The sequence below is a fragment of the Candidatus Neomicrothrix sp. genome (genome assembly GCF_035329545.1).
In the GTDB taxonomy this organism is placed as follows: domain Bacteria; phylum Actinomycetota; class Acidimicrobiia; order Acidimicrobiales; family Microtrichaceae; genus Microthrix; species Microthrix subdominans.
This window is the reverse complement of record NZ_DAOLGP010000033.1, coordinates 1-45,841: the sequence shown is the minus strand read 5'-3', so window position 1 is coordinate 45,841 and position 45,841 is coordinate 1. Positions and strand designations below refer to the sequence as shown.

Annotated in this window: 52 protein-coding genes, 2 other RNA genes and 2 pseudogenes; 20 read left to right on the top strand and 36 right to left on the bottom strand. The window is 68.0% G+C overall.

Annotated features, from left to right (window positions below; all coding sequences use genetic code 11):
• Positions 1-105 precede the first annotated feature (105 nt).
• On the top strand, positions 106-741 hold the full coding sequence (locus PKD89_RS15705) for a flavin reductase (protein WP_289012603.1): 636 nt from the start codon (positions 106-108) through the stop codon (positions 739-741).
• Here PKD89_RS15705 and PKD89_RS15700 read toward each other — a convergent pair.
• From PKD89_RS15700 to PKD89_RS15675, 6 genes are all read right to left on the bottom strand, one after another.
• Positions 738-1,424, bottom strand: a complete 687-nt coding sequence (locus PKD89_RS15700; protein WP_289012604.1) for a hypothetical protein — start codon at positions 1,422-1,424, stop codon at positions 738-740. The two genes, PKD89_RS15705 and PKD89_RS15700, sit on opposite strands and share 4 nt — an antisense overlap.
• 99 nt (positions 1,425-1,523) lie before the next feature.
• The gene (locus tag PKD89_RS15695; protein ID WP_287392239.1) at positions 1,524-2,909 is read right to left on the bottom strand and encodes a glutamate decarboxylase; all 1,386 of its coding nucleotides are present in this window, start codon (positions 2,907-2,909) and stop codon (positions 1,524-1,526) included.
• A gap of 56 nt (positions 2,910-2,965) precedes the next feature.
• Positions 2,966-4,816: a YhgE/Pip domain-containing protein gene (locus PKD89_RS15690; RefSeq protein WP_324332527.1), complete on the bottom strand. Its 1,851-nt coding sequence runs from the start codon at positions 4,814-4,816 to the stop codon at positions 2,966-2,968.
• Complete coding sequence (locus PKD89_RS15685) at positions 4,813-5,553, bottom strand: hypothetical protein (RefSeq protein ID WP_289012606.1); 741 nt, start codon at positions 5,551-5,553, stop codon at positions 4,813-4,815. The genes PKD89_RS15690 and PKD89_RS15685 overlap by 4 nt, the downstream gene beginning before the upstream one ends.
• Positions 5,554-5,609: 56 nt before the next feature.
• Entirely contained in the window at positions 5,610-6,722 is a 1,113-nt protein-coding gene (locus PKD89_RS15680) for a linear amide C-N hydrolase (RefSeq protein ID WP_287378736.1), read from the bottom strand.
• Positions 6,723-6,873: 151 nt separating this feature from the next.
• Positions 6,874-7,992 (bottom strand): alpha/beta hydrolase family esterase, encoded by a 1,119-nt coding sequence (locus PKD89_RS15675; RefSeq protein ID WP_289012607.1) that lies wholly within the window; start codon positions 7,990-7,992, stop codon positions 6,874-6,876.
• Positions 7,993-8,071: 79 nt separating this feature from the next.
• Between PKD89_RS15675 and PKD89_RS19985 the strand changes: the two are divergent.
• A pseudogene (locus PKD89_RS19985) lies at positions 8,072-8,401 on the top strand (maleylpyruvate isomerase N-terminal domain-containing protein); the annotation flags it as partial.
• Positions 8,402-8,502: 101 nt separating this feature from the next.
• Entirely contained in the window at positions 8,503-8,634 is a 132-nt protein-coding gene (locus PKD89_RS15670) for a PIN domain-containing protein (RefSeq protein WP_289012608.1), read from the top strand.
• Here PKD89_RS15670 and PKD89_RS15665 read toward each other — a convergent pair.
• Genes PKD89_RS15665 through PKD89_RS15650 form a run of 4 tightly spaced genes read right to left on the bottom strand, consistent with a single transcriptional unit; the run spans position 8,631 to position 12,493 of the window.
• Positions 8,631-9,023, bottom strand: a complete 393-nt coding sequence (locus PKD89_RS15665) for a cytochrome c oxidase subunit 4 (RefSeq protein ID WP_287378797.1) — start codon at positions 9,021-9,023, stop codon at positions 8,631-8,633. The two genes, PKD89_RS15670 and PKD89_RS15665, sit on opposite strands and share 4 nt — an antisense overlap.
• Entirely contained in the window at positions 9,020-10,789 is a 1,770-nt protein-coding gene (gene ctaD, locus PKD89_RS15660) for a cytochrome c oxidase subunit I (RefSeq protein ID WP_289012609.1), read from the bottom strand. Before ctaD ends, PKD89_RS15665 begins: the two co-directional genes overlap by 4 nt.
• Position 10,790: 1 nt before the next feature.
• Entirely contained in the window at positions 10,791-11,591 is an 801-nt protein-coding gene (gene coxB, locus PKD89_RS15655) for a cytochrome c oxidase subunit II (protein WP_289012610.1), read from the bottom strand.
• Positions 11,588-12,493 (bottom strand): cytochrome c oxidase assembly protein, encoded by a 906-nt coding sequence (locus PKD89_RS15650; RefSeq protein WP_289012611.1) that lies wholly within the window; start codon positions 12,491-12,493, stop codon positions 11,588-11,590. The genes coxB and PKD89_RS15650 overlap by 4 nt, the downstream gene beginning before the upstream one ends.
• 93 nt (positions 12,494-12,586) lie before the next feature.
• On the opposite strand from PKD89_RS15650, the gene PKD89_RS15645 reads away from it, so the two are divergent.
• Genes PKD89_RS15645 through PKD89_RS15630 form a run of 4 tightly spaced genes read left to right on the top strand, consistent with a single transcriptional unit; the run spans position 12,587 to position 16,390 of the window.
• Complete coding sequence (locus PKD89_RS15645) at positions 12,587-13,186, top strand: cytochrome c oxidase subunit 3 (RefSeq protein WP_289012612.1); 600 nt, start codon at positions 12,587-12,589, stop codon at positions 13,184-13,186.
• 5 nt (positions 13,187-13,191) lie between these two features.
• Positions 13,192-14,040 (top strand): c-type cytochrome, encoded by an 849-nt coding sequence (locus PKD89_RS15640; protein ID WP_287392249.1) that lies wholly within the window; start codon positions 13,192-13,194, stop codon positions 14,038-14,040.
• On the top strand, positions 14,037-15,017 hold the full coding sequence (locus PKD89_RS15635; RefSeq protein ID WP_287392252.1) for a ubiquinol-cytochrome c reductase iron-sulfur subunit: 981 nt from the start codon (positions 14,037-14,039) through the stop codon (positions 15,015-15,017). The genes PKD89_RS15640 and PKD89_RS15635 overlap by 4 nt, the downstream gene beginning before the upstream one ends.
• A complete protein-coding gene (locus PKD89_RS15630) occupies positions 15,014-16,390 on the top strand; it encodes a cytochrome b (protein ID WP_289012613.1) in 1,377 nt (458 codons plus the stop codon). The genes PKD89_RS15635 and PKD89_RS15630 overlap by 4 nt, the downstream gene beginning before the upstream one ends.
• Before the next feature lie 26 nt (positions 16,391-16,416).
• Here PKD89_RS15630 and PKD89_RS15625 read toward each other — a convergent pair whose 3' ends face one another.
• The 5 genes from PKD89_RS15625 to PKD89_RS15605 form a co-directional block, all read right to left on the bottom strand.
• Positions 16,417-16,668, bottom strand: a complete 252-nt coding sequence (locus tag PKD89_RS15625) for a WhiB family transcriptional regulator (RefSeq protein WP_287378753.1) — start codon at positions 16,666-16,668, stop codon at positions 16,417-16,419.
• A gap of 156 nt (positions 16,669-16,824) precedes the next feature.
• Complete coding sequence (locus PKD89_RS15620) at positions 16,825-17,418, bottom strand: DUF3501 family protein (protein ID WP_287392257.1); 594 nt, start codon at positions 17,416-17,418, stop codon at positions 16,825-16,827.
• 180 nt (positions 17,419-17,598) lie between these two features.
• Positions 17,599-18,018 (bottom strand): rubrerythrin family protein, encoded by a 420-nt coding sequence (locus PKD89_RS15615; protein WP_287392260.1) that lies wholly within the window; start codon positions 18,016-18,018, stop codon positions 17,599-17,601.
• 10 nt (positions 18,019-18,028) lie between these two features.
• Entirely contained in the window at positions 18,029-18,463 is a 435-nt protein-coding gene (locus PKD89_RS15610) for a Fur family transcriptional regulator (RefSeq protein WP_289012614.1), read from the bottom strand.
• 87 nt (positions 18,464-18,550) lie between these two features.
• Positions 18,551-19,414 carry an SDR family oxidoreductase gene (locus tag PKD89_RS15605; protein WP_289012615.1) on the bottom strand — a complete coding sequence of 288 codons (864 nt, stop codon included), beginning with the start codon at positions 19,412-19,414 and terminating at the stop codon, positions 18,551-18,553.
• A gap of 80 nt (positions 19,415-19,494) precedes the next feature.
• On the opposite strand from PKD89_RS15605, the gene PKD89_RS15600 reads away from it, so the two are divergent.
• Entirely contained in the window at positions 19,495-19,752 is a 258-nt protein-coding gene (locus PKD89_RS15600; protein ID WP_289012616.1) for a lipopolysaccharide assembly protein LapA domain-containing protein, read from the top strand.
• Between the two features lie 23 nt (positions 19,753-19,775).
• Here the strand turns inward: PKD89_RS15600 and PKD89_RS15595 are convergent, their stop codons facing one another.
• Genes PKD89_RS15595 through PKD89_RS15575 form a run of 5 tightly spaced genes read right to left on the bottom strand, consistent with a single transcriptional unit; the run spans position 19,776 to position 24,820 of the window.
• Positions 19,776-20,141, bottom strand: coding sequence for a DUF1634 domain-containing protein (locus tag PKD89_RS15595; RefSeq protein WP_289012617.1), 366 nt, complete (start codon positions 20,139-20,141; stop codon positions 19,776-19,778).
• Positions 20,131-21,012, bottom strand: coding sequence for a sulfite exporter TauE/SafE family protein (locus tag PKD89_RS15590; protein WP_287392271.1), 882 nt, complete (start codon positions 21,010-21,012; stop codon positions 20,131-20,133). Before PKD89_RS15590 ends, PKD89_RS15595 begins: the two co-directional genes overlap by 11 nt.
• A gap of 6 nt (positions 21,013-21,018) precedes the next feature.
• On the bottom strand, positions 21,019-22,098 hold the full coding sequence (locus tag PKD89_RS15585; RefSeq protein WP_287392273.1) for an ABC transporter ATP-binding protein: 1,080 nt from the start codon (positions 22,096-22,098) through the stop codon (positions 21,019-21,021).
• Positions 22,092-23,765 carry an ABC transporter permease gene (locus tag PKD89_RS15580; protein WP_287392276.1) on the bottom strand — a complete coding sequence of 558 codons (1,674 nt, stop codon included), beginning with the start codon at positions 23,763-23,765 and terminating at the stop codon, positions 22,092-22,094. Before PKD89_RS15580 ends, PKD89_RS15585 begins: the two co-directional genes overlap by 7 nt.
• Positions 23,762-24,820 carry an extracellular solute-binding protein gene (locus PKD89_RS15575; protein WP_289012618.1) on the bottom strand — a complete coding sequence of 353 codons (1,059 nt, stop codon included), beginning with the start codon at positions 24,818-24,820 and terminating at the stop codon, positions 23,762-23,764. The genes PKD89_RS15580 and PKD89_RS15575 overlap by 4 nt, the downstream gene beginning before the upstream one ends.
• Before the next feature lie 155 nt (positions 24,821-24,975).
• Between PKD89_RS15575 and PKD89_RS15570 the strand changes: the two genes are divergently transcribed.
• The 6 genes from PKD89_RS15570 to PKD89_RS15545 all read left to right on the top strand — a co-directional run bounded on the left by PKD89_RS15570 (position 24,976) and on the right by PKD89_RS15545 (position 28,692).
• Positions 24,976-25,863, top strand: a complete 888-nt coding sequence (locus tag PKD89_RS15570) for a glycoside hydrolase family 16 protein (RefSeq protein WP_287392280.1) — start codon at positions 24,976-24,978, stop codon at positions 25,861-25,863.
• A gap of 42 nt (positions 25,864-25,905) precedes the next feature.
• The gene (locus PKD89_RS15565; protein ID WP_287392282.1) at positions 25,906-26,139 is read left to right on the top strand and encodes a hypothetical protein; all 234 of its coding nucleotides are present in this window, start codon (positions 25,906-25,908) and stop codon (positions 26,137-26,139) included.
• Positions 26,133-26,450 (top strand): type II toxin-antitoxin system PemK/MazF family toxin, encoded by a 318-nt coding sequence (locus PKD89_RS15560; protein WP_324332526.1) that lies wholly within the window; start codon positions 26,133-26,135, stop codon positions 26,448-26,450. The genes PKD89_RS15565 and PKD89_RS15560 overlap by 7 nt, the downstream gene beginning before the upstream one ends.
• A gap of 89 nt (positions 26,451-26,539) precedes the next feature.
• Positions 26,540-27,262, top strand: coding sequence for an MBL fold metallo-hydrolase (locus tag PKD89_RS15555; protein WP_287392284.1), 723 nt, complete (start codon positions 26,540-26,542; stop codon positions 27,260-27,262).
• Positions 27,263-27,304: 42 nt separating this feature from the next.
• Positions 27,305-27,916 carry a TetR/AcrR family transcriptional regulator gene (locus PKD89_RS15550; protein WP_287392288.1) on the top strand — a complete coding sequence of 204 codons (612 nt, stop codon included), beginning with the start codon at positions 27,305-27,307 and terminating at the stop codon, positions 27,914-27,916.
• Positions 27,917-27,930: 14 nt separating this feature from the next.
• Positions 27,931-28,692, top strand: a complete 762-nt coding sequence (locus tag PKD89_RS15545) for a maleylpyruvate isomerase family mycothiol-dependent enzyme (protein WP_289012621.1) — start codon at positions 27,931-27,933, stop codon at positions 28,690-28,692.
• 36 nt (positions 28,693-28,728) lie between these two features.
• On the opposite strand, the gene PKD89_RS15540 is transcribed toward PKD89_RS15545, so the two are convergent.
• The 11 genes and pseudogenes from PKD89_RS15540 to PKD89_RS15495 form a co-directional block, all read right to left on the bottom strand.
• Positions 28,729-29,415, bottom strand: a complete 687-nt coding sequence (locus PKD89_RS15540; protein ID WP_289012622.1) for a hypothetical protein — start codon at positions 29,413-29,415, stop codon at positions 28,729-28,731.
• A 90-nt stretch (positions 29,416-29,505) separates the two neighbouring features.
• On the bottom strand, positions 29,506-30,801 hold the full coding sequence (locus PKD89_RS15535; protein ID WP_289012623.1) for a hypothetical protein: 1,296 nt from the start codon (positions 30,799-30,801) through the stop codon (positions 29,506-29,508).
• An 11-nt stretch (positions 30,802-30,812) separates the two neighbouring features.
• Complete coding sequence (locus PKD89_RS15530; RefSeq protein WP_324332525.1) at positions 30,813-32,030, bottom strand: amidohydrolase family protein; 1,218 nt, start codon at positions 32,028-32,030, stop codon at positions 30,813-30,815.
• 40 nt (positions 32,031-32,070) lie between these two features.
• Entirely contained in the window at positions 32,071-32,451 is a 381-nt protein-coding gene (locus tag PKD89_RS15525; protein WP_287392309.1) for a carboxymuconolactone decarboxylase family protein, read from the bottom strand.
• Positions 32,448-33,329 (bottom strand): NAD(P)-dependent oxidoreductase, encoded by an 882-nt coding sequence (locus PKD89_RS15520; protein WP_289012625.1) that lies wholly within the window; start codon positions 33,327-33,329, stop codon positions 32,448-32,450. Before PKD89_RS15520 ends, PKD89_RS15525 begins: the two co-directional genes overlap by 4 nt.
• Entirely contained in the window at positions 33,326-33,889 is a 564-nt protein-coding gene (locus tag PKD89_RS15515) for a nuclear transport factor 2 family protein (RefSeq protein WP_289012626.1), read from the bottom strand. Before PKD89_RS15515 ends, PKD89_RS15520 begins: the two co-directional genes overlap by 4 nt.
• Positions 33,886-34,110, bottom strand: coding sequence for a ferredoxin (locus PKD89_RS19980; RefSeq protein ID WP_425591256.1), 225 nt, complete (start codon positions 34,108-34,110; stop codon positions 33,886-33,888). The genes PKD89_RS15515 and PKD89_RS19980 overlap by 4 nt, the downstream gene beginning before the upstream one ends.
• 111 nt (positions 34,111-34,221) lie before the next feature.
• Positions 34,222-35,604: pseudogene (locus PKD89_RS15510) on the bottom strand (cytochrome P450); the annotation flags it as partial.
• Positions 35,601-36,392 carry an SDR family oxidoreductase gene (locus PKD89_RS15505; protein ID WP_289012628.1) on the bottom strand — a complete coding sequence of 264 codons (792 nt, stop codon included), beginning with the start codon at positions 36,390-36,392 and terminating at the stop codon, positions 35,601-35,603. The pseudogene PKD89_RS15510 and the gene PKD89_RS15505, both read right to left, overlap by 4 nt.
• Positions 36,392-37,591 (bottom strand): cytochrome P450, encoded by a 1,200-nt coding sequence (locus PKD89_RS15500; RefSeq protein ID WP_289012629.1) that lies wholly within the window; start codon positions 37,589-37,591, stop codon positions 36,392-36,394. The genes PKD89_RS15505 and PKD89_RS15500 overlap by 1 nt, the downstream gene beginning before the upstream one ends.
• Entirely contained in the window at positions 37,588-38,214 is a 627-nt protein-coding gene (locus tag PKD89_RS15495; protein WP_289012630.1) for a TetR/AcrR family transcriptional regulator, read from the bottom strand. Before PKD89_RS15495 ends, PKD89_RS15500 begins: the two co-directional genes overlap by 4 nt.
• Before the next feature lie 74 nt (positions 38,215-38,288).
• Between PKD89_RS15495 and PKD89_RS15490 the strand changes: the two genes are divergently transcribed.
• The 4 genes from PKD89_RS15490 (at position 38,289) to rnpB (PKD89_RS15475) (ending at position 41,803) form a co-directional block, all read left to right on the top strand.
• Entirely contained in the window at positions 38,289-39,062 is a 774-nt protein-coding gene (locus PKD89_RS15490; protein WP_289012631.1) for an SDR family oxidoreductase, read from the top strand.
• Between the two features lie 20 nt (positions 39,063-39,082).
• Positions 39,083-40,546: an aldehyde dehydrogenase family protein gene (locus PKD89_RS15485; protein ID WP_349257363.1), complete on the top strand. Its 1,464-nt coding sequence runs from the start codon at positions 39,083-39,085 to the stop codon at positions 40,544-40,546.
• A gap of 26 nt (positions 40,547-40,572) precedes the next feature.
• A complete protein-coding gene (locus tag PKD89_RS15480) occupies positions 40,573-41,352 on the top strand; it encodes an SDR family NAD(P)-dependent oxidoreductase (protein ID WP_289012633.1) in 780 nt (259 codons plus the stop codon).
• 63 nt (positions 41,353-41,415) lie between these two features.
• Positions 41,416-41,803, top strand: an RNA gene (gene rnpB / locus PKD89_RS15475) — RNase P RNA component class A.
• A 302-nt stretch (positions 41,804-42,105) separates the two neighbouring features.
• Here the strand turns inward: rnpB (PKD89_RS15475) and PKD89_RS15470 are convergent.
• Positions 42,106-42,549 (bottom strand): hypothetical protein, encoded by a 444-nt coding sequence (locus PKD89_RS15470; protein ID WP_289012634.1) that lies wholly within the window; start codon positions 42,547-42,549, stop codon positions 42,106-42,108.
• Between the two features lie 243 nt (positions 42,550-42,792).
• Here PKD89_RS15470 and PKD89_RS15465 point away from each other — a divergent pair, with 243 nt between their 5' ends.
• Positions 42,793-43,119: a hypothetical protein gene (locus PKD89_RS15465; RefSeq protein WP_289012635.1), complete on the top strand. Its 327-nt coding sequence runs from the start codon at positions 42,793-42,795 to the stop codon at positions 43,117-43,119.
• Positions 43,120-43,241: 122 nt separating this feature from the next.
• Here PKD89_RS15465 and PKD89_RS15460 read toward each other — a convergent pair whose 3' ends face one another.
• The 4 genes from PKD89_RS15460 to PKD89_RS15445 form a co-directional block, all read right to left on the bottom strand.
• Positions 43,242-43,571, bottom strand: a complete 330-nt coding sequence (locus tag PKD89_RS15460; protein ID WP_287392336.1) for a type II toxin-antitoxin system HicB family antitoxin — start codon at positions 43,569-43,571, stop codon at positions 43,242-43,244.
• Entirely contained in the window at positions 43,568-43,822 is a 255-nt protein-coding gene (locus tag PKD89_RS15455; protein ID WP_289012636.1) for a hypothetical protein, read from the bottom strand. Before PKD89_RS15455 ends, PKD89_RS15460 begins: the two co-directional genes overlap by 4 nt.
• A 171-nt stretch (positions 43,823-43,993) precedes the next feature.
• Positions 43,994-44,647 carry a zinc-binding dehydrogenase gene (locus PKD89_RS15450; protein WP_289012637.1) on the bottom strand — a complete coding sequence of 218 codons (654 nt, stop codon included), beginning with the start codon at positions 44,645-44,647 and terminating at the stop codon, positions 43,994-43,996.
• A gap of 24 nt (positions 44,648-44,671) precedes the next feature.
• Positions 44,672-45,022: an alcohol dehydrogenase catalytic domain-containing protein gene (locus tag PKD89_RS15445; RefSeq protein ID WP_287374118.1), complete on the bottom strand. Its 351-nt coding sequence runs from the start codon at positions 45,020-45,022 to the stop codon at positions 44,672-44,674.
• 105 nt (positions 45,023-45,127) lie between these two features.
• On the opposite strand from PKD89_RS15445, the gene rnpB (PKD89_RS15440) reads away from it, so the two are divergent.
• An RNA gene (gene rnpB, locus PKD89_RS15440) (RNase P RNA component class A) lies at positions 45,128-45,515 on the top strand.
• Positions 45,516-45,841 lie beyond the last annotated feature (326 nt).

Genomic DNA, 45,841 nt, shown 5'->3' with positions numbered 1-45,841 from the left:
CACCGCTGCGGCCGACGTGCTCGAGGCCGTCGCCGACGGCGCGACCGATCACCGCGCGGCCGCCGACCGTTCGGCGGCCGCCCGACACCGGGCGAGGCTGAACTGATGATCGACCAGGGCCTCAAGCGCTGCCTCGGGCAGATGATCAAGGGCGTGCAGGTCGTCGGCGCCGTCCACGACGGCGTGGCCCGGGCGTACTGCTCCCACTGGGTCTGCCAGGTCTCGTTCGAGTCGCCCATCCTGCTCGCGTCGGTGTCGCCGAAGCACGACACCCACCCGCTGATCGTCGGGTCCGGGCGCTTCACGGTGTCGATCCTTGCCGCCGACCAGATCGGCGCGGCCCAGTACTTCTCCTATCCGGGCCGGAAGTTCCGCTACGTCGCCGACGAGCTGTTGACCGTCGAGGACGGACGGGTGGGTGTGCCGGACTCGATCGCCTGGCTCGACTGCGAGGTGCTCGACCGGGGGGCCGACGGCTTCCTCCCGCGGGGCGGGGCGGGGTCGCCGGCGGCGTGGGTGCGCCTGGCCCGTCCCGCACCCGGCGCCCCGCCGATCGTCGGCGGCGAAAGCGGCGTGGCGGGCCTGGCCGGGCTGCTGCAGGTGGCCGATGACCCGGAGCTGCGGGAAAGCGTGGGGATCGACGCCACATCCAGGGTGCTGGTGATCAACACCGAGGGGGCGACCGACCCCGGGCTGTACACGGCGCTGGTGGGAATCACCCCGGAGCAGGTGCTCGCTTAGGCGTCGTTACCCACTGTCGGCTGTCGGCCGACCACCCAGACCGCCGATGCGGCCAGGAAACAGAGCGCCCCGACGAACGTGCCGGTGTCGGCCCATGACGGGTTAATGACGTTGCCGCTGGTGGTCAGCACCGAACCGACCGCCGAAATGCCAAACGCAACACAACCGGCGGCGTTGATCCAGGTGCTCCACCAGTCTCGGGAGCGCGGTTCGAAATAGTGTTTGTTGCGCAGCAGCACAAAGCACAACAGTCCGCCGCTGATCAGGAAGGCCAGCGAGCCCTCGGCGTTGGGCGCCCAGACGAAGTCCCGCTCGGCCGAGAGTTGCCGGGTGTGAAGCGCAGCACCGGTGCTGACATTGAACAACACGGTGCCAAAGGACTGGGCGGCGGCTGCCAGCCACACGGCCCGGACGCCGCCACGGGGTCCGATGCGGGGCTCGCTCAGCAGCAACTGCATGAAGCCGGCCGCTGTGAAGAACCATGCGCCGATGAAGAAGCTGGTGTTGGCGCCCGTCGTGCCGAGCCACTTACCCAACCCGGGGGCGGAACCCAGGGCGAACAGCGAGGATCCGATGATGAACGTCCACGACTGCATGCGCAGGGTGGGACGGAATACCAGCGGGGCAGTCGCCGACTCACTGAGTGTGGTTGTGGCGACGTCGTCGTGGGAGCCCGAGCTCATGGAGATCTCCGTTGGTAGGGGGGCCAGGTGGGCAGAATGACGAAGGGGGTGCCGACGGCATCGCTGCCGACGACACCCCCATCGCTCAGCTCGTCAACCTCAGTGGGCGAAACCGGCCTTGGTGGCCTGGGGCCGGGCGCCGGCCTTGAGGTGCTCGACCACCTGCTCGATGGCCAGGCCCAGCTTGTAGGCCATGTCGCGGCTAAAGCCCTCACGAACGACGACCCGCAGCACGGCGACGTTCTCGGCGTCGGCGGGCATCGTGTACGCCGGCACCTGGAACCCGAGGGCCCGCAGCTCGTGGGAGATGTCGAACACGGTGAAGCCGAGATCGTCGTCGCAGTTGAACGACAGCACCGGGATGGCGCTGCCGTCGGTGATGACGTTCAACCCGTCGATCGTGGCGATGTGCGCCGAGATCATCATGGCGGTGTCGCGTAGCGCCTCCATGATGCGGGTGTAGCCCGTGCGACCCAGCCGGATGAAGTTGTAGTACTGGGCGACCACCTGGTTGCCGGGACGGGAGAAGTTGAGGGTAAACGTGGGCATGTCGCCGCCCAGGTAGTTGACGTGGAACACCAGGTCCTCGGGCAGGTACTCCTTGGAGCGCCACACGACGAAGCCGATGCCCGGGTACGTCAGGCCGTACTTGTGGCCGCTGACGTTGATCGAGACCACCCGCGGGTTGCGGAAGTCCCACTCCAGGTCCGGCTGGAGGAACGGCACGACGAAGCCGCCGCTGGCGCCGTCGACGTGCATGGGCACATCGGGGCCGCCGGACTTGGCCAGGTCGTCGAGCACCGCCGAGATCTCGGCGACCGGCTCGAGCTCGCCGGTGAAGGTCGTCCCCAGGATGGCGAGCACACCGATGGTGTTCTCATCGACGGCGTCGCGGATCTGCTCGGGGGTCACCACGTAGCGGCCCGGCTCCATCGGCAGGTACTTGGGCTCCACGTCGAAGTACTTGCAGAACTTCTCCCACACCACCTGGACGTTGGTGCCCAGGATGAAGTTGGGCTTGGAGGTGTCCTTGCCCTCGGCCTCGCGCTTGGCGCGCCAGCGCCACTTCATCGCCAGCCCGGCCAGCATGACCGCCTCGGAGGAGCCGATCGTCGACACGCCGGTGGCGGAGGTGGCGTCGGTCTCGGACAGGTCTTCGGCGTGGAACAGGTCCGCCACCATGTTGACGCAGCGGGTCTCGATCTCGGCGGTCGAGGGGTACTCGTCCTTGTCGATCATGTTCTTGTCGAACGTCTCCGACATCAGCCGCTCGGCCTCGTCGTCCATCCACGTCGTCACAAACGTGGCCAGGTTCAGCCGCGAGTTGCCGTCAAGCATCAGCTCGTCGTGGATGAAGCGGTAGGCAACCTCCGGGTCGTTCTCCTCCGCTGGCATCCGCAGGCTGGGGATGGGCTGGACGCTCAACCGTTCGGTGAACGCCGGCTGGACGAGGCTCGGGTCGGCTGCTGGTTCTCGGCTCTTCACTGTTACTTCTCCCTTTGTTGTGAGTACTTGACGATCAAACGGTTGGAGCGGGGCTCCTAGACGACCACCAGCGGATACAGGCGGTCCATCGTGTACACCCGGTTTCGCCAGGCGGACAGGGTCGATGCTGCCAGGCTGACGAGCAGGATGCCGATCAGCACGGCGATGGCGATCCACAGCCGCGAGTCGACCGAGACCGCCACGCTGAGCTGGCGGTACCCGTTGACCGTGTAGGTCATCGGGTCGAACATGTGCAGGGCCTGGATGGGTCCCGCTGTGGTCTGCACCGGATAGATGCCGCCGGATGACACCAGCTGCAGCATCAGGAACGCCAGCGTGACGACCCGCCCGACCGCCTCCCCGAAGATGGCGTTGAACGCCTGGATCATGGCGATGAAGGTGGCAGACGCGAGTACGGCGAAGAGCCACATGCCCACCACGTGCGTCGGTCTGAGCCCGATGACGAGGACAACCCCGTACAGGATCGTTGCCTGGATGAGCCCCCCCACCAACCCGGGCCAGTCGGGGGGAAACCCCGCCGGGGCCGGCCCGACGCCCGCCTCGACGGGGCGGGACCGCAGCGGGGTCAGGACCATCCAGACGATGATGCCGCCGACGAACAGCGACAGCGACATGAAGAACGGGGCGAAGCCGGTGCCGAAGGTGTCCGCCTCGTTGAGGGTCTTCTCCTTCAGCAGGACGGGCGAGCTGAGGGCGGTGGCCACCCCGTCGCGCTGGGCCTCGGTCCAGTTGGGCACCTTGCCAAGGACGGTGGTGAAGCCCTTGTCCAGCTTCTCGGCGCCGGCCGACAGCTCCTCGAGGATCGCCGCAAACTCGGCGGCGCCGTCGACCAGCTGCTCGCCCCCGCCGGAGAGCTGGTTGACGCTCTCGTCGAGGGTAGCGATGTCCTGGCGGAGAGCGTCGGCCTGGGCTCGCACCTCGCCGAGCGCTGCGATGGCGTCGGCATCACCCTGGTCGACCAGGCCGGACAGCGATGCGTTGACGTCGTTCAGCCGTGCAGAGGCCGTCTGAAGCTCGGCCGCCGCCTCCTGTGCCGGGGGAAGGTCGATCGTCTGAAGCTTGGTGACCGCACCGTTGATCACGCCCGTCACCTCGGCGTTGATGTCGGTGATCTGCCCGGGGACCGGGTTGGCACCCACCTTGGCCTGCAGCTTGGTGGACACGTCGTCCACCTTGGTGACCAGGCCGTTCACCTTGGCGTCGAGCGCGTCGGTGCCGGCCGCCGCAGTCTTCAACGGCTCGTTCAGCTCCTTGGTACCGGCTTCGAGCTTGCCGGCGGCCACCTTGGCATCATCGAGGCCCTTGGCAAGGTCCTCCGCACCGGTGTCCACCTCGTCGAGCACCGGTTCGCTGCCCTTCACCGCGGTCAGCACCTCGCCCAACGACTGCTTGGCGATGGCTGCGTTCACCTGATTGATCACCTGGGCGGCCGCATCCTGGCCGATGATCGTCGACAGGTAGCTGTTGGCGTCGTTGAAGTAGAAGGTCATCTTCGCCTGGCGCGGTTGCTCACCCGTGGGTGATGCCACCGCTGCGCTGAAGTCCTCCGGGATGACGATGACGAAGTAGTACTTGCCGTTCTCGAGGTCGGCCATGGCCGCCTTCTCGGTCTTCACCTGCGTCAGGTCCAGCTGTCCCGACGAGATCAGCTGCTTGGACACCTGCGCGCCGGCATCGAGCGACTCGCCGGCCAGGGTGGTGCCCTTGTCGACGTTGACGATCGCCACCGGAATCTTGTCGACCTCCCCGAACGGGTTCCAGAAGGTCCACAGGTAGAGGGCGCCGTAGAGCAGCGGCATCAGGATGACGGTGACGATTGCCAAGCGGGGCAGGGAGAAGTGAAAGTAGCGACGAGCGTCGCTTCCGATGGAGAGACCGGCAATCATGGGTTGGCCTCCTGGCCGTGAGTGCTGTAGCTGGGCACGGACGACATGGAACTCAGGTCGACCACCTTGATGTTCCAATCGGCCGGGGGACGGTTGGTTCCACCGACGATGATCGACTGCTGCTTGCCCAGTTCCACCAGGCGACGGAGCACCTGGGACTGGTCGTCGTCGCTGGTCACGTCGTCGAGGCGTCCGACGACGAGCAGGGGTGGGCGACCGATGTTGGCGAGAACGATCTTCAGCAGCAGCTGTTGAACCACCGGAAGGTTCTCGACGAAGTCACCCAGTTGCGGAAGCGGCACGTCGCCGAACGTCTCGGCGCACAGCGCCTCGAGGGCGGCGTCGTCGGCATTGGGCACCCACTTGAAGAAGGGTGAGTTCCAACGGAGGTACTCGGTAACGATGCTTCGCACCGTGACCGCCGGGGCGATCTCGTCGATCTCGTCCAAACAGCAGACCGCCGAGTCCTTAAACGTGGCTCGCGGGTCGTTGGTATGACCCATGATCGTCAGGGTGCCGGCGGACAGGTGCATGCGGCCGCTCAGGGCCAACAGCAGCGCGGTGCGCGGAACGCTGGCCGGGGCCAGCAGCATGGTCACCCCGCCGGCCTCCAGGTCGAGGTCGAGGGGGCCGAAGATGTGGCCCCGCTCCTCGGTCAGCGTGATCTGTATGGCGGTGACCAGCGGAGTGGGCCCCGTGGCCGGGCTCTCGTCCTCGGCCGCTTTTTCGGCGTCCACGATCGGTCCCTTCTCTCGTCCGGATGGCGTCATGCTCGGCGTGCGCTCGACAGGGCTCAGACGGCCATACCGGCGAGCAGCGCCTGGGTTCCGTCGCCGCCCATCGTGTCCAGCTGGCTGGCGAGCATCGCCCGGGGCTCGTTCGCCTCGGACAGCGCCTCGAGGTCGAACGACGTCCAGTTGAACGCGCTGTAGGAGCGGAAGAAGAACTTGCCCCGGTTCAGGTCGGCCATGTTGGTCCACACCGTGTACTCGGTGGGGGGAGCGGAATCGTTGCCCCCGATGCCCTGGAACTTCATGCCCTCGCCACCCTCGGTGGAGGGGTTGGTGGTGGCGCCGCGGGGCCGATCGAAGTTGTCCATGATGCGCGACAGTGTGAGCATCGCCTTGTCCGGATCGCTGACCTTCTCGGCGAAGTTGGCGTAGAAGGTGGCGCGGATGAACCGGCCGACCGAGGTGTTCGACCCGGGCAGCGAGGCGGTGGCGATGCCGGAGTCCGGCTGGTGCACGTCGAGCGAGCCGAACTTGGCCGAGCTCTGGTCGACGTTGGTGAGGTGCGTCCAGTTGCCAAGGTTGGTCAGGTGCCAGGGGAAGGTTGGCCCGTTGGTCATCACGCCCACCGGGTTGTCGTAGACCTCGATCTCGCCGTCGAGCCACTCGATGACGATCGCCGCGCCCGTCTTGTCGTGCACGACCAGGTGGAAGGGAAACACCGCGTTGCCGACCAGGGCGATGCGGGTGAGGTAGACGTGCTCCTTCGCCAGCTGCTCCTTGGCGTCCGCCACGGTGGAGCACTGGCTGAGGATGAAGGTGCCGAGATCCCAAGCCTGGATGGCCTCGACCGTGTTGGCGACCGCCTCGCCCGGCGCGCCGGAGGTGGGGTAGGCCAGCAGGCTGAAGGTGACGCCCTCGGTGTTCATCCCCTCGCAGACCTTGAGGTCGTTCTGGGTGAGCGGCTCCTCCTTGGTGGGCATGCGCGCCGGTGCGGTCACCCCGAGGAAGCCGTACTTGGACGTGTACTTGAAGGGTTCCAAGTCTGGAGCGTCGCTCACGAAGTCCATGCCGACCGGCACGTAGGCCAAAACCCAGGGCTCATCGACGTCGAGCTCCAAGGTACGCCCAAAGTAGGTCGCGCCCTTGCTATCGGTGTACTGAAGGGAGGTGCACATGAGGGGGGGGGTGGCCTTTCTCGACGACTGAAGCCCGGAGGAAGCGTCCTCCAGCGCATTGTCAGGGTAACACGTTACGAACGTCACAAACGTACTCTGTACGAACCGCGCCAACGGGGGAGTTCACTTCCGGGAACTTTACATGAGCACCTCAGGCGTGAGCTTCGAAAAAGTCCCACATCACTGCCGTGGCGTCGATCTCGGTCGACACCGGGCCGAGCAGGCCCTCGTAGGCAGCCATGCCGACGCTGCCGGGCCAGGTGTGTTCGCCGCCGTCGATTTCGAACAGCTCGACGTCCAGGCCGTCGTCGCACCCAGGCCACACCCGCCGGGTGACGCCGGGCCCGGCCCCATCCCCCGCAGGCTTTTCGACCGGTTTGGCCTCGCACCCGTCCCGTTCGGCCCATGCGGTCGAGGAGTCGAGGGCGCCGGGGCGGTCGAGCATGAACGTCAGCCCGGCGGTGGTCTCGGCGCTCAGGCCAAGGTTGGCCGGGCCCGACCCGATGCCGCCGTCGAACGGAATGAACCGGTCGCCCGTGCCATGGAAGGACACCACCGCCTTGGCGGCATCGGCACCGCAGCCCAGGGGGTTGTACAGCCCCGACACCGTCGCCAGCACCGCAATGCGGTCCGGCAGTTCGCAGGTGACGATCGAGGCGAACACGCCGCCGACGGCAAAGCCGGTGGCCAGCACCCGGTCGGTGTCGATACACGCGGCTGCCTCCACGTCGTCGAGCATGTCGGCGACAAACCGAACGTCGTCGGTCCAGCCGTCGGTGTCGACGTAGTTCCAGGTGAGCAGCGTGCCGGCGCCGTTGACCGGCTCGGGGGTGACGACCACTGCGCCGAACTCGTCCGCTGGGACCTTGCCGTCGGCGTCGGGCTTGGTCAACCCGCTGAACTCGGTCTCCATCTCGGCCGGCGAATAGGCGGGGAAGTCCAGCACCAACGGTGCCGCCGTCTCGTCGCCGCCGCTGGAAGAACCGGCGTCGGGGACAAGGCGGAGGTAGGTGCGCTCCTCTCCCCCGCTGGTGATCGTCACGGTCGACTCGCCGGGTTTAGGCCGTGGCGACTCACAGCCCGCGGATCGAGTGCCCTCGTCCTGGGGATCGGCCGAAGTGCTCGTCGATGAGGCGGTCGATGCGGTTGCCGCAGCCGGATTGGAATCGCCGTTGGCGGCCGAGTCGTCGCCGCCACCACCACATCCCGCTGCGACCAGCATCATGGCCGCCACCGCAGCGAGAGGTCGTCCGCTGCAGAAGAGGCTCATGGATCGCGACCGTACTCCCGGCCGGCACCGGTCCCGCAGGCCGCCCGGCACCATCTCTGGGGAGGGTTGAGGTCACCTGTTGGTCACTATCCAACCCAGAAGGCCCAACGCCACCACGGCCGAGTGCTTAGCGCTGTGCGACTACCTGGACGGGCTCGATGAGGCCGCGTGGAGCGCGCAGTCGTGGTGCGAGGCCTGGACCGCGCACCAGGTCGTCGCCCACCTGTCCACCTCCACCACCACCGGGCTGTGGGACATGATCCGCGGGGCGAGCAGAGCGCGAGGGGACTTCGACCGGATGGAGCGCGAGCAGGCGGTGCACCTGGCCGCCGACGTTGCCGCGTCCGAGCTGATCGCGCAGATCCGGGCGACGGCGTCTTCAATGAAGCGGACGCCGATGAGCAGCCCGTTGGACCCGCTGACCGACATCATCGTGCACGGCCAGGACACTGCCGGGTACCCAACGGCGAACTGGTGCTACAGGCGGGGCGGATCAAAGCCGACCATCCCATGGCCTACGCGGATGTCTTTGTGGCGGCTACCGCCCTGTCGCTCGATGCGACGTTGTGGACCGGCGACCCCGAGCTGCTGATCGACGGCGCCGGCTGGCGATGGCGTGATCTCCGCGTAGGTTCTGCTTAGCGGGTCGGTGAGGGACGCTCCGTGAACACGCCGACCAGGCCGCGCAGCACGAGCGCAGCACCGGGCACCAGCAGCCACAGGCCGAGAACAAACCCGTTGGCGACCAGCAAAAGCCCCAGGCCGAGGGTCAACGGCCACAGCGACGACTCCACCGCGTGGCTGGGTTCGGCAACCGTCTTGGCGTCGACCTCGACGTCGCCAGGGCGGTTGCGCCGAGACACCCACATGCCCAGCGCGCCCAGCCCGGCACACGAAAACAGCATCGTGGTTCCGGCGGGTTCGAAGGACGTGAACACGTAGATCGTGCCGAGCACCACGAAGAAGGCGCTGATGCCGGCAAACGTCCGGAACTCGAATGGCACCACACGGTCGGCGCGAGCCTCGCTCATGTTCCGTCCCCGCTGGTCGCATCGCCGGGCGCCTCGACGTCGTCGACCAGGCCGACCGCCCCGAGGGCGCCGGGGATGACCGACCGGTGCTCGGCCGCCTTGGCCAGCTCGCGATGGCGCTGGTCGAACACGGGCCGCTCGCTGGTGATCGGCGGAAGTGGTCCGTCGAAGTTGTGCGGCGGGGGCGGCGACGTGGTCGCCCACTCCAGCGTGTAGCCCTCCCACGGGTCGTCGCCGGCGACGTCGCCGTGGCGCCAGGACCGCCAGACGTTCCACAGCAAAAAGCTGATCGACGCGAATTGAAAGAGATAGCCCACCGATGAGATGACGTTCAGCGTCGTAAACCCGTCGGTTGCCTCGTAGCTGGCCACCCGCCGGGGCATGCCGGCCAGGCCGAGCATGTGCTGGACCAGGAAGGTCATGTGGAAGCCGATGAAGAACAGCCAGAAGTGCCACTTGCCCAGTGTCTCGCTGAGCATCCGGCCGGTCCACTTGGGAAACCAGTAGTAGATGGCGGCGAACACCCCGAACACCGACCCGCCGATCAGCACGTAGTGGAAGTGGGCGACGACGAAGTAGCTGTCGGTGACGTGGAAGTCGATCGCCGGCGAGGCCAGCATCACGCCGGTGACGCCACCCATCAGAAACGACACCAGAAACCCGACGGAAAACAGCATGGGCGTCTTGAAGCTGATCTGCCCGCCCCACATCGTGCCGATCCAGTTGAACATCTTCACGCCGGTGGGCACGGCGATCAGCAGGCTGACCGCGCTGAAGAACGGCAGCAGCACCGCCCCGGTGGCAAACATGTGGTGCGCCCACACGCCGACCGACAACCCGGCGATCGCCAGCGTGGCGAACACCAACCCGATGTACCCGAACAAGGGTCGTCGGGAGAACACCGGAATCGTCTCGGTGATCACGCCGAAGTACGGCAGGACCACGATGTAGACCTCGGGGTGACCGAAGAACCAGAACAGGTGCTGCCACAACAGCGGCACTCCCCCGGCGGTCGGGTCGAACACGTGGGCACCAAAGTGGCGCTCGGCGAACAGCATGACCACCGCTGCGGTCAGCACCGGGAAGGCCAACAGCACCGCCACGCTGGTGACCACCATGTTCCAGGTGAAGATCGGCATTTGAAACATGCCCATGTCCGGATGTCGCATGGCGATCACGGTGGCGAGCACGTTGACCGCGGTCAGAATGCCGGAGAAGCCGACCAGCGCCACCCCGGCCAGCCAGACGTCACCGCCGAGTCCCGGCGAGTAGATGCCGCTGCTCAGCGGGGTGTAGCCGAACCAGCCGAACGCCGCCGCGCCGCCGGCGGTGAGAAAGCCCGACATCATCGTCAGGCCGCCGCCGAGAAACAGCCAGTAGCTGAACAGGTTGAGCCGCGGAAAAGCCATGTCGTCGGCGCCGATCTGCAGCGGCACCATGTAGTTGGCCAGACCAAAGGCAAACGGCCCGATGAAGAGGAACAGCATCAGGCTGCCGTGCATGGTGAAGATCTGGTTGTACGCGTCGTTGGACACCAGCGTGAGCTCCGGCTGGGCCAACTGGCCGCGCATCACGCCGGCGAGCAGGCCGGCGATGAGAAAGAACGCGAACGAGGTGACGATGTAGCTGAGGCCGATCACCTTGTGATCGGTCGACGTCAGCCACTTCAGCCACCCCGACGGCTGAGGTTGCGGCCGCTCGCCAGCGCGGGCCACCTGCGAGGGCGGTTCGGGCGGCGGGACGATCGCATCATCGAGCAGTGTCATGTCAGCCACCCTGTTCGCTGTTGGTCGATCCGCCGTTCGATCCGACGCTGAGCGCAGGATCGTCCTCCTGGTGTTGTGCGATCCAGGCCTCGTAGTCGTCCCGGGACACCACCTTCATGACGAACGACATGCGCCAGTGATCGAGCCCACAGAACTCGGCGCAACGTCCCTTGAACTCGCCCTTCCGGTTGAGGTTGACCTCGATCGAGTTGTCGACCCGTTGGATCAGGTCGCGCTTCTCCAACAGCTCGGGCACCCAGAAGGAATGGTTGACGTCGCGCGTGGTGAGGTTGAAACGCACCGTCGAGTCGACCGGCAACACGAGGACGGCGGGATCCTGGCCGGCGACGGTGGAGCGGGCACCCTCGTCCGGGTAGCGGAACTCCCACTGCCACTGGTAGCCGATGACATCGACGACGACGTCGGGGTCGTCGCTCAATGCGTTGACGTCCACCTGGGTCACGACGGAGACGGCGAACAGCCCGATGACCACCAGCACCGGGATGGCGGTGTAGATCACCTCGAGCGGCACGTGGTACTGCTGCTGGGAGGGCAGCTCGTCGGACCGGCGACGAAACTTGAGGGACGCGAACAGGATGAGGAACATCGTCAGCCCGCCGATGATGGCGGCGGCGATGATAAACACCCACCACAACGTGAGGGTCGAGTCGCCCTGGGTGCTGACCGGTTCGGGCATGCCGGCGTTGCCACACCCGGCAGCGAGCGCAGCGACACCGAACGCCAGCGCGCCGACCGGGACGACGCGCCGCCAACGCCGAACGGCCGGTCGCTGCGAGCTCACGTCGCCGCTCCGCCGCGCAGCGCTGGGATGCGGCCCTCGTTCGCCGACGCCGAGCCGAACGGGCCGCGTCGAAGTCGGGCACGGGTGGCCGAACGATCGGCGACGAACCATCGCCGGGCGGCCAGGCCGACGGCGGTGATGCCGACCACCTCGCCCAGCACCCACATCAGGCTGGCGCCCATCCGCTGGTCGGCCAGCGCGTCGAACCCACCGATCCCGGCGGCGCGCTGGGCCGCCGCCCCGCCCACCAGCGTGCTGGCGCTCAGCAGCGCCATGATGCCGACGCTGTGCAGCGGCAACGACAGGAACACCAGGCCCATGCGGGCCGGGTAGGCGATGCGATGCGGGCTGGGGTCGGCGCCAACCAGCGGCCAGGCGAACATCGTGCCCGCCACCAACAGATGGGCGTTGAACGCCTGGTGGGCGACGTGGGAGTTCATCATCGCCGGGAACACCGGGGTAAAGAACACGGCGACCATCGTCGCCAGGTAGATCGGCAGCGTCACCGCCGGGTGCGACACGATCCGCACCGGCGCCGATCCGGATATGTTGCGCAGGCGGCGCCGGGTCGATGGCTTGGACGTCCGCAGGGCCAGCGTGAGCGGCGCGGCGGCAACGATGCACAGCGGGACGAACATGCCCAGCGCCACGTGCTGAACGGAATGAAAGCTGAAGCGCTGCATCGCCAGGCCTTCGACCGGTCCCTGGGTGACCGCAACGGCAACCGCAACGCCAATACCCGCCCAGATCATCCTGCCCAACGGCCAGGAGCCACCCCGCCGATGCAGCAACAGCGCCGAGGCGCCATACCACGCGGCGGCAGCAATCACCGCCAGCGCGGGCAGCCAGCCGAAGCCACCGGAGCCGGAGATCGAACCGCACCAGTACCGCATTGCTGCCATTGAACCACAAGCGACGGCAAAATCTGACCGATTCGACACATTTGAATTTGATTTTCATCGACGCCGATTCAGCATCGCACTATGTTGCTTGCCATGGCGGATCTCGCCCCGGACTTCACAACGGCATCGGCTGACATCGGCGTTAAACCGACCATTCGCCGACCCACCCCGGCTGCCGTGGGCATGGCCGTGTGGCTGGGCTCGGAGGTGATGTTCTTCTCCGGCCTCTTCGCCGCCTGGTTCACCCTTCGCTCCGCCAACGACCCGTGGCCGCCGGCCGGAATCGGGCTGGAGGTGTGGCGTACCGCCATCTTCACGGTGTTGCTCGTTGCATCGTCGGGCACGATGATCCTCAGCCACCGCGCCGCCGAGCGTCGCCAGATGAGGGCGGCCATCGGCTGGGGCGGACTCACGCTGGCCCTCGGCATTGCCTTCATGGCCAACCAGACCGTCGAGTACCTGGACAACGGCTTCACGATGGACAGCGGCGGCGCGTACGGCAGCATCTACTACCTGCTCACCGGCTTCCACGGCCTGCACGTCGTGTTGGGCCTGGGACTGCTGGTGTTCTACCTGACGGCGCTCCGCACCGAAACCGACACGCCCGGCTTTCGCCTGGCCACCGACTGGTACTGGCACTTCGTCGACGTGGTGTGGGTGGCCGTCTTTCTCACCGTCTACGTGATCGGCTGACGACGGTGCCACGGCGTGTCTGGGCCCAGCTCGCGCTCGGGGCAACGATGGTGGCGGCGGTGTTCGCGCTGACCGGCGGGGTCGGTGCCGTCGCACCGCCGAATGCCCCACTCCCTGCCTCAGCCCTTCCGACGGCAGGGACTGCCGACGATGCGCTGGTGAAGGCCGGCCGCGACCTGTTCGTCACCGGCTGCGCCACCTGCCACGGGGTTGACGCCAAGGGGCGCACGCTCGAGGGCGGGGTGAAGGCGCCAAGCCTGTACGGGGTCGGTGAGGCGTCGGCCGACTTCCAGATCCGCACGGGCCGCATGCCCCTCGCCAGCCCGAACGCCCAGGCGGTTCGCAAGCCCACCGCCTATCCCGACGACGAGATCGAGGCGCTGGTCGCCTACGTCGGCACGCTCGTCGGTCCCGGCGGCCCCGGGCCGGCGATCCCCGAGGTCGACGTCAGCAACCCGGACCTGGCCCTGGGCGGCGAGTTGTTCCGGGCCAACTGTGCGGCCTGCCACAACGCCGCTGGTTCGGGCGGTGCGCTCAGCCAGGGCCGGGCCGCTCCGACGCTGTGGGACGCATCGGCGACCGAACTGGTCGAGGCGATGCGCACCGGCCCCGGGCAGATGCCCGTGTTCGGCCCCGACACCCTCTCCCGCTCGGAGGCCGACAACATCGCCGCCTATGCCCTCACGCTGAACGACCGCGAGGGCCGGGGCGGCTTCGATCTGGGAGCGGTCGGGCCGGTGCCCGAGGGGTTCGTCGCCTGGGTGGCGCTGACCACCGTGCTGTTCGGCGCCATGCGCTGGATTACCCGTAAACCAAGGCACGCCAAGTCCGGCGATGATCGGGGCGAGCAGTGAGCGATCACCCGGACCACAGCTCCACGGGCAGCACCGCCAACGGCGACATGCCCACCGACGGCGACGCGGCGGTCGATGGCGACGAGGCGGTCGATCCGACGCTCGTTCCCCGGGCCGAGGACGCCCACCTGATCATCGGAGGCCGGGTCACGGTGCCGGTCATGGCCTTCTCGATGGCGATCGTCGCCTCGATTGCGCTGGCCTGGGTGTACGCCATCGGGGGGCAACCGCAGGCGGAGGGGATCTTTTTGGCGCTGGCGCTGGCCGGCATCGGCATCGGCCTGGTGTCGTGGGCGCACCGCTTTCTGCCCGCCGAGGAGGTCGAGGAGTACCGCGAGCCGCTCGCCTCACCGCCCGAGGAGCTCGAAGCCCTGGAGGACGACCTGGAGCTCGCCGAGGAGGACGTGGGCCGACGCAAGATCCTGGTGCGCATGCTCGGCGGGGTGGCCGCTGCGTTCGGCGTCGCCGTGCTGTTTCCCTTGCGGTCGCTGGGCCCGCGTCCGGGTCAGGGGCTGACCACCACTCCGATGGCCAAGGGCGTGCGGCTGGTCACTCCCGAGGGCCAGCCGGTGAAGCCCGGCGACATCGCCACGTCCGGTGTGCTGACCGTCATGCCCGAGGGCCACCTCGACGATGCCAACTCGCCCACCCTGTTGATCCGCCTGACCGCCGAACAGCTCGGCCCCCAGACCAGTCGGGAGGGCTACGGGCTGGGCACCCTGGTGGCGTTCTCCAAGATCTGCACCCACGCTGGTTGCCCGGTCGGCCTGTACGAGTCCAACCAGGGCCTGTTGTTCTGCCCATGCCACCAGAGCACGTTCGATGTCACCAAGGGCTGCAAAGTGATCTTCGGCCCGGCCCCCCGGGACCTGCCCCAGCTGCCGATCGGCATGGACGACGAGGGATATCTCGTGGCCGAGGGCGACTTTGAACGGCCGGTCGGGCCCGGCTTCTGGACCCAGGACCGCGACTCGTGAGCGCCCCAAAGCCCGTGCTCACCGTGCGGCTGCTCACCTGGTTCGACGAGCGGCTCGGCGGGGCGAAGTACACCAAAAAGCTGCTCGACAAGGTGTTCCCCGACCACTGGTCGTTCCTGTTCGGCGAGGTGGCGCTGTACAGCTTCGTCGTGCTGTTGCTCACCGGCACGTGGCTGTCGTTCTTCTACGAGCCGTCGTTTCAGAGCGTCGTGTACAACGGCAGCTTCGAGAAGCTGCAGGGCGTCGAGATGTCGGCGGCGTACAGGTCGGCGATCTCGCTCAGCTTCGACGTGCGTGCCGGCCTGGTGATGCGCCAGATCCATCACTGGGCGGCGCTGATCTTCGTGGCGGCGATCGTCGTACACATGGCCCGTATCTTCTTCACCGGCGCATTTCGCAAGCCCCGGGAGATCAACTGGGTGGTCGGCGTCACCATGCTGCTGCTGGGCATGGTCAACGGTTTCGCCGGCTATTCGCTGCTCGACGACCAGCTGTCGGCGGTCGGGCTGCGCATCGCCAACTCGATGATCCTCTCCATCCCGGTCGGCGGCACCTGGCTGTCGTCGCTGGCGTTCGGGGGCCCCTACCCGGGACCCGACACCCTCCAGCGCCTGTTCGTCGCCCACGTGCTGTTGATACCGGCCCTGCTCGCCGGGCTGATCGGCGTGCACCTGGCGTTGCTGATCCGCGCCAAGCACACCCACTTCCCGGGCAAGCGGGAGCGCGAGGACAACGTGGTCGGCCAGCGCCTCTGGCCCACCTATGCCGCCAAGGCGGTCGGGCTGTTCTTCCTCACCGCCGCCCTCCTCGCACTGCTGGGCGGCGTCGCACAGATCAACGCCATCTGGAACTACGGGCCCTTCCGGGTGGCCAACGTGTCGTCGGCGTCCCAGCCCGACTGGTACATGGGCTGGCCGGACGGGGCGCTCAGGCTGTTCCCCAACTGGGAGATCCGCCTCGGCGGCTTCACGGTGGCCAACGTGTTCTTCCCCGGCGTGCTGCTGATCGGGGCGGTGTTCACGCTGATCTACCTGTGGCCCTGGATCGAGGCCCGCAAGTTCGGCGACGGCGAGGCGCACCACGTGCTCGAGCGGCCCCGCGACAATCCCCGCCGCACCGGGATCGGCGTGGGCGGGCTGACCTTCCTCGGCGTCCTGCTGGTCGCCGGAAGCTCCGACGTGATCTCGATCACCTTTGGCCTGTCGGTCAACGCCGTGATCTGGAGCCTGCGGATCCTGCTGTTTGTGCTGCCGCCGATCACTGGGCGCATCACGGTCCAGCTGTGCCGGGAACTGCAGGCCCGGGATCGTGCGACGGCGGTGGTCGAGACCGGGGCAGCCGGGGATCGCCCCCAGGTGGACTCGACCGGCTGAGGCGGGCTTCCCCGGTAGCGCAGGGCTCAGCCTGTTGAGGCGAGGGCCGCACGGCGCTCGCGCCGCCTGCGGCGCACCAAGCGCTGACGTTCCACAGCGGTGGCACCGCCCCACACGCCCTCTTTCTCGCGGACGGTGATGGCGAACTCAAGGCAGTCCTGACGCACCGGGCACTCCGCGCACACCGCCTTGGCCCGTCCCGCTTCCTCGTCGGAGGGAGGGTAGAAGATGCTCGATTCGAGGCCTGCACACGAGGCGCTGCGTTGCCAACTCTGCATGGTCAGAACATTACGGTCCCGTAACGACCAGCTCAAAATTTCTTACGAAATAAGGTCGACCGGTCGGCAATTTGATGACAGAAACGCACCAGACACTCGGGGCCCACCCTGGGTTCTGCCCCAACCGGACCGCCCCGGACCGGCGGTGCCGGCCGCTCAGTCCTGCCGCAGGTCGGCGATCAGCTCAGCCGCGGTGCCCTCGCCCAGGTTCACCGACGCCTGGTACTCGGGGTGGTTGACCGCCAACTCCACCGGGCCGGAGGCAAACGTCTCGACCTGGGCGGGGGTCAGCTCGAAGCCGATGTAGTGGACCGAGGCGGTGATCTCCTCGCGGGTCAGCTGGGCCTCGTGTTCGGCCTCGGGCGTGTCGACGATGACCGACCCGTCGGACAGGCGCAGCTCGATCGAGCGCTCGATGCCGACCAGCTTGGGCAGCCAGGTGCGCAGGTCCTCATCGTTGGTCAACTCGACGAACAGGGTGGCCGACAGGTTGCCCGGCTGGGGGATGAGCGGGTTATAGGTCTCCAGTTCCTCGATGATCTGCGCGTCGGTCTCCATGCGCTCCACCCGGGCCATTTCCTGGATCTGAAAGCGCATCGTGTCGCGGTTTTCAAACATCAGCGTGATGAACTCGCCGACACCAACGCGCCGCAGCTTCTTGAGGGCGATGATCCTGGTGCGGAACTCGTCGCGCTCGTCCTCGTAGGCGGCGTTGTCGACGATGTCGTCCAATGAGAGGGACCTGCTCATGTGATGCTCCTATCGGGAGTTGGTGTTGGAGTGGGTTGGCTTTGGTCGAATGGGAGGGAAGGCAGAACCGACCGTGAAACACCAGACCGCGACCGACTGAGTCGATCGCGGTCCGCGTGAATCATGTGTTCGAGAGGGACCCGTGCGGCGTCCCGGTTGTGAGGGGCGAGGCCCCAAACGTCAGCTGACGTTCTCGAGGCCCTTGCCAAAGCGGCCGGCGTGGCTCTTCTCGGCGCGTGCCAAGGTCTCGAGCCACTCGGCAACCTCTTCGAAGCCCTCGTCGCGTGCAGTCTTGGCGAAGCCGGGGTACATCTCGGTGTACTCATAGGTCTCGCCGGCGATCGCCGAGCGCAGGTTGTCCTCGGTGCTGCCGACCGGCTCGCCGGTGGCGGGGTCGCCGGTCTCGGCGAGGAAGTCGAAGTGACCGAACGCGTGACCGGTCTCACCTTCGGCAACCGAGCGGAACAGAGCGGCGACGTCGGGGTAGCCCTCGATGTCGGCCTTCTGGGCGAAGTACAGGTAGCGGCGGTTGGCCTGGGATTCCCCGGCGAACGCCTCCTTCAGGTTGGATTCGGTCTGTGATCCCTTGAGTTCTGCCATAGCTGGTCCCTCACTCTCCGGTGCGTTGTGTGGCGAGGCAGTCGCGGCACCGGCCTCGAAAGACCACCTCGGTTTCCTCGACCCGAAAGCCACCCCGCTGACGGGTTGGTACACGAATCTCGGTTGTGTTGGCAGTGACGTCCCGAATGGCACCGCAGTCGTCGCACACCAGGTGATGGTGGGCCTCGACGTTGGGATCGAAACGAGCCGACCCGGTGCCCAGGTCGATCTTGTTGATCTCCCCCAGCTCGGTCAGCTCCGCCAGTGTTTGGTACACGGTGCGCAAGGACACCGTGGGCATGTCACCGATGATGTCGGCGTAGACGCCCTCCGCTGTCGGATGACGTTCGTTGCCGTGCAGGACGTGGAAGATGCGCTGGCGTTGCGGGGTGACCTTGCGCCCCGTGCTGCGAAACAGCGTCGTCATTGCTTCCGGCGACCTCATGGTTGGCAAGTTAACACTGCATTGCTGAACAGCCAAGCATGCTGCCCAACAATGATTGTTGATTGAACTCCCCCGAGCGGACGGCGCCTACCTAACGTGCGGGCCGACCGAACGAACCCGGCGATCGAAGACCGCACGAAACACTCCCGGAACGGTTGCGACGGTCCTGGCCAGCGCGCGGCTTTGAGCATCGGCATAGATCTCGGGGCGACCTCGCTCGATACCGGCGACGATGGCGGCCGCTACTCGTTCGGGCTGCACCGGTTGGATCGATCCGGCGATCGCCGCTGTCTCGGCCGGCTTGAACTGTTCCTCCTCGGCGAGCATCGGGGTGTCGACGTCGGCCGGGTAGGCGCAGGCAACGTTCACCCCGTGGGGTGCCAACTCGGTGCGCAGCGATTCGGTCAACCCGCGCACGGCAAACTTGGCGGCGCCGTAAGCCGAGTAGCCGTAGATGCCGACGATCGCGGCCGCCGAGGAGACCGCAACGATCGACCCGCTCCCCCGCCGGATCATCGACGGCACCACCGCCCGGATCGGCCACAGGGTGCCGTAGTAGTCGACGTCGATCATCGAGGTGAACACCTCGTCGCTCAGCTCGGTGAACCGGCCGGGCCGGGTGATGCCCGCCGACGTGACCAGCACATCGACCTCTCCCCGCTCGGCGACGATTCCCCCAAATCCGTCGACGACCGCTTCCCGGTCGGCAACATCGACCGACACAGTGCCTACCGAGACGGGGCCGACCGAGACGGGGCTGACCGGGGCGGCGCCGCCCAGCGCCGCCTCGATCCGGTCGGCGGCAGCCCGAAGTCGGTCGGGATCCCTGGCGAGCAGCGTGACGCGGGCGCCCCGGCGGGCCAGTGCCAGCGCCGTTGCCTCGCCGATGCCGCTCGATCCACCGGTGATCACCGCGTGCGCCCCCGTCACCGTCATTCCTGGTCGTCTCATGCCTCAGATGGTCGCACCTGCGCAGCCTCCCGCGGCTACCGTCTGCGTCGGCCCCATCGTGGCGCACCAGGAGGCATTCGATGAGCACCAATCAACCCGGACCGGGTACCGCAGGGAAGCCCAAGTCGGACGGGATGGCGCTGCTCAAGCAGTACGGCCCCCCGGCGGTCCTTCTCATTCTGTTGGTGTGGTTCGTCCTCGCCAACAGCCAGTCGGTTGAGGTGAACATCTTCTTCGTGACGGTCAGTGCACCGTTGGTCGTCGTGCTGATCGTCACCGCCGTCGTCGGCGCGCTCATCATGTTGCTGGTCCAGCGGCGGGGCCGAAGGCGCGCCTAACCCTCCGGCCGAACCCCGTGCGCTCAGCCATGGCCGACGACGATGGCCATGCTGAGGGTGACGACGACCAGCAGTGCCACGACGACGAAGCGCCAGTCGCGCTCGCGGGTCCACAGCACGACGAGGGCGAGAACCCGAAACAGCGGCGTCGCCGCGAGCACGAGCACCCCAAGGGCCATCACCAGGTCGGCGGTCGACCCCGAGGTCAGCGCAAACAGCTCGATGCCCGACGACCGGTGCGACCCGGACGCCACCTTCAACCCCAGGCCGATGGCCATCAGCGCCACCGCAAGGCCCAGCCCCACGCGCAACAGCAGCTGCACCGCCCGCTGATCGCGGTGGATCACCTCCTGGGAGGCGGCCGACATCGACAGCGGGTCAGCGGCCAACGTCCACCCCAAATGCCTTCAACGCCATCTGCACTGACACCAACACCAGCACCGCAACCAACAGCCTCCGCAGCACCGTCGGCGACACCCTCGACGAGGTCGCCGCCCCGATCAGTGCGCCGCCGACGACGCCCAGCGCCACCGGCGCCGCTGCGTAGGGCTCGACGTAGCCCCGGGCGAAGTAGATGAACAGGCTGGCTACCGCGGTGACACCGATCATGAAGTTGGACGTGGCGGCCGCCACCTTGATCGGCACCCCCATGCCCTCGGTCATCGCCGGCACCTTCATGAACCCGCCACCCACGCCGAGCATGCCCGACACGGTGCCCGCCACCAGCGAGGCGGCGGCGCCGAGCGCCAGGCGGTTCGCCCCGTAGCGCACCAGCTCACCACGATGTTCGTCGTAGTAGGCACCGGCGAGCGTGCCCGGTTCCTCCCACCCGATCGGCTCGGCATCCGGTTCGGAATCGCTCGCTTCCGCGTCAACGCGCTCCGGCTTGCGTCCGCCCCGCACGACGGTCAGCGCCGTCGCCAGCATCAACACGGCGAACAGCCCGGAGAGCAGCGACGGTGAGACGAGCACTGCGATCAGGCCACCCATGATCCCGCCGATCGTCGTCGCCACCTCGAGGGTCATCCCCAGGCGCATGTTGGCCAGGCCCCGCCCCACATAACTGCTGCCCGCAGCGGTGGAGGTGGCCACGACCGCGACCAGCGAGGTGGCGACCGCCACCCGGATGTCGAAGCCAAACCCCAACACGAGCACCGGCACGATGATCAGCCCGCCGCCGATCCCAACGATCGAGCCGAGCCACCCGGCGAAGACCCCCAGCAGCGACATCGCTGTGATCGCCAGCAGCGACAGCTCCATCCCGGGTCAGCTTGCCTCGGCGGGAAACGTGCACACCGGGTGCGCCGTCGTGATGCGCACCCGATCCCCTGCTGCATAGCGGCAGCGGCCGGGGACCCGCACGGTCAGGTTGACCGGCAGTTCGTCCAACGCGACGTGCAGCCGCAGGTCGGCCCCGTGGTAGGACAGCGCCTCGACCACCCCGATCGCGCCGGGTTCGTCAGGCGCCGCCGTCTGTTCGACGCTGAGTTCCTCCGGCCGGATCAGCACCTGGCAGGGGCCTTCGGCGCCGTGCCAGGCGTCGACGCTCAGGCGACCGAGCGCGCAGTCCACCTCGGCACCCGTCGGCGTGTTCAGGGCTTGGCCGGGAAGCACGGTGGCGTCGCCGAGAAACCGGCCGGTGTCCAGGTCGGGCGGGCGGTCGTAGACGTCGCGCGGGTCGTCGGCGGCCACGATGCGACCGTCGCGGATCACGATCAGGTGGTCGGCCATCGCCAGCGCCTCGGACTGGTCGTGGGTGACCAACATGGCGGTGGCACCGACACGCCGCAGTAGGTGATGGACCTCCTCGCGCAGCTCGACGCGCAGCTTGGCGTCGAGGGCCGAGAACGGTTCGTCGAGCAGGATCAGCTTGGGCTCGGGGGCGAGCGCCCGGGCCAGCGCCACCCGCTGCTGCTGACCACCGGACAGCTGGTGTGGCTTGCGGTCGCCCAACCCGGTCAGGCCGATGAGGTCGAGCAGCTCGTCGACCCGATCGCGACGGGCCGAGCGGGACGTGCCGGTCAGCCCGAAGGCGATGTTGCGGGCGACGCTGAGGTGCGGGAACAGCGCACCTTCCTGGGGGACGATGCCGATGCCCCGGGAGTGGGGCCGCACGGGGGCGGTCGTCGGCGAGTTGAGCGTACGACCGGCCAGGGTGATCACGCCATCGCTGGGGTTCTCAAACCCGGCGATGCAGCGCAGCAGCGTGGTCTTGCCCGACCCGGACGGGCCCAGCACGGTGGCGAAGCTGCCGGACTCTACCTCGAGGCTGGCCCGGTCGAGGGCGACGGTGGCGTCGCCCCGACGCGCCGGGAAGGTCTTGGACAGGTCGCGGACGCTCAGCACGGGTCGGTCATCGTATCGACGTCGTCGTCGACCGACCACGTGATCGCCCCCGCTTCGGCCAGGATCGGGTCAACCCGGACCGGGGCACCACGCGCCGAATCGGCCCGGGTCGGATCGGCGCTGCGAAGCGCATTGCGGACGAGCAGAGCCACCGGCACCGCGCCGAGCAACACGAGCATGGCGGCGTAGGGCGCCGCCGCGGTGAAGTCGAGCGCCTCGCCGTTGGTCGTCGCCCACAGCTGGGTCGACAGGGTCTGGCTGTTGAACGGGATCAGCATCAGCGTCGTCGTCAGCTCCTTGCTGGCGTCGAGGCCGACGAGGATCGCCCCGGCGACGAACCCGGGTAGCGCCAGCGGCAGGGTGACCCGGGCGAAGGTCCTTGCCGGGCGGGACCCCAACGAGGCGGCGACGTCGTCGTAGAGCTGCCGGGACGCCTCCAGGCCCACCCGCTGGTAGCCGACGGCCAGCGGCAGAAACAGGATGACGTAGGCGGCGACGAGCACGACCGGCATCTTGTACAGCGATGGCGCTAGGCGGGTGGCCAGGTAGACGAGGGCCAGGGCCAGGATGGCGCTGGGGATGGCATGGGCCACCCACACCGCTCGCTCGGTGAGCACCGATCGCAGCGATGGACGGCGCCCTACCCACCAGCTGACCGGAAAGGCGACCGCGGTGGCGATCGCCGCCGCCGCCAGCGCGTAGCCGGCCGTGCTCCCCAGGGCGCTGCCGACCTGCCCCCAGTCGGTCGTCACCGTCCGACCGGTGTTGGTCAGCCCGCGGGCGGTCATCACCAGCGTCGGGCCGAGCGCGAGCAGGGGCACGCTCAGTGCCACCACCATGACGGGCAGGTGCCAACGCCCGAGCTGGAGTCGCGCCGGCGGGCGGTCGAGGCCTCGTGCGCCGTGCAGTGCGGTGCCGGAGCGCGAGATCAGCCGGGTGCCGAAGAGGACGAGTATCGACAGACCGGCGAGCAGCAGCGACAGCGAGCGGGCGGACTGGTAGTCGCCGTAGTCCAGCATTTCGGCCATCACCTTGGTGGTCAGCGTGCTGCGTCCCAGCTGCACCATCGCCCCGTATTCGGCGAGCACGTGCAGGGCCACGATCAAAACGCCGGCTGCCAGCGCCGGCCGCAACGCGGGCAGCGTCACGTGCCAGAACCGGCTGGTCCAGCGAGGTCTCAGGTTGGCCACCATCTCCTCTTGGGCGGGATCGACCGTGCGCAGCGCCACGACGCACGGCAGAAACACGTAGGGGTACAGGCTGAGCGCCAGCACCAGCGACGCACCGAAGAAGCTGGTCACCCAGGTCAGGCTGGGCGCATAGACCAACTCGGCGGCGAAGACGGCGTAGGAGCTGACGAAACCGGGCACCGCCAACGGGAGGGCCAACAGCACGGTCCAGGCTCGTGGAAAGGCAATGGACGTACGCGCCACCAGGAGCGCCGCCAGCACGCCGAGCACGACGGTGAGGACGGTGACGACCAGCACCAGCTGAACCGTCTGCAGCGCCGCCGACGTGGTGGCCTCGTAGCCGAGCTCGTCGGCCAGATCCCCAAAGGAGATGCCGGTGACAAACAGGTAGACGACCGGGGCGATCGACAGCGCGGCGACAGCGACCGCGCCGCACGCGATCGCCGTCGTCCCAAGCCGTGGACCCCGCAGGGTCATCCGCTCGACATTCCCAACTGCTTCAGCAGCTTCTGGGCCTGGTCGGAGTTGGCCAGCTCATCCATGTCGAAGCTGGGCGACTCAATATCGTCCAGGCTGCCGGCGATCGAGCTGTCCATCCCCTTCGCCACCGGATACTGGGCGCCGGACACGTCGATGTCGGCGTCGGCGATCAGCTTCTGGCCGCCCTCGGGAGAAGTCAGCCAGGCGAGGAACTCCTGGCCCTCGTCGATCTGGTCGCTCGCCTTGAGGATGCCTGCGCCCGAGGAGAGGATGAGGTTGCCGGGGTCCTCGGTCGGGAAGTGGTAGATCTTCGACGTCATCGTGTCCGGCCCGCCCGACTCGTCGGCCAGCACCCACCAGTAGTAGTGGTTGGACAGGCCCATGGCGTGCTTGCCCGCCTCGACCGTGTCCCGCACGTTGCCGTTCTTCTGCTCGTTGACGCCGTTGGCCTTCACCTTCTTGAGGAACTCGGTGGTCTTGGCCTCGCCCTCGGTGGCCAGCAGGTACTGGGTGGTGGCGACGAAGGCGCCGGACGGCGCCCAGGCAAACTCGCCCTTGTACTGCGGGTCGACGATGTCGGCCAGCGTCTTTGGCAGGTCGGCCTCGTCGATCTTTTCCGGGTTGTAGTACAGAACGCGGCTGCGGGCCGCGTAGGCCACCCACAGGCCGTCGCTCGAACTCAGGCCGGGCCGCACCTGGTCGAGGGTCGATTTGTCGACCGGTTCGAGCAGGTTGGCGGCGCCAAGCTGGGCGATCGGCCCAGGGTCCTCCGACAGGAACACGTCGGCCCGCGACGCCGCACCCTCCGCCTCGATCTGGCCGACGGTGGCACCGTTCTGGATGTCGAAGCGCACGCCGGTCTCGGCGGTGTAGGCGGCGGTGAGACCCTCGATCAGCTCGGCGTGCTGGTCGGTGTACATCGTCAGCGTGACGCCGGAGTCGTCGCCCGAAGCCGAGCCGGAATCGTCGCCACCACACCCGGCGGCGATCAGCGCCATCGCAGCCACGCCCACCAGCGCCGTCCGCATACGTCGACGGTTCGATCTCTCCACGTTCAACCTCGTTCCATGCTAGAAAAACGACCGCGTGCACGAGGGTGACGCGGCTTTAGGGAAGCCTAACTAGCGGCGAAAGCGTCGAACGAGTCGGCCCGGTCGCCGTCGGCGCACACGTCTAGCGTGAGGAACCCTTTACCCCGGAGGTTGCCGTGAACGTCAGAAGAGCTTCGACCGGCCGCGCGTGGTCGACCGCCATCGCCGCCGCGCTCCTCATGTCGGTGTCGGCCTGCGGTGGCACAACGGCCACCGACCAGGCATCCGACAATCGGGGCTCCGACGACGACACCGCCGGATCGTCGACCACCGACGCAGCGTCCTCCGAGCCCGAGCCGCTCTTCGCCGACGAGTTCGACACCTCTGGGTCCGTCGATTGGGACGTGTGGCAGCCGATCATCGAGAAGCGCCACGACTCCCGCCAGACCGACCGCGAGAAGAACGTGCGCGTCGAGGGCGGCAACCTGGTGATCGAGGCTCACAAGGAGCAGTACAAGGACGCCGAGTACACCTCGGCGATGATCCAGACCAAGGAGTCGTTCCAGTACGGACGGTTCGAGGCTCGGATGAAGCTGCCCGATGCCGAGGGCACCTGGCCGGCGTTCTGGCTGGTCAACGACGACCAGTGGCCCGACTTTGGCGAGATCGACGTGATGGAGCATTTCGCCCGCACAACGGCAAACAAGGGCGATCCCCAATCGATGGGTTACGTCGAGTCCAACCTGCACTCCACTCCCCCGGCGGCGATCGAGGCGCTGACCGACTGGGGACGGGCGACCTCCACCCCGGTCGACGTCACCGAGTGGCACACCTACGCCGTCGAGTGGGCAGAGGGCGAAATCCGCTTCTTCATCGACGACGAACAGACCGCCGTGCACGAGCGACCTGACGGCGACGAGCCCACCTGGCCCTTCGACGACCACCCCGAGGTGATCGTGTTCGACATGTTCATGGGCGCCTATGCCGGCCCGGTCGACGCCGATGCGCTGCCGCAGAAGCTGCTCCTCGACTGGGTGCGAGCCTGGCCACTCGAAGACTCATGAAGTCGACGTAAATCCGGCCATGTACGTATGTACACTACGTACATGGCCAATAAGACGATCAGCCTTCCGGACGACGTGACCCCGATCATCGAGAGCCTCGACGTGCCGTTCTCGACGTGGGTCGCAGATCAGCTCCGCCGCCATGCCGCAGCGCAGGGTGCGCTGAGCCTCGGCCAACAGTTGCTGGCCGACGCAGCGCTGGCAGGGCCCGAGCGTCCCACCGACGAGGAATCGCGGGTGGCGATGGAACGAATGGAGCGGTCGGCGCCGTGGTAGCCCGCGGCGGCGTGTACTGGATCGAACTCGACAAGCGTCGACCATGCATCGTGGTCTCATCGGTCGACGTCCTGGCCGTTGACGTCTGGCAGACCCACGTCGTTCCGCTGACCTCGAGGGTCGGGCGGGCAGGCATCGCTGGCAACGTCTTGCTCCCGGCTGTTGCGACCGGGCTCCCCAAAGACTCGGTAGCCGTACCGCTCGGGCTGGAACTGATCGATCGGTCGTTGCTGGCTGCGCATGCGGGCCGGATACCTCAGGTTTTGCTCGACGACATCGACGACGGTCTCCGCACAATTCTGCAATTGTGACGATTCCCCATTGCCTATCAGCGATCGTTTATCTATCGTTGATAGGTAGCGGGTCGACGGGCGATCCGCATCGAATGAGGGGGCCCACCATGCACACCGCCGTCGACGAGATCGCACCGGACACGTTCCGGCTCTCCACCTACATCCCCGACGTCGGGCCCACAGGCATGACGTTCAACCAGTTCCTGATCCGCGACGAGCAGCCGATGCTGTTTCACACCGGTCACCGCCAGCTGTTTCCACTGGTGTCCGAGGCGGTCGGCACGCTGGTGCCGCTCGAGGACCTGCGCTGGATCGCCTTCGGCCACATCGAGGCCGACGAGTGCGGCTCGATGAACCAATTCCTCGCCGCTGCGCCCGGCGCCCAGATCACCCACGGCGCCCTCGGTTGCATGGTGTCGCTCAACGACATGGCCGACCGGCCGCCGGTACCCCTCGAGGACGGCCAGGTGATCGAGCTCGGCAGCCACCGGGTGCGCCACATCGACACCCCGCACGTGCCCCACGGCTGGGAGGCCCGCCTGATCTTCGACGAGACCACCGGCACCCTCTTCTGCGGCGACCTGATGACACAGCTGGGCGAGGCCGACCCACTGGTCGACAACGACGTGCTTGCTGCGGCCGCAGTGGCCGAGGACATGTTCGGCGCCACCTGCCTGACGCCTGCGACCGCCCCGACGATCCGCCGCCTCGCCGACCTGGGCGCCACCACCCTGGCCACCATGCACGGCTCGGCCTTCAACGGCGACGCCTCCGCCGCTCTGAACGCGCTGGCCGACTCCTACGACGAGCGCCTGCTCGTCGCAGGCTGACGCCGTCAAGCCCCATCCCACCCACCCCCCCCGAAAGACGCCATGACCACTCCCGCCCCACCGACCGACCGGCGCCGAGAACGCCACCTGGCCAAGCGGGCCACGATCGTCGCCGAAGCCTGGACGCTCGCGCGGCGCGACGGCCTCGCCGCCATCTCGCTGCGGGACCTCGCCGACCGGGTGGGCCTCCGTCAGCCGTCGCTGTACGCCTACTTCGATTCCAAGCTCGCCCTCTACGACGCCATGTTCGCCGACGGGAACAGGCAGCTGATCGAGACGGTCTCGGCGCTGCCCGAGCACGACGACCCCCACGAGGCGCTCGTCGATCTCGTCGAGGAGCTCACCCGATTTTCGGCGGCCGACACCGTTCGCCACCAGCTGCTCTTCCAGCGCACCATCCCCGGCTTCGAGCCGTCCGAGCAGTCCTACGCCGTCGCAAGAGAGTTCTACGCGATCGGCCAGGAACGCCTCGCCGCTGCCGGGGTCGGCGAACCCGGCGACCTCGACCTGTTCACCGCCATCGTGTCCGGCCTGACGCACCAGCAGGTTGCCAACGATCCCGGCGGCGACCGCTGGGTGCGCCTCTCGCGCCAGGCGGTCGAGATGTACCTCGCCCAGATCGAACGGAAGAGCCCAGCACAGCAGTCCAACTAGAGGAAGGCACCAAAATGACGACCGAGACCAGCGTCGACGTGACCAGGATCCCGAGGATCACCCACGACGAGGCGACGGCAATCACCGCCGTCGAGAATCGCAAGTTTGGCGAGCAGCTGCGGAGCCTCGGGCCCGACGACTGGATCGCCTCCACCGACTGCGAACGGTGGGACGTGCGGGCGATGGCCGCCCACGTCGTCGGCGGCGCCGCCGGACAGATCTCACCGCGCGAGTTTGTGCGCCAGGTCCGCACCGGTCGGCCCATCGTGAGGGAGATCGGTGCCAAGCACTGGTGGGACGGCATGAACGAGGTGCAGGTTCGGGAGCGCTCGGATGTGAGCACCGACGAGCTCATCGCTGAGTGGGACACCAACTCCGAGAAGGCCCGGATCGCTCGCAACAAGCTGCCCAAGCCGATCGGTCGCCTGCCGCTGCTCAACCTGCCCGAACCGGTCGGACGTCAGCCGCTGACGTACCTGTTCGACATGGGATTCACCCGTGACGTATGGGCGCACCGCATGGACATCGCCGCAGCCACCGGCCACCCGATGGACCTCGACGCCACGCACGACGGACGCATCATCGCCGACATCGTCGCCGAATGGGCGGGCTACTTCGACGAACCCTTCACCCTCGAGCTGACCGGCCCCGCCGGAGGCACCTTCACCTCGGGCTCCGGTGGCGAGACCGTCCGGATCGATGCCCTCGAGTTCATGATGATCCTCGCCGAACGCACCGAGGGAACCGGCCTGCTCCAACACACCCTGCCGCTCTGACGTTGTCGGGCTGCCGAGCTGCGCGATCAGCTGGATTCAGTCGCGGCTGATGACGTCGCTGGTGAGGACGATCACGAAGTTGTGATCGTCGGTGAGCACGTTGAGGTACCCGGGGTCGACGCTCATGACATACCCGGTGATCCTGCCGTTGGTGGTCTCGATCCGCTCTCGCGGAACCCACGGTGTCTGCGTGGCCAACGCAACCCCCAGGGCGCCGATGGCGACCACCCAGCCGATGCGTTCGATGGTTGCAGCCAGGAGCCGCCGCAGCGGTGCGCCCGCTTGCCGACGGTGGATGAGCACCAGAACGCCGAACACCGCTGCGGTCGCCGGGAGCAACCACCAGGCGCGGTAGCTCAGGGTCAGCGACGTCAGGGTGGTCAGCGCCAGGCCGGCCAGCAGCACCACCGTTGGGCGACGGCCCTTGGGCGACCACAGAAAGGCTGCCATTAACAGCGGCAGGAGTGTGACGAGCAGCGGCGCAACCACCAGCCGAGCGGTCATGAACGACCCGAACAGGATTCTCAGCCCGTCCTCCAGGCCCAGCGTGGTGCTGACCAGAAAGGCCGTGTCCCAGTTGTACCCGGAGATGGCAAAGAGCCTGACGACCAGAAAGGCAAACGCCCACGCCGCCGCCGGTGCCGCCCCGCCCTCGCGAACCGCCCGCACGATCTGCGTCGAAGCGGGTGGCGCATTCTGCTCGTTGCCACGATCAATCGTCATCGCCGAAAGGTAGCCCCCGGGCTCGGGCGGTCTCACGCTGGCCCGAGGAGGCCGCTCGCCGTCACCTCCCCCCGGGCAGCACCTCAGGAATCACCGACGGTGCGGTGAAGCCACGGGGGTCACCGACTCGCCCACCTGGCGGCGCTCAAACCCGAAGGTGGCGCCGGTGGAGAACTCGGTGAGGGTGACCGAGTCGGGCTGCTCAGCGGGCTCGCCGTCGGGGTCGTCGGTGATATGCCAGGCCGCCGTCTCGCCGCCGACCCGCTCCAGCCGGGCGGTCGGCACCAGGCACACGACCGCTGCCCGCAGGATGGCGTCGCCGCCGGGCCCGGCAAGCAGCGCCGCCCAGGACAGCCCGTCCGCCTCGTCGAGCGCCGGGCACGGGCGCAAGCGAATAAGCAGCTGGTCGCCGGCCTGGGCGCAGCGTAGGTCGAGGTCGACGTAGCTGCGGGGCAGAAACAGCGGGTGGACCGCGAGCACGTCGGCCAGCCCGGCGAGGGTGGCCGGGGCGCCGAGCGTCGCGGCCAGCCGCTTGGTGGTCAGCCCGGCGATGCCGGCCGCCTGGGCGATGCCGATGGTGGTCACGTCGTCGGCGCCGACCCGTTCGGCCACCTCGACGAGGAAGGCCCGGGCCAGCAGCTGCCCCTGGAGCGCCACCTCGTCGGCGATCGCCGCCAGGGTGGCCGAGGCGAACCGCTCCATCACCAGGTCGACGTCGAGCGGCGCCGAGTAGTCGGCCCAACCGTCGTCGTCGGGCAGCGACGGGTCGGGCACGGCCAGCGGCACGTTGGCGGCCTGACTGGCGGCGAGCGCAACCGCACCGGGTGGGACGGGCAGCTCGTCGTTGGCCTCGTCGATCACGACGGTCCACTCGCAGTGCGGGGTCCGGTCGGTGGGCACCCGGGGCGGACGGTGCACCGGACGCATGCGGGCCCTGGGGTTGGTGGCGATGGCGGTGGCATCGAAGGTGGGGTCCTCGATGTCGTGACACATCGTCTGCACGTAGTCGTCCCCCATCGGCTCGACGTCCATCAGCGCGCCGCAGTGGCCCAGCTGGAAGCTGCCGTGGTGGTCGTCGTCGACCACGAAGCGAAAGTCCATGAACTCCGGCGGCGCACCGACGTCCAGCTGGATGCCCTTGAAGATCGTCTCGACCGTGTCGCCCTCGAAGCCGAGCAGCCGTTGCATGCGCTTGGTGTAGATCGGGCTGGCAGCCATCCACTCCCCGATCGCCACATCGGACATCGGCTCGCGCCCCAGGAGGGCGATCACGTGGGGCATGCCCGCCCGGTCGATCAGGTGACCGGCCAGCAGCAGCTCGCGCACCAGCTCGGCCAGCTCGCCGTGGGACCGGCCGGTCCACGGACCTGGCCTCAGCTCAGCCATCCCGGCGAGGCTCAGGGCTCGAAGTCCAGGCCGAGCAGCTTGATGGCGTTGCCCCGGGCGATCTTGTTGATCGTCCGCTGGGGCAGGTGCCCAAACAGCTCCTCGGCCACCGCCTTGCTGTTGGGAAAGGTGCCGTCCTGGTGCGGGTAGTCGGTTTCGAACAGCACGTTGTCCTCGCCGATCTGGTCGAGCATGTCGATGCCCACCGTGTCCTTGAAGAAGCAGGCCGAGATGTGCTTGGAGTAGTACTCCGACGGCGGCCGCTCGGAGCGCTCCTCGCCCTGGGCCCACTGGTGGGTCAGCCACGTGTCGTCGGCCCGCTCGACGAAGTACGGGATCCAGCCGATCTGGCTCTCGGCGTACAGCAACTGAATGTCGGGGAACCGGTCGAACACGCCGGAGAACAGCCAGTCGATCATCGATGCGACGCTGTTGCAGGCGATCAGGTTGGCGGCCACCACCGTCGGTGCGTCGGGCGACGTTGTCACCGTCTTGGTGCCCGAGCCGATGTGCATGCACAGCACGGTCTTCGTCTCGTTGCACGCCTGGAAGAACGGGTCCCAGTGCCGGGTGTGGATGCTGGGCAGGCCAAGCCACGACGGCAGCTCGGAGAACGCCACCGCCCGCACGCCCCGGGCGGCGTTGCGGCGGATCTCAGCTGCCGCCAGCTCGGGGTCCCACAGCGGCACGACGCACAGCGGGATCAGCCGCCCGCCGCTGCCGCCGGCCCACTCGTCGACCATGAAGTCGTTGTAGGCCTCGATACACAGTTGCCCCAGCGTGCGGTCCTCGATCTCGGAGAACATCTGACCGGCAAACCGGGGATAGTTGGGGAAGCACAGGCTGGCCTCCACATGGTTGAGGTCCATGTCGGCGAGGCGGGCCACCGGGTCGTAACAGCCAGGGGCGATGTCGTCGTAGGTGACCCCCTCCATCGTCACCTCCTCGGGCGGCATGCCCGGACAAGCAACCATGCGCTTGATCTGGTAGCGACGGCCCTCGAAGTGCCACCAGGCCGCCATCTCGTCGCCGTCACCCGGGGTCTCCACCCAGGCACCCTCGACCAGGGTCATCTCACCCTTCGGTGCGATGTGGATGCGCGGCGCCCGGTCGGCGTAGGCGGCGGGCAGACGGCTGGTCCACACGTCGGGCGGCTCGATGACGTGGTCATCGACGCTGATGATGCGGGGGATGACCCCCTGCTGCCGGGTGTTGTACGAGAGGCTCATGGCGTGGCTCCAGGGGTCGGACCGCTGCGATGCTCAACGCTCACGCGTCGTCCATCTTGGCGATGATCTTCTCCACCTCGGTGTTCAGCTTCGCACCACGGGGCCAGCCGGCGTAATGCGCAACGAACACCACGATGCTGCGCAGGTCCTCGGCGTCCAGTTCGCCCAGCCGGACCGCTGCGTCCAGCTGGAGCGATGCGACGTCCTCCATGCCACCGGCGACCGCCATGCCGATCAGCATCAGGCGCCGTTCCTTGATCGTCATCGTGCCCTCGGTCCACACGTCGGCGAAGAGGTGGTCGACCGTAGACTCGACAAACGCGCCCTCCACGTGGGGGATGTCCCACCCGTAGACGTCCTTCATCATCGCCAGGCCGCGCTGGCGACGATCGTCGGCGTTCGCTTGCCCATCGTCGCTCATCGGTCGTCTCCGTCATCGCTGGTGTCGCTGTGGGGCACGCCGAGGGCGGTGCCCAGTTGGTTGAGGGCCTGTTCGGCCACGGGCGTTTCGACGCCCAGCTCGGCACCGAGCCCGATCGCCAGGGCGAGATCCTTCTCGCCCAGCCCTCGGGCGTGTTCGAAGATGGGGCGCAGGCCGTCGTCCGCAGGCAGCGGCGCAGCGGTCCCGCGCAGCATAATCGCCCCGGGCCCGCCGGTCACCCGGTCGGAGTGGCGCACCACCTCGCCAAGCTTGGCCAGATCCACCCCGGCGGCCTCGGCCAGCCGTGAGGCCTCGCCGACCGCTGCGTAGGAGGCGAACGTGATCAGGTTACGGGCCAGCTTGGCCCGGGTTCCGGCGCCGATCGGGCCCAGGTGGGCCACGAGCGTGCCCAGGCGTTCCAGCGCCGGGGTGGCCAGCGCCACCGCCTCGGCGTCGCCGCCGACCATCAGCGCCAGGGTGCCCTCGTGGGCGCCCATCGCTCCCCCACTGACCGGCGCGTCGAGCACAGCCACCCCGTGGGGTGCGCACAGGGCGGCGATCTCGGCCGGGGTGTCGGCCTCGACCGTCGAGTGGATGATCACCACCGTGCCGGCCGACGCGGTCGACAGGATGCCGTCCGGTCCGGACAGCACCGAGCGCACCTGGGCGTCGTCGCGCACCATCAGCGAGATCACCGTCGCCCGCTCGGCCACCTCGGCCGGGGATGCGGCGACCGTCGCCCCCGCCTTGGCGAAGGGCGCGGTGGCGGCATTCGCGACGTCAAACACGGTGAGACCGCCCGGGTGGTCGCACCAGCGCTTCGCCATCGGCGTGCCGATCTGGCCCAGCCCGATGAACCCCAGGTGCGGGTCGCTCACGAGGGTCGGTCCCACAGGCCGACCGGCACGTCGCGGATCGGGTAGTGGCCGGGCAGCTGGCCCGGCTTCAGCGAACGGTCCAGGCGGGCCTGCATGCCGTCGGACAGCGTGCCGTCGCCCATCATCTCCATAAACAGCGATGCGGCGTTGCCGTAGTCGAACCAGTCGCGCTGGAAGGCCCACTGCCGGTCACCGCCGTAGATGAACCAGCTGCCGCCGATGCCGGGCACCTCGTAGGTCGATCCGTCCGGACGGGTGGCGTCGGCCACCTGGCGCCAGAACCCGACGACGTGGCCCTTGGTCTCGTCGATGATCAGCTCCTCGTACGGATACTGCCACCCGTCGAGGCCGCCCATCTCCTGGCCCAGCGCAATGTCGCGGATCTCGTCGCGGCCGACGGCCATGAAGTGCTCCTTGGGACCGAAGTTCCAGCCGTAGGTGGCATCCTCGGTGAAGCAGTCGGCCAGGCTGCGCCAGTCGCCCGACGCCTCAGCGTCCAGGTTGGCCTGAAGCCAATGCTCGACCATCGCGTCGAGCTCAGCACGGGGGTAGGCGGTCATTGGGGATCCTCCTGGGTCGGGTCTTCTTCGATTGGGTTCTCTTGGATGGACAGCGCATGGGTTGGGCAGTACTTCACCGCCGCATCGGCGGCGGCGCGAGCCTCGTCGGGCGGCCGCTCGTCGAGGATGGTCAGCTCGCCCCGCTTGGACACCTCGAACAGCTCGGGTGCCTCCCCCTGACAGGTGGCGTGGCCCTGGCACAGGTCGCGGTCGACCGCGATGCGCCACCCGTCGGTGCGGGTGGACCGCTGGACCGGTCCGGCGGCACCGACGTCAGCCGACGTGACATTGCCACCCGACCGCTCGGTCGCCGCTGTCGCCGTAGTGGGGTCGCGCCGCTCGTAGGTGGCCAGGCACGGCTGGGCCAGCTGCACCACCATCTTGGAGTGGTCGTTGCGGTAGGAGTCGAGGGGCTGGGCTGCCTTGAGGGTCCAGTCCTTCAATAGCACGCTGAAGATCGCCTTCAGCTGCATCATGGCGAAGTTGGCCCCCACGCAGCGGTGGCGTCCGGCGCCGAAGGGGATCCAGTTCCACGGGTTGGCCACGTCGGCGCCGGCGTCGGTCAGGTAGCGGCCGGGCCGGAACTCGTCGGGGTCCTCGAACGCCTCGGGGATCCGGTTGGAGATCGCCGGGCTGGCCGCCACCATCTTGCCGGGGGCCACGTGGCAGCCGCCCACCTCCAGGTCGATGTTGGACACCCGCAGCAGCAGGATCAGCGGCGGATGCAGGCGCAGGGCCTCCTTGATCGCACCCTCCAGGTGCGGCATCTCGCGCAGCGCCTGAAAGCTCACCTCGGTGCCGTCGGCGTACAGCTCGTCCAGTTCGGCCACCACCTTGGCCATCTCGCCGGGATGGCGCAGCAGCTCGATCAGCGTCCAGGCCGCCGTGCCCGACGTGGTGTGGTGCCCGGCGAACATCATCGAGATGAACATGCCGGTGATCATGTCGGCGGAGAAGCGGGGCGTACCGTCGTCGGTGATCGACATGAGAATGTCGAGCAGGTCTGAGTCGTCGCCGCCTTTGGCGGACCCATCGGAACGGTCGTCGTCATCAGTGGACCCGGCGGTTCGCCCGTCCATGATCTCTTGCACCAGCTCGACCAGCGCGACGCGGGCGGTGTCACGGGCACGGAAGCTGGGGATGTCGGCGTAGGGGTCGACGTAGGCCAGGGCGTCGGTGCCCCGCTCCAGGTCGTGGTACAGCTCGGCGAATCGGCCGTCGAGCTGCTGGCGAAACCGTCGCCCGATCAGGCACGACGACGACGTGTAGATCGTCAGTTCGGCGAACCAGTCGAGCAGGTCGATCTCGCCACGGTCGCCCCAGCGGGCGACCATCTCGTCCACCTCGCGCTGGATCGTCTCGGCGTGGCCGCGCATGTAGGAGTCACGCAGCGCCTGGTTGCGCAGCATCTCCCGACGCCGCTCGGGGGGCGCGTCGAACACGACGCCCTCGCCGAAGATCGGCGTCATGAAGGGGTAGGCGGCGGCCTGGTCGAGGTCCTCGTCCTTGGCCCGGAAGAAGATCTCGTTGGCCTCCGCACCGCTGAGCAGCACCACCTGCTTGTCGGCCAGCGTGAACTCGCCGACGTCGCCGCACTCGTCGCGCACCCGCTGCATCAGGCCGATCGGGTCGCGCCGCAGCTCCTCCAGGTGGCCGTTGGGCTCGTCGCCACCCGACACCCGGGGCGGCTCGTTCAGCGTGCTCTGGCTTGTCACTTGTAGCTCCGGTTCTCGCTCACGGGCGCCTCGGGTTGAATCTCCACCAGCGTCAGGTGCGTTCCCTTGGGCACGGCCACCACGTACGTGATCACGTCGGCGATCTCCTGGGGCCTCAGCGCTCCGGCGTGGCGCAGGTGCCCCCACGCCGACCAGTGCGGCATCACCTCGTTCACCGTGTCCTCGCTCCAGGTGGTGCCCTGCTCGGTGCTCGACGGGCCGGGACGCACCATCGTCGCCCGCACACCCGTGCCCTCCAGCTCCATCTGCATGGCCCGGGCCAGTCCCTCCAGTCCGGACTTGGCCGCCACGTAGCCGGCCATGTGGGTCCGCTGGCGCACGACGACGTCGGAGGTGACAAATACCAGGTCGCCGTGACCGGCCTCCACCATCGGTCGGCCCAGCCGGTTAATCAGGCGGTGCGCCCCGGTCAGGTTGATCTGCACCGCTCGTACGAAGTCGTCCGGGTCGATGCCGAGGGCCGAAGCGGGGTACACGTCGCCGGCGTTGGAGACGACAACATCGATCGGACCGAAGGCCGCCAGGGCCTCTTTGGCAAACGCCTCGATCGAGGCATCGTCGGTGAGGTCGAGCGCCACGGCCGCCGCCTCACCACCGGCATCGGTGATCTCAGCGGCCAGGTCGTCGAGGCGCTCGGTGCGACGGGCACCCAGCACCACCGGGTGACCGGCGGCGGCCAGCGACTTGGCGGTGGCCGCACCGATGCCGGACGAGGCGCCGGTGACGACGGCGACCCGCCGCTCGGGATGGGGGGCAAATCTCGGCATTAGCGAACCTCAAAAGTGGTGGGGAGGGTGGCGAACCCGCGGACGTTCACCGAGTGCACCCGCTTGGCGTCCTCGGCATCGATCTCGTAGGACCCGATCCGCTTGGTCAGCTCCTCGAGGACCACCCGGGTCTCCAGCCGGGCCAGCGAGGCGCCCATGCAGAAGTGGCGTCCCACGCCGAAGCTGGCGATGCCGGTGGTGTCGCGGTCCAGGTCGAAGCGGTCGGGATCGGGAAACTGCCGGGGGTCCCGGTTGGCCGATCCGGCCAGCAGCAGCACCCGGTCGCCGGCGGGGATCGTCGTGCCGTGCAGCGTGACGTCGGTGGTGGTCACCCGGGCCAGCATCTGGCTGGAGGTGTCGTAGCGCAGCGTCTCCTCCACCCAGTCCGGAATCCGGGCGGGGTCGGCGAACACCTTGGCCCGCTCGTCCGGGTTGGCCCACGCCCAGTACCAGGCGTGGGCGAGCAGTTTGGTGGTGGTCTCGTTGCCGGCGACCACCATCAGGAACAGAAACGAGGTGATCTCGTCGTCGGTGAGGCGATCGCCGTCCGTCTCCACCTCACACAGCGCACTCACCAGATCGTCGCCCGGGTTGATCCGCCGGTCGGCGATCATCTCCGAGTAGTACACCGCCAGCTCGATCGCCGCCTCGACCCCTGCCTTGGGGACGTCGGTGACGCCCTCCTCGCGATGCACCAGCAGGTCCGACGCCCGGCGCAAGCGCTCCCGGTCGGCCTGGGGCACGCCGAGCATCTGGGAAATCACGTCCATCGGCACCTTGGCGGCCAGGTCGCCGACAAAGTCGAACGAGCCCGACTGCAGGCAGGCGTCGAGGTGCGAAACGGTGAGGGCGCGGATGTCGTCCTCCATCGCCGCCACCCGCCGAGGGGTGAAGCCCCGGGACACCAGGCCCCGCATGCGGCCGTGCTCGGGCGGGTCCATCGCCAGGAAGGACATGGTCCGATGGGCGTTGGGGCCCGAGGCCGCCGGGTCGATCGACACACCGTGGGCGTTGGAGAACCGCTCCGAGTCGCGAAACCCTGCCATCACATCGTCGTAGCGGGACAGCGCCCAGAAGTTGCGCTCATCGTTTCGGTACACCGGCGCCTCAGAGCGCATCCGGGCGTAGGTGGGGTACGGGTCCTCGTGGATCTCGTAGGCATACGGGTCGTACACCACCGGCGTTGTGGTCAGGGTCATTGCAGGTCTCCCAGGATCACGGAGGTCGCCTCGGCGAGTTGGTTGCGAAGTTGGTCGTAGGGCAGGTGGCCGGTGCCCACCTCGATCAGCGCGCCGGACACGACGAACTCCAGGGTGCGCACCGCAGCGGGCGGCGCCGCGGCGCCGTCGTCCGGCCCTGCGAGGGCGGCGACCAGCCGCGTGTGCAACAACCGGCCGATCTTCAGGCGCAGCTCGTGCACCTCGGGGTTGTCCACCAGCAGCGCCACGGTGCAGGCGGCGGCCAGCTCGGTCTCGTTGGAGACGACCAGGGCAAAGTTGGCCAGCACCTCGGTCGCCCGCCCCGCCGCCGTGTACAACCCAGCCGCCGTGTCCAACCCAGCCGGGCCCTGCGGCGCCGCCTCGTCCTGTGCGCTGATGCGCCGCCAGAACACCTCGGCGATCAGGTGCTCCTTAGACGAGAAGTAGTTGTAGGCGGTGGCCGGGGCCACCCCGCACCGGGCGGCAACCGCACGAACGGTCAGCCCCGAGTAGCCGGTGGCGTGAAGCTCGTCCACGGCGGCATCGGTCAGCCGGTCCACCGTGAGCGAGCGCTTGGTGCTCAGGCGCCGCCGAGGCAGCTCTTGGACAGGCGTGGTGGACACGTGTCCAATCATGTAGTGTCAACCGTCACCCGTCAAGCGGGATGCTCACTTCCCCAACTCTGGAGAACACCCATATGGCCGAACGACAGCGATTCGCCGACCGCACAGCCATCGTCACCGGCGCAGGCGGAGGCATCGGCGAGGCCTACGCCCGGGCCCTGCACGCAGAAGGCGCCAACGTGGTCATCGCCGAGCTCAACGAGGCCGCCGGCCAGGCGGTGGCCGACTCGCTCGGCGAGCGGACCCTGTTCGTGCCCACCGACGTGGGCGACCCGGCCAGCACCGACGCCATGGCCGAGTCCACGCTGGAGGCCTTCGGCCGCATCGACCACCTAATCAACAACGCCGCCATCTTCGGCGACATGGAGCTGGCCGGCCTGACCAACGTCGATTACGACTACCTCAACACGTTCATGTCGGTGAACCTGATGGGGGCCCTGCACTGCACCCGGTCGGTCATGCGCCCGATGGGCAAGCCGAAGGGCCCGGACGAACGCCGGGGCGGGTCGATCGTCAACCAGTCCTCGACGGCTGCGTGGATGGGCATCAGCGGCTTCTACGGCCTGGCCAAGGCCGGCCTCAACTTCCTCACCGCATCGCTGGCCCACGAACTGGGCCACCGCAACATCCGCATCAACGCCGTCGCCCCCGGCCCCACCGACACGGCGGCGATGAACAAGCAGGTGCCCGTGGAGTTTCAGGACCCGTTGGTCAGCAGCCTGGCGATCAAGCGCCTGGGCACCCCCGCCGATCACGTCGGCCCGGTGCTGTTTCTGCTGTCCGACGAGGCGGCCTGGATGACCGGCCAGATCGTGGCGGTCGACGGCGGTCAGGTGACCCGGCTGTGAGCACCGAGCCCACCACCGAGATGTGGCACGAGGAGCGGCTGCTGATCGACGGCGAGCTGCGCAGCGCCGAGGGCGGTGCCACCTACCCGGTGGAGAATCCGACCACCGGCGGGCAGCTGGGCGAGGCCGCCGATGCCACCCCCGCCGACGTGGAGGCGGCGCTGTCCGCCGCCCGGCGGGCCTTCGACGAGAGCGGCTGGGCCACCGACGTCGACCTCCGAGTGCGCTGCCTCCGTCAGCTCCATCAGGCGCTCGTCGACCACGCCGACCAGCTCACCGAGCTGACGATCGCCGAGGTGGGTGCACCCCGCTCGGCCTGCGCCACAGTGCAGCTCACCGCCCCCACCGAGTTTCTCCCCTACTACGCCGAGTTGGCCGAGGGCTACGAGTGGACCACGCCGCTCGGCGTTGCCGACACCCTGGGCGGCCCGGCCGAGCGCTGGACCGAGCGCAACCCCATCGGGGTGGTCGCCGCCATCACGCCGTGGAACGTGCCCCACCAGATCAACCTGGCCAAGATCGCCCCGGCGCTGGCCGCAGGCTGCACCGTCGTGTTAAAGCCGGCGCCGGAGACCCCGTGGTGCGGCCTGGCCCTGGGCCGGTTGGTCACCGAGCACACCGACATCCCGGCCGGCGTGTTCAACGTCGTCACCTCGAGCGATCCCGCCATCGGCGAGCTGCTCACCGGCGATCCCCGGGTGGACATGGTCAGCTTCACCGGCTCCACCGCCACGGGCCGCCGGGTGATGGCGGCCGCATCCACCAACGTCACCAAGGTGTTTCTCGAGCTGGGCGGCAAGTCGGCGTCGATCGTGCTCGACGACGTCGCCGACTTCGGCCTGGCCGCAGCCACCGCAGCGTTCGGCACCGCCACGGTGGCGGGCCAGGGCTGTGCGCTCACCACCCGGGTGCTGCTCCCCCGCTCCCGCTACGACGAGGGGGTGACCGCCATCGCCGAGATGATGGCTGCGATGGCCCCGGGCGATCCGGGCGACCCGGGCACGATGATGGGCCCGCTGATCAGCGACCGGCAATGGCAACGAGTCAACGAGTACGTGCGCGGCGCCGAGGCCGCCGGCGCCCGGGTGGTGTGCGGCGGCGGACGGCCGGCAGCGCTGCCCGATGGCCACTTCTTCGAGATGACCCTGCTCGCCGACGTCACGCCCGACATGGCGGTTGCATCCGAGGAGATCTTCGGACCGGTGCTGGTCGCGATTGCCTACGAGGACGACGACGATGCCGTTCGCATCGCCAACGACTCCATCTACGGGCTGTCCGGCGCCGTGTTTGGCGCCGACGAGCAGCGGGCGGTCGCTGTGGGTCGCCGAATCCGCACCGGCACCATGTCGATCAACGGCGGTGTCTGGTACGGGGCGGACGTACCCTTCGGCGGGGTAAAGCAGTCCGGCATCGGCCGGGAGATGGGCGTCGCCGGGTTCGAGGAGCACCTCGACACCACGGCGTTCGCCCGCCCCGCCGGCTGACCGGCAACAAACGCAGCGAGGGACCGATGGACCAAAACGAACCTCAGGACTTCGCCGGGCTGGACGGCGTTGCGCTGGTCACCGGCGGCTCCGGCGGGCTGGGCTCGGCCGTGGCCGTCATGTTGGCCCGGCGCGGCGCCGACGTGGCCATCACCTACCGCAACAACGCCGATCGGGCCGCCGAGGTGGTCGCCGCCATCGAGGCGACCGGCCGCCGGGGCTCGGCCCACCAGCTAGTGGCTGATGATGCCGAGGGCGCTGCAGCACTTGTCGAGGAGGTCTCGGCCGATGGCCTGCACACCCTGGTGCACGCCGCCGGACCGCTCATTCCCCAGCGCCACCTCAGCCGGATCAACCCAGGCGACCTCACACCGCAGATGACCGACGAGATCGCTGGGTTCTTCAACGTGGCCCAGCCCGCACTCCCCCACCTGCGCCGCAGCAAGGGCTCGATCGTGGCGATCACCACCGCCGCTACCCGACGCTTTCCCGTCCGCGATGGTTTGTCCGCCGCCGGGAAGGGCGCGGTCGAGCAACTGTGTTGGGGGTTGGCCGCCGAGGAGGGCCGGTTCGGCATTCGGGTCAACTGCGTGGGTCCGGGCATGACCACCGCCGGCATGGCCCAGGATCTGACCGCCTCGGGCGACCTGGCCGAGGTCGACTTCGCAGCGGCTACCGCCAACATCCCCCTGAAGCGCTTCGGTGATGCAGCCGATATCGCTGAAGCGGTATGCTTCCTGGCCTCCACCCGAGCGGGCTACATCTCCGGCCAGCACCTAGCGGTCGACGGCGGCTACGGCGTGTAGACGGATACTCGATGGCGCCCCGGCTTGTGCGCTGGCCCACGCGGCACCACACGAACCCGCTGGTGAGTCGGTCGGGTGACCGCGGCCGGGCATGGCCTTCGGGCCGGGACCCGGTCGAGGAAGGTCGGGGCTCCACAGGGCAGGATGCTGAGGCGACTCAGGCGGGGGCGACCTCGCGGACAGGGCAGCAGAGAACAGACCGCCGATGGCCCGGCTCGCCGGGCACAGGCAAGGGTGAAACGGTGCGGTAAGAGCGCACCAGTGCAGCGGGCGACCGTCGCAGCTGGCAACCCCCATCCGGTGCAAGGCCAAGCAGTAGGTGTTGGGGCTGCCCGTCCCCCGAAACTTCGGTTTCGGCACCTACGGGTCGGCCGCTCAGATGGATGATCACCCAGGGAGACGTCGGCGACGACCTCCCGGACAGAACTCCGCCTACAGACCGACTCACCAGCACCCAAGCCGGGACGGCGCCAATCCAACAGCACTGACAGCCCCGCCAGCACCTGGCCTCGTGGCTGGCACCCGGCGGGCGCCCGCCTTCCATCAGCAGAGCAACGCGTCGATCCTGGCGATCTGTTAGCCCCGCTGCATTACTGGCTTTCACAACACGCAGACGTCCACGCGCTGCGCCCGCACACGGCTGGCGCTGCCGGTGACCCACCCCCAACTTCGGGCGCTCCTGACGTCGACGACCTCGACAGCCGTTCAGCACGATCGAGTCAATCATGCAACTGATTGCGATTTCCTCAAATATCAGGACAGTCGACTGTCAAATTCTTCCAGACCGTGAACTATGCGGTCGAGATCGGACTCGCTGACACCAGCTTTAGATACATCGGCCCACTCCTGAAGCGGGAAGGTGTTGGCCATTTTGATCCGCCCGTCAGAAATGAGGAAGAAAGGAAAGCTCTTCGAATCACCATAGCTTTTCCCCGGATAGTATCCGAGCCGCCAACCACCTTTAATTTTATACTTCGTGCCAAGGAGCTTGCGATGGACCAGCACCTCCACTGGCTCAACCCCGGGGTGCCCCAGTTTGTCCATGCGCCCCAAGATTGCGGATATCAACGCTTCACCCCTGTCGAGCAGCGCTGCACGATTGCGCCGTACTTCAGACTCACGGGAGGCTCGATCTTGCCCCGCTGCTGAGTCAAGGCCTGCCTTCATTTTTCTGGCGATACGGTCTGCATCGGACATGGTTCAAGAGTATCTAACCGCGAGGCTGCACGCCCGCAGGCCCCTCATGGCTGCGTCAGAGTGTCGTCGCGGTGACCGAAGCGCGTCAGCAGGTGCGCGGTCACCGACTCGGAGTTGGGTTGTGTCGGAGGGACGACGAGCCGCTGCGGAGGAACCGGTGCCGCTATCAATGGCAGAGTCCGAGTTCTTCGTTGGGCACCGGGCGTTCGGCAGTACCGGTTTCGGCTCACCCGCCCGGCGGGGATGGTTGGCATCACGGCCTCAGATCACCTGCCGTCGATACGAGTGCGGCGTCAGGCCGAGTTCCTGCACGGTGTCGGGCCGCTGGCTGCGCTCGACTTCTTCGCTGGCGTGGGCGAGTGCCTCGCCGGGGACCAGGTGGAATGGTCGCTCTACCGGCTCGACCTGTTCGTAGACGTTCAAGGCTGGGACCTTCACGGCGATGACCACCACCAGTTCGGGTGCCGGGCGGAACGCCGAGACCTGCACGAGCACGACGGTGACTTCGGCGGGTTCGAGCCCGGACGGCTCATTCCCAAGACCGTCTGCGCCCGCATCCTGCCAGTTTGATGCGGAGCGTCTCGACTACTGACCCGCCATCTAGGGCAAACGCCGGTCCGCAACGGTCGCGAACGTCGCGGTCCCGGCTCCGTGGGCACCCACTCTCAGTCCCTCGCGGGGAAGGGACTGGGTCAGTTGCGAGCGAGCCGGTCGCTGACGAGTCGGTTCAGGCTGACGCCCTCTTGTGCGGCGGAGAGAGCCAGCTCACGGTGAAGGGACTCGGGAACGCGAACGTTGAACTTGCCTGAGAATCGCCGCTCGGCGATCGGCTCCGGGATCGGGTCACCGTTCGCCGCCAGGTCGGCGACGATGTCGGCGACGAGATCGACCAGACCCCGTAGCGCTGCGGCTTGGTCCGCATGAAGCCACGATAGTGACGGGAACTCAGCAACGGTGGCAACGAACTCGTCGTCCTCAGCAGACCACAGGACTCGATAGGCATAGTGCTTGATGTCGGTCACTTCTGAAGCTCCTGCAGCTTGTCGATGGCCTTGAGTGCTTGGCGGACTTGGTACGGCTTCGCCTTGCCGCCCTTGGATTTCTGGATGTTCAGTCGCGGGTCGCCCGACCAAGGCGTCTTGAATACGGCGTGGGATGTCCCGCTCTGGCGTGCTTCCCCGAAGAAGTGGACGCACGCCGAGTGGAGGTCGTAGTACGAGATGTTCTGCGGTGCGTTACGCATAGCGGCCACCGTTTTGTCGATCTTGACCACTCTCGGATGGTATCACTATCAGTACCATCCAGCAACGGGGAGGCAAGTCCACCCAAGCAGTTGAGGATCCGGGAGTTCCGCCGACTCCGCCGGGAACACGAACGGCTCGAAGGCGATGATGACGCCGTCGTCGCCGGGTGAACTGCGTGTACGCAGCGCCGCAGCGCCGGGTCAGGGCTCGAGGACCAGCTTGCCGACAATGTCCTTCGCTGCGAAGCGCCGCTGAGCCTCGGCGATTTCGGCCAACGGGTAGGTCTCGGCCACGACCGGCTCGACGCCTCCGGCGACGGCGATTGTGGCCAGCTCGGCGAAGCCGTCCCGCGTGTGCATCGTCGAACCGATGATCCGACGGTGGTTCAGGTAGAGGCGGCGGATGTCGAAGGGCACGACCGGACCGGCGATCGCTCCGGCGCTCACCAGACGTCCGCCGTCGCGCAACCGGTCGATCATCGCCCCAAACTCGTCGCCACCCACCACGTCTACCACGGCATCGACGGGCGCGATCTCCGAGATGTCCTGCCCCCGAACCGACACCTCCGCCACACCGAGTCCCGACACGAACTCGCGTTTGGAGGCGCTCGTGTGGGCGACCACCTCGCAGCCACGGTCGACCAGCAGCTGCACCGCCGCCATGCCCACTCCCCCGGACGATCCGGTCACAAGCACCCGCTCGCCAGCGACACACTCGGCCCGGTTGATCATGCCCAGCGCCGTGCCGTAGGCGGTGGGAAGGCATGCCAGCTGCACCGCCGACAGGGGCGAGCCGCCCACATCGTGAAGCTGCCGCTCGGCGCAGACGTGGAACTGGCTGAACCCGCCGTCCACCTAGCTGCCTGCGATGTCGGCCGGCTACTCTCCCTCGTAGCGAAACGCTGGATCGACGATCACCCGGCGGCCGATCCATCCGTCGTCGACACCGCCGCCCACCCGCACCACCTCGCCGGCGATGTCGATTCCCTGGATCCGTGGGAACGCCAGTAGCACGCCCTTCCATCCGACAACCGCCCGCGGGTCGGCTGCGGTGCCGTAGGCGCCCTCCCGAGACCAGATGTCGGTGTTGTTGACGGCCGCTGCCGCCACTCGCACCAGCACCTGACCGGCACCCACGTTGGGGATCGGCCAGTCGTGAACCACCTCGATGCACTCCGGTCCGCCGTGACACGTCGTCACCGCTGCGGTCATCGTTCGGGGATCGCTCACCCGAGGAGCCTGCCAGACGGAGGCCACACGCGACGGTCGCCGCCAGGCGGATATAGGCCCTCGGCTTGTGTGCCAGGCCAGCCGGCACCACACTGAACCCGCTGGTGAGTCGGTCGGGTGACCGCGGCCGGGCATGGCCTTCGGGCCGGGACCCGGTCGAGGAAGGTCGGGGCTCCACAGGGCAGGATGCTGAGGCGACTCAGGCGGGGGCGACCTCGCGGACAGGGCAGCAGAGAACAGACCGCCGATGGCCCGGCTCGCCGGGCACAGGCAAGGGTGAAACGGTGCGGTAAGAGCGCACCAGTGCAGCGGGCGACCGTCGCAGCTGGCAACCCCCATCCGGTGCAAGGCCAAGCAGTAGGTGTTGGGGCTGCCCGTCCCCCGAAACTTCGGTTTCGGCACCTACGGGTCGGCCGCTCAGATGGATGATCACCCAGGGAGACGTCGGCGACGACCTCCCGGACAGAACTCCGCCTACAGACCGACTCACCAGCACCCAAGCCGGGACGGCGCCAATCCAACAGCACTGGCTGCCCTACGATCACCTCGGCAGCGTGTCCGGGCACCCGCGTTCCGCCTAGGGATCGGCGCGTCGACGGTGGCGACCTGGTGGCCCATCTGCTTGACCAGCTCTGAACACATGCAGAAGTCAATGCGCAGCGCCCAGAACATGGCTCGCAAGTTGTCATGCGCCAGTTGATAGGGACCAGGGCTGCGCCAGCTGCATGGGACCACTTGTGAGGGGTCGTTGAGGTCGGCGGGGTGATGATGGTTGCCCCCGGCGGCCGTCGTCAAGGACTGCGTGTGGCGGGTGTGCTG

Excerpts from the sequence above, each read along its gene's own strand:
- PKD89_RS15705 (WP_289012603.1), top strand. The coding sequence starts at position 106 with ATGATCGACCAGGGCCTCAAGCGCTGCCTCGGGCAGATGATCAAGGGC.
- PKD89_RS15700 (WP_289012604.1), bottom strand. The coding sequence starts at position 1,424 with ATGAGCTCGGGCTCCCACGACGACGTCGCCACAACCACACTCAGTGAG.
- PKD89_RS15690 (WP_324332527.1), bottom strand. The coding sequence starts at position 4,816 with ATGATTGCCGGTCTCTCCATCGGAAGCGACGCTCGTCGCTACTTTCAC.
- PKD89_RS15680 (WP_287378736.1), bottom strand. The coding sequence starts at position 6,722 with ATGTGCACCTCCCTTCAGTACACCGATAGCAAGGGCGCGACCTACTTT.
- PKD89_RS15675 (WP_289012607.1), bottom strand. The coding sequence starts at position 7,992 with ATGAGCCTCTTCTGCAGCGGACGACCTCTCGCTGCGGTGGCGGCCATG.
- PKD89_RS15670 (WP_289012608.1), top strand. The coding sequence starts at position 8,503 with ATGGCCTACGCGGATGTCTTTGTGGCGGCTACCGCCCTGTCGCTCGAT.
- PKD89_RS15665 (WP_287378797.1), bottom strand. The coding sequence starts at position 9,023 with ATGAGCGAGGCTCGCGCCGACCGTGTGGTGCCATTCGAGTTCCGGACG.
- ctaD (WP_289012609.1), bottom strand. The coding sequence starts at position 10,789 with ATGACACTGCTCGATGATGCGATCGTCCCGCCGCCCGAACCGCCCTCG.
- PKD89_RS15650 (WP_289012611.1), bottom strand. The coding sequence starts at position 12,493 with ATGGCAGCAATGCGGTACTGGTGCGGTTCGATCTCCGGCTCCGGTGGC.
- PKD89_RS15645 (WP_289012612.1), top strand. The coding sequence starts at position 12,587 with ATGGCGGATCTCGCCCCGGACTTCACAACGGCATCGGCTGACATCGGC.
- PKD89_RS15625 (WP_287378753.1), bottom strand. The coding sequence starts at position 16,668 with ATGCAGAGTTGGCAACGCAGCGCCTCGTGTGCAGGCCTCGAATCGAGC.
- PKD89_RS15620 (WP_287392257.1), bottom strand. The coding sequence starts at position 17,418 with ATGAGCAGGTCCCTCTCATTGGACGACATCGTCGACAACGCCGCCTAC.
- PKD89_RS15615 (WP_287392260.1), bottom strand. The coding sequence starts at position 18,018 with ATGGCAGAACTCAAGGGATCACAGACCGAATCCAACCTGAAGGAGGCG.
- PKD89_RS15610 (WP_289012614.1), bottom strand. The coding sequence starts at position 18,463 with ATGAGGTCGCCGGAAGCAATGACGACGCTGTTTCGCAGCACGGGGCGC.
- PKD89_RS15605 (WP_289012615.1), bottom strand. The coding sequence starts at position 19,414 with ATGAGACGACCAGGAATGACGGTGACGGGGGCGCACGCGGTGATCACC.
- PKD89_RS15600 (WP_289012616.1), top strand. The coding sequence starts at position 19,495 with ATGAGCACCAATCAACCCGGACCGGGTACCGCAGGGAAGCCCAAGTCG.
- PKD89_RS15590 (WP_287392271.1), bottom strand. The coding sequence starts at position 21,012 with ATGGAGCTGTCGCTGCTGGCGATCACAGCGATGTCGCTGCTGGGGGTC.
- PKD89_RS15580 (WP_287392276.1), bottom strand. The coding sequence starts at position 23,765 with ATGACCCTGCGGGGTCCACGGCTTGGGACGACGGCGATCGCGTGCGGC.
- PKD89_RS15565 (WP_287392282.1), top strand. The coding sequence starts at position 25,906 with ATGGCCAATAAGACGATCAGCCTTCCGGACGACGTGACCCCGATCATC.
- PKD89_RS15555 (WP_287392284.1), top strand. The coding sequence starts at position 26,540 with ATGCACACCGCCGTCGACGAGATCGCACCGGACACGTTCCGGCTCTCC.
- PKD89_RS15550 (WP_287392288.1), top strand. The coding sequence starts at position 27,305 with ATGACCACTCCCGCCCCACCGACCGACCGGCGCCGAGAACGCCACCTG.
- PKD89_RS15545 (WP_289012621.1), top strand. The coding sequence starts at position 27,931 with ATGACGACCGAGACCAGCGTCGACGTGACCAGGATCCCGAGGATCACC.
- PKD89_RS15540 (WP_289012622.1), bottom strand. The coding sequence starts at position 29,415 with ATGACGATTGATCGTGGCAACGAGCAGAATGCGCCACCCGCTTCGACG.
- PKD89_RS15535 (WP_289012623.1), bottom strand. The coding sequence starts at position 30,801 with ATGGCTGAGCTGAGGCCAGGTCCGTGGACCGGCCGGTCCCACGGCGAG.
- PKD89_RS15530 (WP_324332525.1), bottom strand. The coding sequence starts at position 32,030 with ATGAGCCTCTCGTACAACACCCGGCAGCAGGGGGTCATCCCCCGCATC.
- PKD89_RS15525 (WP_287392309.1), bottom strand. The coding sequence starts at position 32,451 with ATGAGCGACGATGGGCAAGCGAACGCCGACGATCGTCGCCAGCGCGGC.
- PKD89_RS15515 (WP_289012626.1), bottom strand. The coding sequence starts at position 33,889 with ATGACCGCCTACCCCCGTGCTGAGCTCGACGCGATGGTCGAGCATTGG.
- PKD89_RS15505 (WP_289012628.1), bottom strand. The coding sequence starts at position 36,392 with ATGCCGAGATTTGCCCCCCATCCCGAGCGGCGGGTCGCCGTCGTCACC.
- PKD89_RS15500 (WP_289012629.1), bottom strand. The coding sequence starts at position 37,591 with ATGACCCTGACCACAACGCCGGTGGTGTACGACCCGTATGCCTACGAG.
- PKD89_RS15490 (WP_289012631.1), top strand. The coding sequence starts at position 38,289 with ATGGCCGAACGACAGCGATTCGCCGACCGCACAGCCATCGTCACCGGC.
- PKD89_RS15485 (WP_349257363.1), top strand. The coding sequence starts at position 39,083 with ATGTGGCACGAGGAGCGGCTGCTGATCGACGGCGAGCTGCGCAGCGCC.
- PKD89_RS15480 (WP_289012633.1), top strand. The coding sequence starts at position 40,573 with ATGGACCAAAACGAACCTCAGGACTTCGCCGGGCTGGACGGCGTTGCG.
- PKD89_RS15470 (WP_289012634.1), bottom strand. The coding sequence starts at position 42,549 with ATGTCCGATGCAGACCGTATCGCCAGAAAAATGAAGGCAGGCCTTGAC.
- PKD89_RS15465 (WP_289012635.1), top strand. The coding sequence starts at position 42,793 with ATGGTTGGCATCACGGCCTCAGATCACCTGCCGTCGATACGAGTGCGG.